Annotated in this window: 58 protein-coding genes, 1 pseudogene and 1 CRISPR repeat array; of the genes and pseudogenes, 20 read left to right on the forward strand and 39 right to left on the reverse strand. The window is 25.4% G+C overall.

Features of this window, described 5'->3' with window-relative positions; genetic code table 11:
• Positions 1-2,036: 2,036 nt before the first annotated feature.
• The 4 genes from DR020_RS11610 to DR020_RS11625 form a co-directional block, all read right to left on the reverse strand.
• Complete coding sequence (locus DR020_RS11610) at positions 2,037-2,468, reverse strand: HNH endonuclease signature motif containing protein (protein ID WP_235865702.1); 432 nt, start codon at positions 2,466-2,468, stop codon at positions 2,037-2,039.
• A 171-nt stretch (positions 2,469-2,639) separates the two neighbouring features.
• Positions 2,640-3,063: a CRISPR direct-repeat array (repeat unit 30 nt; unit sequence ATTTAAATACAACTATTGTTATTCTTAAAC).
• A 360-nt stretch (positions 3,064-3,423) separates the two neighbouring features.
• Positions 3,424-4,737, reverse strand: coding sequence for an RNA-guided endonuclease TnpB family protein (locus DR020_RS11615; protein WP_112366039.1), 1,314 nt, complete (start codon positions 4,735-4,737; stop codon positions 3,424-3,426).
• 279 nt (positions 4,738-5,016) lie between these two features.
• The gene (locus DR020_RS11620) at positions 5,017-5,565 is read right to left on the reverse strand and encodes a site-specific integrase (protein WP_112366040.1); all 549 of its coding nucleotides are present in this window, start codon (positions 5,563-5,565) and stop codon (positions 5,017-5,019) included.
• 236 nt (positions 5,566-5,801) lie between these two features.
• Positions 5,802-5,993 carry a hypothetical protein gene (locus DR020_RS11625; RefSeq protein ID WP_112366041.1) on the reverse strand — a complete coding sequence of 64 codons (192 nt, stop codon included), beginning with the start codon at positions 5,991-5,993 and terminating at the stop codon, positions 5,802-5,804.
• Positions 5,994-6,681: 688 nt separating this feature from the next.
• Between DR020_RS11625 and DR020_RS11630 the strand changes: the two genes are divergently transcribed.
• The 5 genes from DR020_RS11630 (at position 6,682) to DR020_RS11645 (ending at position 10,164) form a co-directional block, all read left to right on the forward strand.
• Positions 6,682-7,773 carry a hypothetical protein gene (locus DR020_RS11630; protein ID WP_112366042.1) on the forward strand — a complete coding sequence of 364 codons (1,092 nt, stop codon included), beginning with the start codon at positions 6,682-6,684 and terminating at the stop codon, positions 7,771-7,773.
• A 13-nt stretch (positions 7,774-7,786) separates the two neighbouring features.
• Positions 7,787-7,954: a hypothetical protein gene (locus DR020_RS12305; protein WP_160110479.1), complete on the forward strand. Its 168-nt coding sequence runs from the start codon at positions 7,787-7,789 to the stop codon at positions 7,952-7,954.
• Positions 7,955-7,998: 44 nt separating this feature from the next.
• Positions 7,999-8,850, forward strand: a complete 852-nt coding sequence (locus DR020_RS11635; RefSeq protein WP_112366043.1) for an Rpn family recombination-promoting nuclease/putative transposase — start codon at positions 7,999-8,001, stop codon at positions 8,848-8,850.
• 231 nt (positions 8,851-9,081) lie between these two features.
• On the forward strand, positions 9,082-9,405 hold the full coding sequence (locus tag DR020_RS11640; RefSeq protein WP_112366044.1) for a recombinase family protein: 324 nt from the start codon (positions 9,082-9,084) through the stop codon (positions 9,403-9,405).
• A 54-nt stretch (positions 9,406-9,459) separates the two neighbouring features.
• Positions 9,460-10,164, forward strand: a complete 705-nt coding sequence (locus DR020_RS11645) for an IS6 family transposase (protein ID WP_112366045.1) — start codon at positions 9,460-9,462, stop codon at positions 10,162-10,164.
• Positions 10,165-10,316: 152 nt separating this feature from the next.
• On the opposite strand, the gene DR020_RS11650 is transcribed toward DR020_RS11645, so the two are convergent.
• From DR020_RS11650 to araA, 6 genes are all read right to left on the reverse strand, one after another.
• The gene (locus DR020_RS11650) at positions 10,317-11,258 is read right to left on the reverse strand and encodes a transketolase family protein (RefSeq protein WP_112366046.1); all 942 of its coding nucleotides are present in this window, start codon (positions 11,256-11,258) and stop codon (positions 10,317-10,319) included.
• Complete coding sequence (locus DR020_RS11655; protein WP_112366047.1) at positions 11,246-12,082, reverse strand: transketolase; 837 nt, start codon at positions 12,080-12,082, stop codon at positions 11,246-11,248. The genes DR020_RS11650 and DR020_RS11655 overlap by 13 nt, the downstream gene beginning before the upstream one ends.
• Before the next feature lie 78 nt (positions 12,083-12,160).
• Complete coding sequence (gene fsa / locus DR020_RS11660; RefSeq protein ID WP_112366048.1) at positions 12,161-12,814, reverse strand: fructose-6-phosphate aldolase; 654 nt, start codon at positions 12,812-12,814, stop codon at positions 12,161-12,163.
• A 103-nt stretch (positions 12,815-12,917) separates the two neighbouring features.
• A complete protein-coding gene (locus tag DR020_RS11665) occupies positions 12,918-13,619 on the reverse strand; it encodes an L-ribulose-5-phosphate 4-epimerase (RefSeq protein WP_112366049.1) in 702 nt (233 codons plus the stop codon).
• 18 nt (positions 13,620-13,637) lie between these two features.
• Positions 13,638-15,311: a ribulokinase gene (gene araB / locus DR020_RS11670; RefSeq protein ID WP_112366050.1), complete on the reverse strand. Its 1,674-nt coding sequence runs from the start codon at positions 15,309-15,311 to the stop codon at positions 13,638-13,640.
• 21 nt (positions 15,312-15,332) lie between these two features.
• Positions 15,333-16,826, reverse strand: coding sequence for an L-arabinose isomerase (gene araA / locus DR020_RS11675; RefSeq protein ID WP_235865703.1), 1,494 nt, complete (start codon positions 16,824-16,826; stop codon positions 15,333-15,335).
• A gap of 352 nt (positions 16,827-17,178) precedes the next feature.
• Between araA and DR020_RS11680 the strand changes: the two genes are divergently transcribed.
• The gene (locus DR020_RS11680) at positions 17,179-18,558 is read left to right on the forward strand and encodes a sugar porter family MFS transporter (RefSeq protein ID WP_235865704.1); all 1,380 of its coding nucleotides are present in this window, start codon (positions 17,179-17,181) and stop codon (positions 18,556-18,558) included.
• Between the two features lie 152 nt (positions 18,559-18,710).
• Here the strand turns inward: DR020_RS11680 and DR020_RS11685 are convergent, their stop codons facing one another.
• From DR020_RS11685 to DR020_RS11715, 7 genes are all read right to left on the reverse strand, one after another.
• Positions 18,711-19,766 carry an AraC family transcriptional regulator gene (locus DR020_RS11685; protein ID WP_112366051.1) on the reverse strand — a complete coding sequence of 352 codons (1,056 nt, stop codon included), beginning with the start codon at positions 19,764-19,766 and terminating at the stop codon, positions 18,711-18,713.
• Between the two features lie 45 nt (positions 19,767-19,811).
• Positions 19,812-20,015, reverse strand: coding sequence for an SHOCT domain-containing protein (locus DR020_RS11690; protein ID WP_112366052.1), 204 nt, complete (start codon positions 20,013-20,015; stop codon positions 19,812-19,814).
• 42 nt (positions 20,016-20,057) lie between these two features.
• Positions 20,058-20,762: an IS6 family transposase gene (locus DR020_RS11695; RefSeq protein ID WP_112366045.1), complete on the reverse strand. Its 705-nt coding sequence runs from the start codon at positions 20,760-20,762 to the stop codon at positions 20,058-20,060.
• A 54-nt stretch (positions 20,763-20,816) separates the two neighbouring features.
• Complete coding sequence (locus tag DR020_RS11700) at positions 20,817-21,140, reverse strand: recombinase family protein (RefSeq protein ID WP_112366044.1); 324 nt, start codon at positions 21,138-21,140, stop codon at positions 20,817-20,819.
• 258 nt (positions 21,141-21,398) lie between these two features.
• On the reverse strand, positions 21,399-21,830 hold the full coding sequence (locus DR020_RS11705; protein WP_112366053.1) for a hypothetical protein: 432 nt from the start codon (positions 21,828-21,830) through the stop codon (positions 21,399-21,401).
• Positions 21,831-21,983: 153 nt separating this feature from the next.
• Positions 21,984-22,376: a hypothetical protein gene (locus DR020_RS11710; RefSeq protein ID WP_112366054.1), complete on the reverse strand. Its 393-nt coding sequence runs from the start codon at positions 22,374-22,376 to the stop codon at positions 21,984-21,986.
• A 24-nt stretch (positions 22,377-22,400) separates the two neighbouring features.
• Positions 22,401-23,243, reverse strand: a complete 843-nt coding sequence (locus tag DR020_RS11715; protein ID WP_112366055.1) for a hypothetical protein — start codon at positions 23,241-23,243, stop codon at positions 22,401-22,403.
• A 774-nt stretch (positions 23,244-24,017) separates the two neighbouring features.
• On the opposite strand from DR020_RS11715, the gene DR020_RS11720 reads away from it, so the two are divergent.
• Positions 24,018-25,043, forward strand: coding sequence for a hypothetical protein (locus tag DR020_RS11720; RefSeq protein WP_112366056.1), 1,026 nt, complete (start codon positions 24,018-24,020; stop codon positions 25,041-25,043).
• 228 nt (positions 25,044-25,271) lie between these two features.
• Entirely contained in the window at positions 25,272-26,426 is a 1,155-nt protein-coding gene (locus tag DR020_RS11725; protein ID WP_112366057.1) for a Fic family protein, read from the forward strand.
• A gap of 464 nt (positions 26,427-26,890) precedes the next feature.
• On the opposite strand, the gene DR020_RS11730 is transcribed toward DR020_RS11725, so the two are convergent.
• Together DR020_RS11730 and DR020_RS11735 are read right to left on the reverse strand one after the other, a co-directional pair.
• Positions 26,891-27,151 (reverse strand): DUF2442 domain-containing protein, encoded by a 261-nt coding sequence (locus DR020_RS11730; protein ID WP_112366058.1) that lies wholly within the window; start codon positions 27,149-27,151, stop codon positions 26,891-26,893.
• 2 nt (positions 27,152-27,153) lie between these two features.
• Positions 27,154-27,402: a DUF4160 domain-containing protein gene (locus DR020_RS11735; RefSeq protein ID WP_055260241.1), complete on the reverse strand. Its 249-nt coding sequence runs from the start codon at positions 27,400-27,402 to the stop codon at positions 27,154-27,156.
• A 148-nt stretch (positions 27,403-27,550) separates the two neighbouring features.
• Here DR020_RS11735 and DR020_RS11740 point away from each other — a divergent pair, with 148 nt between their 5' ends.
• From DR020_RS11740 to DR020_RS11755, 3 genes are all read left to right on the forward strand, one after another.
• Positions 27,551-27,862: an HNH endonuclease gene (locus DR020_RS11740; protein ID WP_112366059.1), complete on the forward strand. Its 312-nt coding sequence runs from the start codon at positions 27,551-27,553 to the stop codon at positions 27,860-27,862.
• A gap of 222 nt (positions 27,863-28,084) precedes the next feature.
• Entirely contained in the window at positions 28,085-28,264 is a 180-nt protein-coding gene (locus DR020_RS12745; protein ID WP_408069140.1) for a tyrosine-type recombinase/integrase, read from the forward strand.
• 286 nt (positions 28,265-28,550) lie between these two features.
• Complete coding sequence (locus tag DR020_RS11755; RefSeq protein ID WP_112366062.1) at positions 28,551-28,862, forward strand: hypothetical protein; 312 nt, start codon at positions 28,551-28,553, stop codon at positions 28,860-28,862.
• A gap of 2,502 nt (positions 28,863-31,364) precedes the next feature.
• Here the strand turns inward: DR020_RS11755 and DR020_RS11760 are convergent.
• The 4 genes from DR020_RS11760 to DR020_RS12655 form a co-directional block, all read right to left on the reverse strand.
• A complete protein-coding gene (locus tag DR020_RS11760; protein ID WP_112366063.1) occupies positions 31,365-31,775 on the reverse strand; it encodes an HNH endonuclease signature motif containing protein in 411 nt (136 codons plus the stop codon).
• Between the two features lie 143 nt (positions 31,776-31,918).
• Positions 31,919-32,467: a site-specific integrase gene (locus DR020_RS11765; RefSeq protein ID WP_112366064.1), complete on the reverse strand. Its 549-nt coding sequence runs from the start codon at positions 32,465-32,467 to the stop codon at positions 31,919-31,921.
• Between the two features lie 226 nt (positions 32,468-32,693).
• The gene (locus DR020_RS11770; RefSeq protein WP_055260285.1) at positions 32,694-32,885 is read right to left on the reverse strand and encodes a hypothetical protein; all 192 of its coding nucleotides are present in this window, start codon (positions 32,883-32,885) and stop codon (positions 32,694-32,696) included.
• 189 nt (positions 32,886-33,074) lie between these two features.
• Positions 33,075-33,197 carry a hypothetical protein gene (locus DR020_RS12655; protein WP_265327749.1) on the reverse strand — a complete coding sequence of 41 codons (123 nt, stop codon included), beginning with the start codon at positions 33,195-33,197 and terminating at the stop codon, positions 33,075-33,077.
• Between the two features lie 378 nt (positions 33,198-33,575).
• Between DR020_RS12655 and DR020_RS11775 the strand changes: the two genes are divergently transcribed.
• Positions 33,576-34,586 carry a hypothetical protein gene (locus DR020_RS11775; RefSeq protein WP_112366065.1) on the forward strand — a complete coding sequence of 337 codons (1,011 nt, stop codon included), beginning with the start codon at positions 33,576-33,578 and terminating at the stop codon, positions 34,584-34,586.
• A gap of 129 nt (positions 34,587-34,715) precedes the next feature.
• Here the strand turns inward: DR020_RS11775 and DR020_RS11780 are convergent, their stop codons facing one another.
• On the reverse strand, positions 34,716-36,020 hold the full coding sequence (locus DR020_RS11780) for a glycosyltransferase family 39 protein (RefSeq protein ID WP_160110480.1): 1,305 nt from the start codon (positions 36,018-36,020) through the stop codon (positions 34,716-34,718).
• A gap of 236 nt (positions 36,021-36,256) precedes the next feature.
• On the reverse strand, positions 36,257-36,409 hold the full coding sequence (locus tag DR020_RS12310; protein ID WP_160110481.1) for a hypothetical protein: 153 nt from the start codon (positions 36,407-36,409) through the stop codon (positions 36,257-36,259).
• 537 nt (positions 36,410-36,946) lie between these two features.
• On the opposite strand from DR020_RS12310, the gene DR020_RS11785 reads away from it, so the two are divergent.
• Complete coding sequence (locus tag DR020_RS11785) at positions 36,947-38,386, forward strand: SH3 domain-containing protein (RefSeq protein WP_160110482.1); 1,440 nt, start codon at positions 36,947-36,949, stop codon at positions 38,384-38,386.
• A gap of 67 nt (positions 38,387-38,453) precedes the next feature.
• The gene (locus tag DR020_RS11790; RefSeq protein ID WP_112366068.1) at positions 38,454-39,230 is read left to right on the forward strand and encodes a hypothetical protein; all 777 of its coding nucleotides are present in this window, start codon (positions 38,454-38,456) and stop codon (positions 39,228-39,230) included.
• A gap of 603 nt (positions 39,231-39,833) precedes the next feature.
• Here the strand turns inward: DR020_RS11790 and DR020_RS11795 are convergent.
• The 6 genes from DR020_RS11795 to DR020_RS11820 form a co-directional block, all read right to left on the reverse strand.
• Complete coding sequence (locus tag DR020_RS11795; RefSeq protein ID WP_112366069.1) at positions 39,834-40,097, reverse strand: hypothetical protein; 264 nt, start codon at positions 40,095-40,097, stop codon at positions 39,834-39,836.
• Positions 40,098-40,436: 339 nt separating this feature from the next.
• Positions 40,437-40,643: a hypothetical protein gene (locus tag DR020_RS11800; protein ID WP_112366070.1), complete on the reverse strand. Its 207-nt coding sequence runs from the start codon at positions 40,641-40,643 to the stop codon at positions 40,437-40,439.
• 228 nt (positions 40,644-40,871) lie between these two features.
• Positions 40,872-41,060 (reverse strand): hypothetical protein, encoded by a 189-nt coding sequence (locus DR020_RS11805; protein WP_112366071.1) that lies wholly within the window; start codon positions 41,058-41,060, stop codon positions 40,872-40,874.
• A 307-nt stretch (positions 41,061-41,367) separates the two neighbouring features.
• Complete coding sequence (locus DR020_RS11810) at positions 41,368-41,712, reverse strand: aspartyl protease family protein (RefSeq protein WP_265327750.1); 345 nt, start codon at positions 41,710-41,712, stop codon at positions 41,368-41,370.
• 48 nt (positions 41,713-41,760) lie between these two features.
• On the reverse strand, positions 41,761-42,003 hold the full coding sequence (locus tag DR020_RS11815; RefSeq protein ID WP_112366072.1) for a hypothetical protein: 243 nt from the start codon (positions 42,001-42,003) through the stop codon (positions 41,761-41,763).
• A gap of 64 nt (positions 42,004-42,067) precedes the next feature.
• On the reverse strand, positions 42,068-42,391 hold the full coding sequence (locus tag DR020_RS11820; protein ID WP_112366073.1) for a hypothetical protein: 324 nt from the start codon (positions 42,389-42,391) through the stop codon (positions 42,068-42,070).
• 573 nt (positions 42,392-42,964) lie between these two features.
• Between DR020_RS11820 and DR020_RS11825 the strand changes: the two genes are divergently transcribed.
• The 4 genes from DR020_RS11825 (at position 42,965) to DR020_RS11835 (ending at position 44,988) form a co-directional block, all read left to right on the forward strand.
• Positions 42,965-43,225 carry a hypothetical protein gene (locus DR020_RS11825; RefSeq protein ID WP_112366074.1) on the forward strand — a complete coding sequence of 87 codons (261 nt, stop codon included), beginning with the start codon at positions 42,965-42,967 and terminating at the stop codon, positions 43,223-43,225.
• Between the two features lie 56 nt (positions 43,226-43,281).
• Positions 43,282-43,974 carry a hypothetical protein gene (locus DR020_RS11830; RefSeq protein WP_112366075.1) on the forward strand — a complete coding sequence of 231 codons (693 nt, stop codon included), beginning with the start codon at positions 43,282-43,284 and terminating at the stop codon, positions 43,972-43,974.
• 109 nt (positions 43,975-44,083) lie between these two features.
• Complete coding sequence (locus tag DR020_RS12315; protein ID WP_160110483.1) at positions 44,084-44,257, forward strand: hypothetical protein; 174 nt, start codon at positions 44,084-44,086, stop codon at positions 44,255-44,257.
• A 23-nt stretch (positions 44,258-44,280) separates the two neighbouring features.
• Entirely contained in the window at positions 44,281-44,988 is a 708-nt protein-coding gene (locus tag DR020_RS11835; RefSeq protein WP_112366076.1) for a CPBP family intramembrane glutamic endopeptidase, read from the forward strand.
• Between the two features lie 143 nt (positions 44,989-45,131).
• Here DR020_RS11835 and DR020_RS11840 read toward each other — a convergent pair whose 3' ends face one another.
• The 8 genes and pseudogenes from DR020_RS11840 to DR020_RS12550 all read right to left on the reverse strand — a co-directional run bounded on the left by DR020_RS11840 (position 45,132) and on the right by DR020_RS12550 (position 54,611).
• The gene (locus tag DR020_RS11840) at positions 45,132-45,854 is read right to left on the reverse strand and encodes a hypothetical protein (RefSeq protein WP_112366077.1); all 723 of its coding nucleotides are present in this window, start codon (positions 45,852-45,854) and stop codon (positions 45,132-45,134) included.
• Positions 45,855-45,891: 37 nt separating this feature from the next.
• Positions 45,892-46,968 (reverse strand): hypothetical protein, encoded by a 1,077-nt coding sequence (locus tag DR020_RS11845; protein WP_112366078.1) that lies wholly within the window; start codon positions 46,966-46,968, stop codon positions 45,892-45,894.
• A gap of 2,239 nt (positions 46,969-49,207) precedes the next feature.
• Entirely contained in the window at positions 49,208-50,413 is a 1,206-nt protein-coding gene (locus tag DR020_RS11850) for an MFS transporter (protein WP_235865706.1), read from the reverse strand.
• A 316-nt stretch (positions 50,414-50,729) separates the two neighbouring features.
• Positions 50,730-51,200, reverse strand: a pseudogene (locus tag DR020_RS12535) (S16 family serine protease); the annotation flags it as partial.
• Positions 51,191-51,421: a hypothetical protein gene (locus DR020_RS12540; RefSeq protein WP_235865707.1), complete on the reverse strand. Its 231-nt coding sequence runs from the start codon at positions 51,419-51,421 to the stop codon at positions 51,191-51,193. The pseudogene DR020_RS12535 and the gene DR020_RS12540, both read right to left, overlap by 10 nt.
• A 107-nt stretch (positions 51,422-51,528) precedes the next feature.
• Positions 51,529-51,729 carry a hypothetical protein gene (locus DR020_RS12545; protein ID WP_235865708.1) on the reverse strand — a complete coding sequence of 67 codons (201 nt, stop codon included), beginning with the start codon at positions 51,727-51,729 and terminating at the stop codon, positions 51,529-51,531.
• A gap of 283 nt (positions 51,730-52,012) precedes the next feature.
• Positions 52,013-53,395, reverse strand: a complete 1,383-nt coding sequence (locus DR020_RS11865; RefSeq protein WP_207655896.1) for a sugar porter family MFS transporter — start codon at positions 53,393-53,395, stop codon at positions 52,013-52,015.
• A 502-nt stretch (positions 53,396-53,897) separates the two neighbouring features.
• Positions 53,898-54,611 carry a hypothetical protein gene (locus tag DR020_RS12550; protein WP_235865709.1) on the reverse strand — a complete coding sequence of 238 codons (714 nt, stop codon included), beginning with the start codon at positions 54,609-54,611 and terminating at the stop codon, positions 53,898-53,900.
• A 623-nt stretch (positions 54,612-55,234) separates the two neighbouring features.
• Here DR020_RS12550 and DR020_RS11875 point away from each other — a divergent pair.
• A complete protein-coding gene (locus tag DR020_RS11875; protein WP_112366081.1) occupies positions 55,235-56,056 on the forward strand; it encodes a hypothetical protein in 822 nt (273 codons plus the stop codon).
• 646 nt (positions 56,057-56,702) lie between these two features.
• Positions 56,703-57,152: an HIT family protein gene (locus DR020_RS11880; RefSeq protein ID WP_112366082.1), complete on the forward strand. Its 450-nt coding sequence runs from the start codon at positions 56,703-56,705 to the stop codon at positions 57,150-57,152.
• The last annotated feature ends 519 nt before the right edge of the window (positions 57,153-57,671 follow it).

Genomic DNA, 57,671 nt, shown 5'->3' on the forward strand with positions numbered 1-57,671 from the left:
TTACCTTAAAAAATTTAGATGTTGATATTATCTACTTTAGAAAATTAGCTAATAGATGTGAAATATAATAGCAAGATACTATAAATCTGCCATACAGTCGATTTGATATGGATTTAGATACAAAAAATCATAGCAAGATTATAGCAAGATTATCTAGGCTTTTATAAATTATTTTATTACTATCAGCGATAAAAAAGCTTGTAGTAAAAAGAGGATATATATTGTTTTTTTATTATAATAAATATTATGGCTTTTATTTAAATCAAAATTAGAAATTCATTTAATAATTTGACCTTTTTAAATAAATTTTATTTGTATACATCTTTGAAAACCTGTAAACAAGCCATTTAAACTCCCAACTTCGGAAAATCTACGTTTCTGAAGTTATAAGTTCTATGATTAAAAATTGTTCTTGCTTTTATAATACAATATAATATTATATTTAACAGGGAGTGTAACACTGCCCTTAATGGTTTGCTTATAATAGCTTTATTATCGTTATTTTTATTGTGAGTTTGATGATTAGTGCGAATAATCCATCAAGCTCTTTTATTTTGATACCTGTGGAAAAGAAAAAAGATTATTTTTATTTTTCAGTTCTTGAATTGAAAATAATAAATATCATTTATTGTTAATATCTATTTTAAACGATGTATACGCTTCGTAGGAAGGTTTTTAATATATTTATATAGAATATCTATTCTCTCACACAAAAACCTCTTAGAAATGATTTTAAAAGTGTTAGAATTAATTTTATAGTTTTTATTATTTATCTTATATTTAATTTTAATCCATTTAAAAACAGGTGTACTTTTTGTACACCTACACTATTGTTTTCTATTACTAAATCAACGTCAGTTGATACATATATATCTTTAGATATATTATTATTTTTAATATTTCTTTTTTAGATGTATCACTTACAGTATAATTTACAGTATCGCTTTTATATAGATAAACTAAAATTTTTTAAAAACCGAAAATTCTCCATAAATAACTCCAATAATAAGACCTTTTCAAAATCTTTTCTAAAATATTCCTCCTATTTTTTATAAAAGTTTCAGCATGTCATAAATTTAAATAGTATTATAAACATGTATACGCCTTTTTGAGAGGTTTTAAATTCAATTAGATAATTATTCATATTAGAATAAAGTTTAAAACAGATTAAAATTGATTTTAATCTTATTTAAGTTATAAACAAAAAAGATGTAGTTTTTTACTACACCTTATCACTTTGTATACATCAATTTAAATATGTATCACTAAAATTTTAACTATGTATTAATTTATACATTTTCTATAAATATAAACAAAGGTATTATAACAAACATGTATAAAGATTGCAGTATTTTTCAATAAAATTGACGAGAAAAGCAACACTATTATTTGTTTTTATAAATGTTTTTAATAGATTTATGCTAATAAATATCTGCATTTATCAGAATTTAGATATTATTTAATCCTCGTTTTAGCATTTTTTAGGATTTTATGAAAGAAATCTACTGGCGCGACTTTTAATATAAAAGCTTGTTTTTTAACATGTCCCCTCTATGTATATATTCAAAATATATTGATATCAACATTCGCTAATTTTAGCGAGATATCCAAAAAGTATATTAAATAGATAGCTTGTTATAAGCATTTTGTGATTATGGAATATTTTTGAGTTACTCTTAATAGCTGCCATAATTAATTTCACTATAAGTATTACTTTACTAGGTTTTTATTTGTAATTTTAACCAATCATAACTTTATGAAGCCTTTGATATAATCAATGTTTTTGCTTTATCTGTTACTATTTTTACCCCCCTTTCATGAGTTTTGGGAAATTTGCGAAAAGAAACCTACTGGAGCGACTTTTTAAATATTAGCCTAAATTTTTAGACCTACCCCCCTACCTTTTCAAAATCCATGTTTTAAACTATTTTTAACTACACATAACTTTGGCAGCATAATGTGCTATACCCATACAACCAATTAGCCACACAGCAACTCCACTCATTATTAATGGCATATAATCATCTTCTTTCTTTCTATTCTCTATACCTTTTAATCAATACCTTTAATTCATGTTGTATTTCCTCTTTATTACTTAGATATTTTCTGTGAACTTTCTGATGACAACTTTCACATAAAGAAATTAGATTATCTTTATCAAATCTTTTTAACCAATTATCTTTTAATTCTTCTATGTGATGTATTGTACCTGAGTTATTCAATTCATTCTTTTCTAAGCACATAAGACATAAATTATTATCTAAACCTCTTATAATATCTCTTACCCTTAACCATTCCTTAGAACTATAAAACTTTTGTTCCTTAGTATCTTTTCTATCTTTCTTATAAATACTATGTCTAATTCCTATCTTAGCCTTACAGCTATTACAGTATCTTTCTTTAATATCTATAAGATTTCTATTGCATAATTTACAAAACTTTTTCATTTTTCCCCTTGTATTTTCCATAAAAAAGTTTATTATTAAAATAAACAATTTCATTTTTTGCTATAAATTCAAAAAAGCCTGTAATAAACAGGCTCTTTTTTTATACTTCAATCTTTTTATTGTTTTGTTGTTTAGGCTACAAAACACGCATTTACGTAAAAAAATAAAGAGTAACAAAATATTACTCTCTACATTTAAATATAATTATCTTTATTCTTAAACCAGAGCAACCGAGGGGCGTTATAATGGTGTCTCTTAATTTAAATACAACTATTGTTATTCTTAAACGGGCATTTATTTAGGGAATAACCAAATTATCAACGCATTTAAATACAACTATTGTTATTCTTAAACCTTATTTTATAAACTGTATAGCTTTTAGTAAGACAGCATTTAAATACAACTATTGTTATTCTTAAACAATAAATAAAATACTAAGCTTCTAAACTTAGTATATTTAAATACAACTATTGTTATTCTTAAACGTATATGCATTATATCAATAAAATATACGTTTCGTTATTTAAATACAACTATTGTTATTCTTAAACCCTCAGCTTTATATTGAATCATCTCAATAAGCCTTATTTAAATACAACTATTGTTATTCTTAAACCACAGTAAAATAGCCATTTGTATTTAAATAAATTTCTATGAATTCTTTTAAAATAGCCATTTATTAATTAAATTACCAGCTAATTTTACATTTTAAAAAATAGCCTTATTACTATGTTTTCTAAAATTACTTGGTAAATTATTAAATTATTAAATAACAATATTGTATTCTTGTACACGCCCATTAAAATGTTTTGCACAAGGCTTTTACCTATTTAATACAGGAGCGTTTGGTAGAGAGTTACTGCAAGGGACTCCTTATTTATAATAATTTGTTTTAACAGCACTTCTCACCTTTAGGCAGCTAAATCTACCTTTATTATAAATATAATGTAACATTTTTCCATAGGAATTGCAATATTTAATATTGTTTTTTTACTTGTTCTTCTATAATTTTTTCTATATCAGGAATAGCAATATTCTTACTTGCGTTAACATCAGCATTGTCCTTATAATTACATACTGTACAAGAAAAACTTTCTTGAGTCTTTCTATTTTCTTTATCTATATTCCCACATTTACTACATCTTTGAGATGTATATTTAGGATTAATAAAATATACTCTTATTCCATTTTCCTCAGCTTTATACTTAATTTTTTGTTGAAGGTCATAGTAACTCCAATTTTTAAGTAAGCTTTCCTGTTGTTGTTCACTAAATCCACTTAAATCCTCCATTTGAATTAATCCTACTCTATATTTAATAGCTACATCAACAATGTATCTAGAAACCTTATGATTATAAGTATCTCTAAAATTATTATATTTTCTTCCCATGTAATTAGCTTTTTCCATTTTAGTTTTATAGCCATGACCTCTATTATTATCACTTGCCCACTTACTAGCAATAGATAAAGCTTTTCTTCTAGACTCTAATTTTTGTCTATAATGCATAAGTTCTGTTCCATCTATACATGTATCTTTAAAGCTCATTTTTATATATTCATATTTAGAAGCATCATATATACTTAAAGTAGCTACTTTAGATACTCCAAGATCAATTCCCATTACTAAATTCTCATTTGTTTTAATCTCTTCTAGGTTAAAGGAAAAACTAATAGTTGCCATCCACTTTTTCTTTTTTTGATTATAGCTAATTTGCATAGCTCCTTGTTTATAACTTTTATCCAACAACCTTCTAATAATACTTTTTTCACTTGAACCCAATTTAGGAAATAAAAAATTAACTCTTTTAATTCCCAATTCTTTTTGTTTAGGAAGATTAAAAAATCCTATTTCTGCACCTAATCCTTTTGGTGTTTCGATAATGTTATAAGCATTATTATGTATAATTATTGGATTAGTTCTTTTAAAAGTAGTTAGAGATACATTTCCCTTTAAAAGTCCTGCTTTTTTATCATTTTTATATCTATTAACTACAAATTGCCTTGTCTGTGCAACGTTATTTGATAAAGCTCCAGGCATATATTCATTCATTCTATTCTCTATCCATGCCGCAAAACTTTTACCATATAATTTCTTATCATCACTTCTTGGCAAATCAGTTTCTTTAATTATAAAGTTTTGCATATCATTCTCATACATATAGCTTATAGCTCTATTACACGCTAAATAACTATTATATTGCAAATCCCTCAATTCTTTATAAAAGTCTACTTCTTTAAGTATATTGTTACTACTATATTCAATCGCAACTTGTACACATTTTGTTGTCATTCTATACACACTCCATAATAAAAAATAATATTATTATAAAAGTTTCTACAAATTCTAACTATATCCTTTAAAATATTTAAAATATAAATAACTAAATTGAAAATTATAAGACAACCTAATAACATAAATTTTATATTTTTTAATACACATAAAGACATTAAAAAACATAACATAATACTAATTGTGTTACTTTTCTAAAACTCTCACAAACTATAATAATAATGCATGTTAGAAGCTGTTTTAAAATATAAAACTTAACATAGGCTCAATATGTTACTTTTAATAGATTTTAAAACCTTTTATCATATTATTAATATGATTTTGTTCCACTCCAATATATCTTAATGTTATTGCAGGATTTGAATGATTAAATATCTTTTGTAAAGTAACAACATCTTTATATTGTGTATAAAATTGATAACCGAATGTCTTTCTTAAAGTATGAGTTCCTAAGTTATAAAGTCCTAATACTTTTCCAGCCTCGCTAAGAATCTTATATGCTCTAACTCTACTTATTGCATTGTTATATCCTTTTTGAGATTTTATCAGAAATTCATCTTCATGTTTTTCTTCATAATATTTTTTTAATTCTTTCTTTAACATTGGGGTAATAGGAAATATCCTTTGTTTTTTGGTTTTCTTTTCCCTTAGTGAAATGTAATCTTTTCCTTTAACATCTCTAACTCTAAGCCTTAAAATATCACTTATTCTTAATCCACTATTAACTCCAATTAAAAACATAATATAATTTCTTTCACTATAATTTCTTAGGTAATTTGCTAACTCTCTTATCTTGTCTGAATCTCTTATCGGTTCTACATAATTCATAGTCACCACACTCTTTTTTATTTTTTTATAAATAAAAAAGAACCTAGCTTAACTAGATTCTTCGTAATCCACATCATAATCCAAAGGAATTTTATTTTTCTTACATACATATTATCTCACATGTTTTTTCTTATGATCTATCAAAATATTTCAAAAAATTTCACAAAATTTCACTTAAATTAAAAAACTATTTTCCCATCTTGAAATATCATTTATTAATTCTCTTTTTATTTAAATTATTTAATTTCTACATTTAATACTGCTCTTCTTTCTTTTACTAATTGTTCCAATTCTTTTAAATCTTCTTCAGTAGCTTTATTTCTTATAAACCCTCTAGCACTAGAACGATGCTTTAAATAATTAGAATAATCTTTATTCTTTTCTTGCCAGCGTTTATTAATTTTTGTTCTTGTAGTAATTTTTTTCACCTTTTAAAACCTCCTATAAGGATAATAATAACATTATAATTTTTATTGATACAAAAATTACTATTATTAATAATATTATTTTGAAAATTAATTTAAGTGATACAATAACTAATTCTTTCACTGCTTTTAAGTGATTAATATAATATTATATTTAACGGGGAGCTGGAAACTCCCTTTGATGTATTATAGCTTATGATAGTTTAATTACTATAATAATACTAACTATTATCGCTATTCTTATTGTGAATTTAATGATTAGTGCGAATAATTCATCAAACTCTTTTATTATTTTGATTATCTTATTAATCACTTATTTTCACATCCTTATACATCATCGTACTACATGTAGTATATAAAATCAATAAAAAAAAGAACTAAAGATTTAAATTTCTCTAATTCTTTTAGCTAAATTTAATATTTATAGAAATATATAAAAATTAACACGATATTAATTGTTTTCTTTCGCAAAAAATGGTATAATATATTTAGTTTTTACGGAAAATTGAACAGAAAAAAAGAACCCAAACGACCAAATCCAAGTTCTTCTTTTCAACAACAATTTATTAACAAATGACAAAGTCATTAACTTTTATCTATATTATAAAGTTAATAATTAAAAATGTCAAATGTTAATTTACTCCGTATTTAATTTTCTTAACATTTTAATTGACGGATAGGAGTATTAAACATGGAAATATATAAAACAATCTTAAAACAAAATGAATTACAAGTAATAGAAAATATATCTTATAATAAAAAAACACAATCAATATTACAATCTATATATTCTTATATGATTAAACATACAACTCTTAATAATGGATTATTCCCTAAACAATTAACAGCTTTATATAAAATGTATATAAGATACCATAATAAGATATCTTGTATCTATTTTAGAAAATTATTAAAAAAATTAATTGATTATAAATTAGTAATAGTACATAAACATAGAAATATTAATGTTTATTCTGTTAATAGAAATGTAACTTACTATTCTAATAATTTAGATGAAGTATCACAAAAAGTATCATATAAAAAAATCGCTACAAACGTTGATACAGCTAGTGTAGAACATGATTCCTTAAATACCGAAATACTAAATATAAATAATAATACTATTACTATTATAGATAATACAGTTCCTGAAACTGTTGCTGATAATAAAGTTAAAAAATCTTTAGCTTATGAAAAAGCGATAGAAGAAAATAATAAAGATTTAGTTAAACCAAGTGAACTTATTGAAGTTGCTATAAACAAATTAAAAGAACAAGGTAGACATAGTAAAAAAATAATAGCTAGATTAAAAGCTAAATTAGAAAATAGAACTAATGTTGTAAGAAAGAATATGGACAAGTATTTAGATACTGTTGTAGCTGATTGTATAGCTTTCTATGAAGTTGAAAGAAAGAATATGGCTTTACTAATTGCTAAAAGAAGAAATAAGTTTTCTAACTCTTATAATGCTAAAAAGAACACTACTGCTAACTTTACACAAAGAAAATATGATTATGATAAACTAGAAAAACAACTTTTAGGTTGGGATAATTCTGATGATGATTGCGAAATTGGTACTATTGAACCTACTGTTACTCCTGCTATAGCTAACTTTACTCAAAGAGAATATGATTATATTGAATTAGAAAAACAAATATCTCCACTTGCTTATTTAGACAATAATCTTGAAAATGAAGAAAAAATAGAACAAAATGAAATAATAGAGGATATGGATGAAAATTTGAGTGGTATTGATAGATTGAGAAACTTAATAAAAAGATAAAGGGGTTTTCATTATGAATTTACTAGATAAATATATACCAGCAGAATTAGCGAAAAAAACTATAGAGGATATGGAAAGAAGAAAAGAATTAAAGATAAAATCAGAAAAAGAGTATAGTATGTTAATTAGACAAAAAATTAAAAGAAAATTAATTGAAAAAAATAAAAAGTTTTATAAATAATATGATTATAATATATTTAAAGTTATATGAGGAGGGCGATAAATATGGTCAAATTATTAGACCCTAAAATGGATTTTATATTTAAAAATATCTTTGGTTCAGAGAATAATAAAGAAATTTTAATATCTTTTTTAAATGCTACTTTAAAGTCTGAAGATAAGATAAAAAGTGTTTTTATAAAAAATGGAGATATAGAAAAAGAACATTTAACTGATAAATTTTCAAGACTTGATATAAAGGCTATTACAGATAAAAATGAGCATATAAATATAGAAATACAAATGAAAAATGAATATAATATGATACAAAGAACACTTTATTATTGGGCTAAACTTTATGAAGGACAATTAAAAGAAGGAGATAATTACTCTAAATTAAGTAGAACCATATGTATAAACATATTAAATTTTAGTTATTTAAATAATGACAAATTCCACAGCGCTTTTAGACTTAAGGATATTGAAACTAATGACGAACTAACTGATATTCAAGAAATTCATTTTATAGAAGTTCCAAAGCTTAAAGATAATAGTGATGAAAAAGATATGTTAGTTGCTTGGACTGAATTTTTAAAAGACCCTGAAAGTGAAAAAGTTAGAACATTAGAAATGAGTATAGAAGAAATAAGAAAAGCCAGACAAGAGCTTGTGAAAATTAGTAGTGATGATAGACAAAGAGAATTATATAATATGAGAAGAAAAGCTATGCTAGATGAGAGTGACGCTTTATATAATGCAGAACAAAAAGGAAAATTAGTTGGTTTAAAAGAAGGTGAACAAAAAGGAAAAATTGAAATGATAAAGGGCCTTCTTTTAAGTAATGTAGATATAGAAATAATAAAAACTACAAGTGGTCTTACAATAGATGAAATAAATAATATTAAGAAATTATTATAGTTTATTATAATAAATAAAAAGCTAGATAGGGTGTTCATCTACCTAGCTTATTTTTATTATAATTTATTAATATGTTCTAAAACTTTTAATTAATATTTATTAATTGGGGATTTTTTATTCTATCTTTTTTTATTATTTGCAACAGAACCTCATGTTTTTTATTACAGTTTTATTCAAAAAGTATTAAATAAACTATAGTTTAAATGATATTTTAAAGGAGTAAATAGTATTATGGGGAATTATTATAGTTATATGAGAATCTCAACCAAAGAGAGCAATGATAAACAATCATTCAATAGGCAGGAGAAAAGCTTAAAGGTATATGCAAAAGATAATAATATAGAATATTTAATTGATTTTAAAGATGATATTACTGGAAGTACATTTGATAGACCTTCATGGAATAAGTTAGAGAAGATATTACAAAAGGGGGACACGATGGTATTTAAAGAAATATCTAGGTTTACACGTCAAGCTGAAGAAGGATATAAAAAATATATGGAATTAATGGAGAAGGGAATTAACTTAGTATTTTTGGTTCTGTTGCAAAGATAAAAAGATAAAATGTGATATAATAAAAGATAAAAAATAAAGATGGGGTTGAATGAAATGAAAAAGAATATATTTAAATATAAACATTTTAAATCTGAAATAATAATTTTAAGTGTAAGATGGTATTTAAAATATCCTTTAAGTTATAGAAACATAGCAGAAATGCTACTTGAGAGAGGAATAAAAGTTAATCCAAGTACTATAATGAGATGGGTTCATGAATGTAGCCCTATTCTAGAAAAGAAAATAAGAAAATATTTAAGAAAAAGTAATGATTCATGGAGGGTTGATGAAACATATATAAAAGTTAAAGGGAAATGGACATATTTATATAGAGCAGTTGACTCAGATGGTGATACAATAGATTTTTGTTTAAGCAAAACACGTGATATAAAGGGAGCTAATGGCTTTTTTATGAAAGCATTAAAAGCTTCAAATTCAATATATCCAAGAGTAATAACAGTTGATAAAAATCCTGTTTACAAGGCTCTTATTCCAGAATTAAAGAATAAACAAAAATTAAAGTCAAAAGTAATTCTTAGACAAGTTAAATATCTTAATAATATTATTGAACAAGACCATAGGTTTATAAAGAAGAAAGTTAAGTACATGTTAGGTTTTAAATCTTTTAAGACAGCTAAAAAGACTTTAGCTGGTATCGAAGCTATGCATATGATTAAAAAAGGGCAGGTTAAAAATTCTATTAAATCTGTTCTTTTTGAAGTTCAATTTATTAACAATATTCTAAAACCTTTACCTTAATTTAACACAAATATCCATACTAACTCTATCCTTTTTTATTATTTGCAACAGAACCATAAAAATAGATGAAACTTAAAATAATACCCTTACAAACTTGGTGAGGATATTATTTATATTCCTTTGTAAAATCAATATTTATTTAAAAGAAGTAGTTATTTAAATAACTCTTTAACGCTATTATAAATCCCGTGTGAATCTAACCCGTACTTTTTAATAAGTTCTAGGGCAGGACCTGATTCTCCAAAAACATCATTCATACCAATTTTAAGTACTGGCACTGGATATTTTGCACAAAGGGAGTCACAAACTGCACTTCCAAGTCCTCCTATTATAGAATGTTCTTCAACAGTTACAACTCTTTTTGTTTTCTTTGCAGAATTTATAATTATTTTTTCATCTAGAGGCTTTATTGTATGAATATTAATAATTTCTGCATCTATTCCATCCTCTAAAAGAAGCTTTGCAGCATCTAAAGCTTCTGATACACAAAGACCTGTAGCTACTATGGTAACATCTTTGCCCTCTCTTAAAAGTACCCCTTTTCCAAGTTCAAAATTATAATTTTCGGCATCATTTATTATAGGAACAGGAAGCCTTCCAAATCTTAAATACACAGGGCCATCATGGTCTATAGCAGCTTTTACAGCAAACCTTGCTTCTACATCATCACAAGGATTAATAACTACCATGCCAGGTATTGTTCTCATTAGGGCAATATCTTCATTACACTGATGAGTTGCTCCATCTTCCCCAACTGATATTCCAGCATGAGTTGCTCCAATTTTAACATTTAAATGAGGATATCCTATAGAATTTCTTACTTGTTCAAAGGCACGTCCTGCTACAAATATAGCAAAAGAACTTACAAAAGGAATTTTACCTGTTGTTGCAAGACCTGCTGCAATTCCTACCATATTGCATTCTGCAATACCACAATCTATATGTCTATCTGGAAACTCATTTTTAAAAATTTTAGTTTTTGTAGCTTCTGCAAGGTCTGCATCTAAAACTAAAAGATTTTCATATTCCTTTCCAAACTCTGCTAGTGCTTTTCCATAGCTTTCTCTAGTTGCTACCTTTTTTAATTCTGACATAATTTTTCACCTTCTTTCTCTAATTCATACATTGCAATACTATACTGCTCCTTATTAGGTGCTGTTCCATGCCATGAAGCCTTATTTTCCATAAAAGATATTCCTTTTCCCTTTATGGATTTTGCAATTATAGCCGTTGGTTTGTTTTTAACTTCCCTTGCTTCTTTAAAAGCTCTTTCTATATCATTAAAATCATGGGCATTAATATTAATTACATGGAAATTAAAAGCTTTAAACTTTTCATCTATTGGGTAAGGGGAACAAACATCTTCTATTTTCCCATCAATTTGTAGTCCATTATTATCAACAATAACTACTAAGTTATCTAATTTTCTATCCCCTGCGAACATACATGCTTCCCATACTTGTCCCTCTTGAATCTCTCCATCGCCTAAAAGCGTATAAGTTCTATAATTTTCTCCACTTAGCTTTGCAGATAAAGCAATACCAACTGCTGATGAGATTCCTTGTCCTAAAGAACCACTAGACATATCAACTCCAGGAATATGTTTTCTATCTGGATGTCCTTGAAGATAAGAACCTAAGTGTCTTAATGTTTTTAAATCTTCTTTAGGGAAAAATCCTCTTTCGGCTAATGTTGCATAATAAGCTGGTGCAACATGCCCTTTTGATAGAACAAAACGATCCCTATCTTCTTTTTGAGGATTTTTAGGATCTATATTCATCTCTTTAAAAAACAAATAAGTAAATATATCGGCTGAAGAAAGTGATCCACCTGGGTGCCCTGATTTTGCATTATATACTCCTATAATAATTCCTTTTCTAATTTCATTTGCTATTTTTTTCAGCTCTAAAACATTCATAAATTTACAACCTTTCTTTTAAATATAAAAAGTTTTTCCTATTTTAAAAATTTAAGAGGAGAAATCTCTCCTTAAATTTTACTCTCCAAATACAGCTTTATAATCTGCTTTAAATTTCTCTATCCCTTGGTCTGTTAAAGGATGTTTTACCATTTGCTCAATTACATTATAAGGAACTGTTGCAATATCAGCACCAGCTAATGCACACTCTGTTACATGAATTGGATTTCTAACACTTGCTGCAATTATTTCTGTATCTAAACCATATATACTAAATATCTCTGCTATTGTTCTTACAAGCTCTATACCATTTTGTGAAATATCATCTAAACGTCCTAAAAATGGTGAAACATAGGTTGCTCCAGCCCTTGCCGCTAGTAGAGCTTGGTTTGGTGAAAATACTAATGTTACGTTTGTTTTTATTCCTTCCTTTGAAAGAATTTTTACAGCCTTTAATCCTTCTTCTGTCATTGGGATTTTAACAACCATATTCTCATGAATGTATGCAATTTCCCTTCCTTCTCTAATCATATCGCAAGCTAAAGTAGTTGTAGCTTTTACCTCTCCACTTATTGGACCATCAACTATTTTAGTTATCTCTGTTATAACTTCTTTAAAATCTCTTCCTTCTTTTGCTATAAGAGATGGATTTGTTGTTACCCCACAAATTACTCCCATTTCATTTGCCTTTTTTATATCTTCTACCTTAGCTGTATCTATAAAGAATTTCATAAAATGACTCCTCCTAATACTAAATTATTTATATTAATTGACCTTTAATTTTCTTTTAAATTAATACTACTTATTATATTTATAAAATCATAATTTAAATAGTCTACTTAATAGATTTTTGTCCATAATAAGCATTTGGACCATGTTTTCTTAAAAAGTGTTTATCTTGCATAGATTTAGGTGCTTCTTTAGCTTCACCCTTTGATAAACTTTCAGTACGGCTTGCCATTTTTGCAATTTCCTCTAATACTACAGAATTATAAACTGCATTATCTGCATCTTTTCCCCAAGTAAATGGCCCATGATAAGAACATAAAATACCTGGTGTATGCATAGGATTTTTATCTCTTAAAGTTTCTATAATAACAAGGCCTGTATTTTTTTCATAATCTTCATCTATTTCTTCCTTAGATAATGGCCTTGCACAAGGAATAGAACCATAAAAATAATCTGCATGGGTTGTACCATAACATGGAATCTCCCTCGCAGCCTGTGCCCAAGCTGTAGCCCAAGGAGAGTGAGTATGAACTATTCCACCTATATCCTTATACTTTTTATAAAGTTCAATGTGAGTTTTTGTATCTGATGAAGGGTTATATTTTCCTTCTATTTTGTTACCATCTAAGTCCATAACAACCATATCTGAAGGAGATAGTAAGTCATAACTAACTCCACTTGGCTTAATTACAAAATAACCAGACTCTCTATCAATTCCACTTACATTTCCCCAAGTATAAGTTACAAGACCTCTTTTAGGAAGCTCCATATTAGCTTCATATACTTGTTTTTTTAATTCTTCTAACATACTACCTACCCTTTTCTTTTATTTACTTTCTTTAACTTCTTTTTTTATAATCTTTAGCATTTTCATAACATCATTTTCGCCTTTACCAAAATAATCATGAAGTCTCTCAAATTCTCGATATAATATTTTATATACTTGTACATTTTCCTTTATAGGTTTATATGTGTGTTCTTCTACTTTTCCCATAACTTTTGCTGCGTCAAATATAGAATCATAACCACCTTTTTCTTTTCCTGCAGCTACTGCCCCAAACATAGCAGCCCCAAGGGCTGGTGTTTGATTTGAAGCACCTATAAATATTTCTTTATTTGTAACATCAGCATATATTTGCATCATTAAAGGATTTTTCTTTGATATACCTCCACAAGCATATAATTCATCTACTGGTACTCCAGATTCTTCAAATGTTTTTATTATTTTGTTTTTACCATATGCTGTAGCTTCAATTAAAGCCCTATAGATTTCCTCAGGCTTTGTTAAAAGTGTCATTCCAAGCATCATTCCTGTTAAATCTACGTCTACTAAGCAAGAACGATTACCATTCCACCAATCAAGAGCAAGAAGTCCACTCTCCCCTACCTTTAGTTTAGAAGCTTTAAATGTTAAATATTCATGGATATTCATATCATTTTTCTTAGCTTCAATAAAGTATGATTCAGGTACACAATTTTTTACAAACCATTCAAAATGATCACCAACACATGATTGTCCAGCTTCATACCCAAAGAATCCTGGAAGTACACCATCTTCAACAACTCCACACATACCCGGAACTATTTTTTCTTCTGTTCCCAATAAAATATCACAAGTTGATGTCCCCATAATCATAAGCATTTTTCCAGGTTCTGTAACTCCAACTGCTGGAAGTGACACATGAGCATCTACATTTCCAACAGCTACTGCTGTTCCAGGAAGTAATCCAGTTTTTTTAGCCATTTCTTCTGTTAATTCCCCTGCTTTTTCACCTATTGACCTAATATCTAAGCTTAGTTTTTCAGAAACTACATTTTCAAGTTTAGGGTCTAATGCTTTAAAGAATTCCTTTGACGGATATCCTTCTTCTTTATTCCAAATAGCCTTATATCCTGCTGTACAACTATTACGAGCTTCAACCCCTGTCATTTGCATAGTTACCCAGTCAGTAGCTTCAATAAATTTATCTGCCATTTCATAAATTTCTGGTGCTTCATCTAAAACTTGCATTATCTTTGGGAATAACCATTCAGAAGAAATTTTTCCACCATATCTAGCTAAGAATTTTTCACCACGTTCTTTAGCAATAGTATTTAATTTATTTGCTTCGTATTGTGCAGCATGATGCTTCCAAAGCTTAGGCCATGCATGAGGATTAGATTTTAAATCTTCATGAAAACAAAGAGGTACACCTTCCTTATCAATTGAAAGAACAGTACATGCTGTAAAATCTATAGCTAGTCCTATTACATCCTTAGGATCAATGTTTGATTTCTTTAAAACTTCTGGGATTGTTAATTCTAAAACTTCTATATAATCTTTTGGATGTTGTAAAGCCCAATCTGGTTTTAATTTTGTTCCATCTGGAAGAAATTCATCTATAACTCCATGAGAGTATTCTTTAACTGCTTGTGCAACTACTTCGCCATTTGAAACATCAACTAAAACAGCCCTTCCAGACTGAGTCCCATAGTCTACGCCAATTGAATATTTCTTCATAATATCACTTCCCTCTTAAATTTAACGAAATGCTAAAGCGTTCCATCTAAGTTCATTTTTTAAATCTTTAATTGTTGTATTTTTATCTATATAAACGGCCTCAATTCCCATAGCCTCTGCCCAGTCTCCCATTTGTTCTGCTGTTAAGTCATAAGAAAAAGATGTGTGATGTGCACCTCCTGCTAATATCCAAGCTTCAGCTCCTGTTAAAAGACTTGGCTCTGGTTTCCAGAATGCACTAGCAACAGGTAAATTAGGCATTTTTATATCTTGTTCCATACATTCAACCTCGTTTATTATAAGACGGAAACGGTTACCTAAATCTACTAATGATGTTGCAACTCCTTTTCCAGGTTTTGAAGTAAAAACTAGACGAGCAGGGTCTTCTCTATTTCCCATTGACAACGGACAAACTCTTATGGATGGTTTAACATTGCTTATACTAGGGCAAACTTCTAACATATGTGATTGAAGAATTCCTTCTTTTCCTTTTGTAAGATTATATGTATAATCTTCCATAAATGAAGTTCCCTTTGCATTTTCAGTCCCATTTGCCATAATCTTCATAAGTCTAACCATACCTGCTGTTTTCCAATCTCCTTCAGCACCAAAGCCATAACCTTTTTCCATTAATCTTTGAATTGCAAGACCTGGAAGTTGTTTAAGACATGATAAAGTTTCAAAGTTAGTTACTATAGCATGATAATTTTTCTCTTTCATGAATTTTTCAAAGCCTATTTCTATTCCTGCTTGTACAGCAACATGACGTCTAAATTCATCTTCATCTCTTCCATCTAAAATAATATTATATTTTTCATAATATTCTTCTACTAATTTATCTATCTCTTCTTGAGGAACACTATTTACATACTCTGCAATATCAGTAATATTATATGAATCTATTTCCCAACCGAATTTAATTTGAGCCTCAACCTTATCTCCCTCAGTAACAGCAACATTTCTCATGTTATCTCCTACTCTAAGTATTCTTATATGACTACTTTCCATAACACCTATAGCAGTTCTCATCCACCTTGCTATTCTTTCTTGAACTTCTTTATTGTTCCAATATCCTACAATTACTTTTCTTTCAATACCCATACGACTTACAATATGACCAAACTCTCTATCACCGTGAGCTGATTGATTAGTATTCATAAAATCCATATCAATTGTGTCATATGGTATCTCTTCATTAAATTGTGTATGAAGATGAAGTAATGATTTTCTATACTCTTGAAGACCAAGTATCCATGATTTAGCTGGTGAAAATGTATGCATCCATGTAATAACCCCTGCACAATTTTCATCTGCATTTGCATCATTAAATAATTTTCTTATAGAAACATTATCTATTAAAGTAGGTTTCCAAAGAACCTCAAAGGGTAAAATACCTGATTTATTTAATCCATCTATTATTAACTTTGAATGTTTTTCAACTTCTTTTAAACATTCTTCTCCATAAAGACTTTGTGAACCTGTAGCAAACCAAAATTTATAATTTTTCATTTCCATTTTAAAATCCACTCCTTTTATTTCCTTATTGTAATCTTTTCTTAATTATATAAGACAATGTCTTTGTAAACAATTTCTTAATCCTACAATAAAATGGTATAGTTACCTAATCCGACATTAAAAAGAGTAAATTAAATGGTATAAATACGGTTTAATTTGCAACCTCATATTATTGTAGAAAATTAATTTTACTACCTCTAGCTTTTTCATATTTACAACAGAATCATTAATTATTTATCCTTGACAATATGTTTATAGAAATATTATACTTTAATCAATGAAAAAGTTTACATAGATTCACATTTTAGTGTATAGATGTATTGTAAAGTAAAAAAAAGAAAGGAGAATTTTAATGATGAAATCTGACAAAAAAATTTCCCCATCATTTATTTATTTTTTTGGTGCCTTTGGAGGTATTCTATTTGGCTATGATATAGGGGTAATGACAGGTGCCCTACCTTTTTTAGAAATAGATTGGCATTTGTCTAGTGCTGCATTTACTATTGGATGGATTACTTCTTCAGTTATGTTTGGTGCTATTTTTGGTGGTGCATTAGCTGGATTACTTTCAGATAGAATTGGTCGTAGAAAAGTTATTCTAATTGCTGCAATCATTTTCATGATTGGTTCAATATTATCTGCCTTTGCTCCTGATGGAGGACAATATTACTTAATAATCGTTCGTATAGGACTTGGACTTGCTGTTGGTGCAGCCTCTGCATTAGTTCCTTCTTATATGTCAGAAATGGCGCCGGCACATATGCGTGGGCGTCTTTCAGGAGTTAATCAGCTTATGATTTGTTGTGGAATGCTTATTTCTTATATTATGGACTATGTATTAAAAGGATTAAGCCCAGATTTAGCATGGAGAGCAATGCTTGGATGCGCTGCTATACCAGCACTTATTCTTTTCATTGGAGTCTTAGCACTTCCTGAATCTCCACGTTTCTTGATTAAAACTGGTCAAATTGAAAAAGCTAAACAAGTTCTTAGCTTCATCAGAAAACCTAATGAAATTGATGGTGAATTAAACCGAATCAATCAAACTGCTAAACAAGAAGCTTCTGCAATATGTAATACTTCTTGGGGCACTTTATTTACTGGTAAATACCGTTATTTAGTAATTGCAGGACTTGGAGTAGCTGCATTTCAACAATTCCAAGGTGCAAATGCAATTTTCTACTACATACCTTTAATAGTTCAAAAAGTAACTGGACATGCAGCAACTAATGCTTTAATGTGGCCAATTATTCAAGGTATAATCCTTGTATCCGGTGCAATATTCTTTATGATAATTGCTGATAAGTTTAATCGTCGTACTTTAATACGCTTTGGTGGAATAGTTATGGCATTATCATTTATATTACCATCTGTAATTAATGTATTAATTCCTAATGCAAACCCTATGATGATAGTTGTGTTCTTATGTATCTATGTAGCATTCTACTCATTTACTTGGGCACCATTAACTTGGGTACTTGTTGGAGAAATATTTCCATTAATTATTCGTGGAAGAGCTGCAGGATTAGCATCTTCATTTAACTGGATTGGTTCTTTCTTAGTTGGATTACTTTTCCCAGTTATGACTACATCTATGAGTGATTCAGCTGTATTTGCTATATTCGGTGTTATTTGTATACTAGGAGTAATTTTTGTTACCTTCTTTGTTCCAGAAACAAAAGGACGTAGCCTTGAAGAAATTGAAGAAAAATCTTTAAAAAAAGCAAGTTAGATATAGGTTATGATTGAAAAAGGACAGATTAAAATTTATTCTGTCCTTTTTGTAGTTTAATTTATTACTAATTTCTAAAGGTTACTTCTTAATCTAAAATTAATACCTATAGTAACTGACTTATTTTCTGTTATTTTCAACAAAATCATTTTTCAATTCTTAATTATTTTTTTATACATTGCTGGGGTTACCCCATATTTTAGTGAAAACAGCTTATAAAAATATCCCTTATTATTGTATCCTACCATATGAGATATTTCTTGAATAGATATATCTGTATTTGCAAGAAGTTTAACAGCTTCCGTTAATCTTACATTTTGAACATATTCAGAATATGTAACACCTTCCCTTTCTTTTAAAATTCTATTAAAATAATCCTCATTAAAATGAAATTTATCTACTAAATCTCTTATTTTAATTTGTGCGTAATTGCAATTTATATATTCTTTTATTTCATCGACTATAAAAGAGTTCATTGTTTTTTTCTGCTCTAACGATAAAGAAAACGTATACTCAGAGCTTAATAGATGTAAGATTCTCATTACTAACCCCTTACTAATATATCTAGAACTTTCATCATTACATTCAAGTTCATAAATTAATGATATTAAACTTTCTTCTATCTTTTTATTATTTATATCTTTAGGCTTAAAATGTAAATACTGTTTCGTATTTTTTTGTTTTAATAAAGATTTTTTCAAAAAATTAATAACCTTTTCTTCTTCTAGCTTTTCAACTATGGTTTCATCAAACATGGTATTTGACATACCTATAAATATTATACTAGCATCTTGAGAAAGCAAATAATCCTGATGTATGCAATTCTTATCTAAAAGAACTAATTCACCTTGCTGAAATTTTATATTTTTTCCAAGTATTCTTTGCTTTAAACTTCCTTTAATAACATAACCAAGTTCAATATAATCGTGAGTGTGAAGCTGTGTTACATCTCCATTATTAAATGTTATACTTTGTTTTTCTTTAGATATTTTAGGTGTAATAGCACCTGACAAGGTGCTATTTTTACTTAAAGTCCAACAGATTGCAAAGATATCTCCCTTAACTTCTTTAGGAAACTTTTTTCGTTCGACAAAATTAGCAGAGTACTCTTTACAAACTATTCTTAAATCTTTATTTTCTTTTTTTATATAATATATTAAATTCTCATTATCTTTAGTTATTTTAGAGCATAAATCCTGTAAATTCATTTATTTCTCTCCCCCATAACTATATCTATTTTATAAATTTTAATACTAAAGGTTAGCTAAAAGCTCTTTTCTTTGTTTTTCAAATTCCTCTTCACTTAAAACCTTCATATCAAAAAGTTCTTGTAATCCCTTTAATTTTACAGATACTATCTTTTCCTTTTCTGTAAGCTCATAATTAGAATCACTTTGCTTATTTTTTGCATTTAGTACAATTTCATTAATTTTATTAAAAATATGATTCTGTTGCAAATAATAAAAAAGGATAGAGTTAGTATGGATATTTGTGTTAAATTAAGGTAAAGGTTTTAGAATATTGTTAATAAATTGAACTTCAAAAAGAACAGATTTAATAGAATTTTTAACCTGCCCTTTTTTAATCATATGCATAGCTTCGATACCAGCTAAAGTCTTTTTAGCTGTCTTAAAAGATTTAAAACCTAACATGTACTTAACTTTCTTCTTTATAAACCTATGGTCTTGTTCAATAATATTATTAAGATATTTAACTTGTCTAAGAATTACTTTTGACTTTAATTTTTGTTTATTCTTTAATTCTGGAATAAGAGCCTTGTAAACAGGATTTTTATCAACTGTTATTACTCTTGGATATATTGAATTTGAAGCTTTTAATGCTTTCATAAAAAAGCCATTAGCTCCCTTTATATCACGTGTTTTGCTTAAACAAAAATCTATTGTATCACCATCTGAGTCAACTGCTCTATATAAATATGTCCATTTCCCTTTAACTTTTATATATGTTTCATCAACCCTCCATGAATCATTACTTTTTCTTAAATATTTTCTTATTTTCTTTTCTAGAATAGGGCTACATTCATGAACCCATCTCATTATAGTACTTGGATTAACTTTTATTCCTCTCTCAAGTAGCATTTCTGCTATGTTTCTATAACTTAAAGGATATTTTAAATACCATCTTACACTTAAAATTATTATTTCAGATTTAAAATGTTTATATTTAAATATATTCTTTTTCATTTCATTCAACCCCATCTTTATTTTTTATCTTTTATTATATCACATTTTATCTTTTTATCTTTGCAACAGAACCAAAAATACTAAGTTAATTCCCTTCTCCATTAATTCCATATATTTTTTATATCCTTCTTCAGCTTGACGTGTAAACCTAGATATTTCTTTAAATACCATCGTGTCCCCCTTTTGTAATATCTTCTCTAACTTATTCCATGAAGGTCTATCAAATGTACTTCCAGTAATATCATCTTTAAAATCAATTAAATATTCTATATTATTATCTTTTGCATATACCTTTAAGCTTTTCTCCTGCCTATTGAATGATTGTTTATCATTGCTCTCTTTGGTTGAGATTCTCATATAACTATAATAATTCCCCATAATACTATTTACTCCTTTAAAATATCATTTAAACTATAGTTTATTTAACACTTTTAATTAATAGTCATTTAAACTATATATCATTTTATTTTGATTATTTTTATATTAAACATTTAATAATATAGTTTAAATAACACTCTTGTAAAATAAGTTATTAAAATTTAAAGTAATACAAAAGAGATAATAGATTAATTAAAATCTATTATCTCTTATTTTTCTCAAAAACTCTTAGATAATTAAATAATAATAGAAGTAAACTTATATGTAAATAAGTCTGTTATTATGAATTTCTATTATAGTAATATCATCTGCTGGTACACATTTATTAGGTAGAAGAGAACCTAATTCTTCATTTACATCTAATAAATACACATTAATAAACCATTTTACTAATATTAAATTATTAATCACATTTTGAGGTATTTCCTTATTAATATAATCATCATAGCTATATCCATTAACATAAAAAGCATTCTCATAATTATAATATGCTTTTACATAATCTATAGGCTCATATGTCTCTATATTAGAAAGGGTAGATGAAAATTCTATAATGTAACATTTTTTTTGTTTTTCCCAATCACATCCTAATCTTAATTTAGATATTTTATTATTAGGAATATGAGAAGAAATACCTTCGATTGTATCTAAAATTTCAGGATATCTATTTATAGTAGAATATCCTTCCATATTACTTAATTCAGAATATATAAAAAATTCTATAGTAGCTCCATATTTGTATAATTTTAAAGATAATATTTCTAATTTTCTTCTTAGTTTACATTTATTATAACCAGTACATATATTAGTATTTTTATTATTAAGACAATAAGGACAGGAATCTTAATTGGATAATATTAGATATTTATTATCACAAATTAATATTAATTTGTTATCAATATCAACTGATATCTTATATTTATTCAGAAACTCTGAAAGAGTAGTATCTAACTGCAACATTTTTTTTAAGTCTAACAAACCATATTTTTTAATATTCTCTAAACCTTTTTCTGATAAAGTAGTCATATGCCTACACCTAATTTTAATATTTGAACTACATGATTTAATTAGATCAATCCCTAAATCTTTAACTACTTTATCAGTATCAATAGACGCTACATCGACACTATTAAAATAATTTTCAGTGTCTTTAAAATCTAAATTAAAATATTCACAGAAATTAGCCAACCATGTTGTACGTTTATCATTATAAAAATCAATAAGCATATTTTTCATTATGTCTCCTTTTCACCTTTATTTTTAATGAGAGAATGAGTTAACCATTTGTATAAATGAATGAATATTACTACCCAGTAGAGTTGACGCTATTAACGCTGAATTAGCAAATCCAAATAAATTTTTTATCGCTTTTCTTATTTTGATTGCATTACATTGATTAGAAGATAGTTGTTCTACTACTTCATTTATATCGTCTGAAAAATCTTCTTGCTCTTCATTGCTAATATTATATTTATCTAATTTTATTTGCTTTAATATTTCCTCAGCTAGCTTGTTTAATTGCTCCAATTCACTATTTGAATCACTATTTATAATATCTCTACCAGCTATTTGTTGAGTTCCGTTAAATTCTCTTATATTAATATTGTTAACCTGTCCCATTCTCAACTCCTCCTCTAATGGTATCATTCTTAATTTTAATTCATCTTTTAAATAATTATAGGCTGGTTCGAAAACTTCGTCTACAATTTTTTTAGGTGCTTTGTATGTACCATAATCACTATATACATTTAAATAGATATTGCGAATAGGTATATTACTTGAAATTAATTTACTTATAAAATAATAAGTCTCCTTGAGATGTGTAGGTTCATCTTCGGGTATATTAAATTTATATCTTTTACTATCTTTATTATATTCAAGGAATTCAGGCATGTCCCTTGCATCCTTTGTAATATCATAAAATATATTTTTTAATATTATATCCTCGTCTATCAATTTTTTAAATTTAATTATATTTAAATTACTATTACTATTTTCTATTCTTGTAATATTTGAATATGCTCTATCTAATTTAAATAAGCTTTGCTTATAATCTGAATATGTGAATCTTATATAATTAGTTTTTTCAATATTTTGTGTCATTAAAACCTCCAAATACTATATATAGTGAAAATTATTATACGCTATTATTATTTATAACGCTAATCTTAAATTTTTCTTTAACTTTAATTTCCATTATATAAGTCCTTTTTTCTTTAATTTTTAACTTTTTCTACAAATTTTCATATGTTGACATTAAATATTTATGTATTAGGTTTCCAGACATTAATATTATCTAAATAAAAAAAAATTTTACCTTTTTTAACTAATTGTTAAATTTTAACTATATAGCAATAAAGCCATTTGTAAGGATCTTTAGAAAAGTTGAGGTAATATAATAAATATTATATTACCTCAATTCGGCATGATATCTATATTTCAGAGAAATTTTATATTGCATATCTTGTTAAAAGATGTTATTATATAAACAAGAAGTTTAAACATTTAATTAGAATTTAATTCTATTTTTTACAATATAAATTAAGAATTTTAATTTAAAAAAATTTTATATAAATAAAAAAAGAAAAAAGTTTTCTTGCTTAATAATTGGTTCCCCAACCTTTTATTAAGTAGCTACTAAGATACCATATCTATCTAAGTAACATTTTTACAATGAAGACTTTTTTCTCTATCTAATAAGTCTATTGACTTTAAAGAACTTATTTGTTCATACATATTATAACACAAATAAGTAATTTAATTCAATATCTTTTTTATAGAGAAATTAAGTTTTTATAGGCATTTGTTACCGAGATCGTTGTTAACATGGTAGCAGATGCTTTTTTCTTTACCAAAATGAAAGGTGGAGAAATAATAATGGAAAATAGAAAATTAAAAAGAGTAGTAATAAAAGAGGAATTAGTAGACTTAACAGGAGATTTTAAAAGTGCAATAGTTTTAAATCAATTAATATATTGGAGTGAAAGAACTAAAGATACAGATAAATTTTTAAATGAGGAAAGAGAAAGGATTGAAAAATACGGTAACTATGAATTTGATAGTGAAAAAGCAGAAATTATAAAAGATGCTTTAACTCATGGTTGGATATATAAAAAAGCAAGTGAACTAGCTGAAGACTGTATGATAGGATTATCTAATGCAACAATGGGTAGAATACTAAAAAACTTAATAGCTAATGGTTGGATAGATGAAAGAAGTAATCCTATTTATAAATGGGATAGAACAAAGCAGTATAGAGTTAATATTGCTAAAATTCAATTTGATTTAAATAAAATAGGTTATGCTTTAGAGGGATATAGTCTAAGAACGGCATGCAACAACAGTTTTCAAAATAAAAATTCGTCTTTTAATCATGAAAAAAGCAATTTTCAAAATGAAAAATTACAATTTCAAAATGAAAAATCAGAGTTGCAAAATGAAAAATCACAATTTCAAAATGAAAAAGCAATACCAAAGATTACTACAGAGATTAAAAATATAGAGACTATATACAAAGATAGTACTACGCAATTTTTAGCGTGTAGTGACATTAAGAAAAATACTAAAACTTTTAATCAAGTTGAAATAGTAGAAAATAATACACATTTAATATTATCCAAAAACCAAAGAAGTAAAGTTTTATTATGGGATGTAATTAGACTTAAAAAATCTATAGAAATATTTAAAGAGCAACAAGGTCAATATTTTGCTTTACTAGAAAAAATATATTTAGATAATAAAAATTTTGTACCTAAAAGCAATAAATTAGCTACTACTAACAGCAATAATAAACCTTCTACATTTGCTAATTTTACACAAAGAGAATATGATTATGATAAACTAGAGAAACAGCTTTTAGGTTGGAATACTTCTGATGATTGGGAAAATGAAGATGTAGAATAAAATGAAATAATAGATAGATTGATAAACTTAATAGAAGATTTGAAAAGAAATAAAGTTAAAAACTATTAAAGAGTTTATAAAAAATGATTATTGCATAATTCATACAATCTACTTATAATTTTAGCAAATATTTTATTTCAAAAAATGTATCATTTTTGTTTTAAAATGATATAATATAAAGAGTTAAGATATAAAAAGTATATTTTTAGTTATAAATGAGGTGATTGTATGAGAGCATATGAACCATTTGAATTACCTTTAGATTTAAGATTGATTGATAAGGAAGCATTATTTGATTGTACAATAAGTGCTAATGAAAAATTAGCCTCATATTCAGAAAAAATTAATCATTCTAAAGTGAATTCAGATTTATTGGTAAGTCTATTTTCAACTAAAGAGGCGTTAGAATCTTCTAGAATAGAAGGAACTCAAGCAACCATGGATGATATGTTTGAAAGTAAATTGGATGAAAATAAAGGTAATAATGATACTAAAGAAGTATTAAATTATTTAAATGCTTTATTAAGCGGAGCAGATAAACTTAGTAGATTACCAATAAGCACTAGGTTAATTAAAGAATTGCATGAAGTATTGATGAGTAATGGTGTAAGAGGAGCATCAAAATCTCCTGGGGAATTTAGAAGTATTCAAAATTTTGTAGGTAAGCCTGGATGTACTATAGAAAGTGCAAGTTATGTCCCTCCCGAACCTCAATTAGTTGAAAAGTATTTATCTAATTTAGAGAAATATATAAATTATGATGATGGGCTAAATGAACTAATAAAAATAGCTATTATTCATGCTCAGTTTGAAACAATACATCCATTTTTAGATGGCAATGGAAGGATAGGAAGAATATTAATACCATTATATTTATATAGTGTTGGGAAGATAAATAGACCAATGCTTTTTGTAAGTGAAAGCTTAGAAAAAGATAAATTTAAATATTATAAATTATTGAATAATACTAGAGTTATCGTAGAAGGATTAAATAGATTCGATTATGATACAAAAGAGATTGATTCAAAAAAGCTTCAAGTAGCTAAAAAAAATTATACTGAATGGATAAAGTTCTTTTTAAGTGCTTGTGAGGAAGAATGTAACAAAGCTATAGAGAAAATAAATAATATAGATGAATTATATGATAAAACAATAGAACAAAGTAAAGCATTAGTAAAAAACAATAAAATCATAGATATAATAGATTGTATATTTGAAATGCCTATATTCACAACTAAACATCTTATAGGTAGAGTCGATATAGCACAAACTACATTAAGAAATTATTTAAACAAATTAGTTGATGCTGATATTATATATGCTGATGATACTATGAGAAACAAGAAATATTATTTTTATGATTTGATTAGAATTTTAAGATAGTGGCTATGAAATAAACTAATATAAAATTTTTATATACTACTTTTTGCATACTATAAATTATATATTTTTTAGGTTGTAAACAAGTAATATTGCTATGTGTATATTTTAGGTGATATAATGGGGTTAAGTAATAAAAGTTTATTTTGCTACAGGAAATAATTAACATATAATAGGATATAATTATTATAAAATATGTGTTAATAGGAGGATATATGGCAAAAGAACAGAAAAGATTTAATGTTACATTTAGGGATAATAAAAAAGAGCTTGAATTATATAATTGGGTTAAGAAAAAAGGGTAAGTTGGGAGTATATCCAGCTATATAAAAACAATTTTATAAGCCACAGGAATTTTTTTACTATAAACAAGTATAACTACAGGATAGGGAATTACTACTGGAATACAACGAGGAAGTATGTAGAGAAGATCTTCTTAAAGGTAAAAGAAAATCTTCTTTTTTTTATTAGTTTTTTAAAGTTCCTATATTCCAAAGTTCATATTCACTTATATCAATATCGTCGTTCCAACTAACCCCATACCCTCCTGCATCTACTTTAGCTTGTGCAAATAATACTTTGTTTTTTAAATCTGAATACATGTCATCTTTAAGCTTTTCTTTAAAATCAACAATTTTAGTTATTCCATTAGCAAAAAGTACAATAAGTAAATAGTCATCACTATCAATTTTTATTTCTTTTATTTTATTACTAATGAAGTTGCTCATAACTATTCTAATCCCTCCAATTTTATAAATTCTTTGGTATTCCACATATTCATTAAACTTTGCTGATGCTTACTAGCCCATTCCTTAACTAATTTTAATGCTCTATTAGATAAATCACCTTCAATCATGTCCAAAGTATTAATGTCTATAACACCAACATATTCACCATATATCGCATGAAAATGAGGTGGCAAATGGTCATTAGGGTACATTTTTATTACTATTCCAAAGAATCTACTTATAACTGGCATAAAATTCACCTCGTTTATTATTAAATTTGATACTTTATTATAACCTTTTTTAGTAGTGTAAGTGAATATTGATATTTTGTATATGTTTGTATAAAAATATTAGAAGAGCATAAACTAACGAAAAAACATAGAAAAATGAGGATAAAAAATGATTAATGATTGGGTAGTAGCTATAGCTTTTCTAATGGTAATATTGGTATTAGTAATTATAGGACTTAAAGCACCTCCATATCAACCGACAAAATGTGAAAAGTATGAAAACTATATACATAGTTCAAAATGGCGTAGAAGACGTGCTAGGGCGCTTATGTTAGGCAATTATAAGTGTGCTAAATGTGGAGCTAGGAACAAACTTCAGGTTCACCATCTTAGTTATCAGCATTTAGGTGATGAGTTGGATTATGAATTAATGGTTTTATGTCATAGTTGCCATCAAAAAGTACATGGTAGGAAATTTTAAGATTAAATAATATTATTAAAGATGGGGATGGATACAGGCTCGATATTACAGAGCAAAAAACGGGTAAAAAGAGAGCCTTTACTGTATCAATAGAAATTTATAATTATATTCGACTATACTGTTATGAAAATAACATAAAAGAAACAGTTAAGATATTTCCTATAAGTGATAGAGCTATTCAAAAGCAGTTAAAGATAGTGGCTGATTATTTAACTTGATAGAATAAGCACACATAGCTTTAGGAAGTATTTTGCCACGCAAATGTACGTTAATAATAACTATGACATAGTTTTAGTTAAGGAGCTACTACAACATGGTAGCGTTAAAACTACCCAAGATTATATCTCGTTAAATAGGGAAACAGTAGAGAAGGCTCTAAGGGAACATATTCATATCATTTGATCACAAAAAGGGGATAAAAATAAATAATAATAGTTTGTTTTATAATTTCCTTACTATTATTAATATATTTTTTTATTATAATATTAAATGGTGAGTAGCAAAACATTTTATTTTTTTTAATAATATTGAATATATTACTAATACAATCTAATATAAGAATAAAAAGTAAAAAAATGTTTAAAAAGCTCAAAAAAACATACCTCCATTATAGTGAATTATAGTATAATATTGTTATAAAAACATATTTCTAGAATATTATATCATAAAATTATAATTGGGGATTATTATGAAAAAAATTTGTATAGCATTAGCTTTATCAATTTCTACCATAGTGCTAGTATTTAATACAACCAATGTATATGCCGCAAATAATACAGGAGGAAATAATATTGAAACAGTAGTTGAAAATGAGTTAGATATAGAAGATTTTAACTATATACAAAATAAGTATCTGTGTCAAGCAATAGACGGAACATTAACTTTTATACGAATGTTACTTGCTTCAATACCAGGAAATCCATACTTGCATATAATAGAAAAATTATTTTTCAAAAATAATTTATATCGTTCAGAATTTTTTTTACTTATATGTGAATAATATTTAGATGCACAAGCATCTACGGAAATGCAAGCAAGACAAAGAGCTTCATAATACTTTTTCTTATCATATAAAATAATTGCTGAATCTAAAAAAGACTCAATATCCATATTATTTATCCTAGAACAAAAATTTCAATCCTATTTATAGTATATAATGTTAATAAATTATATTTTATCACAAACATTAAAAGAATCAAGTTTACTTTTTTGTATACAGTACTTGCTTCCTTAAAAAGTCCATTGAACCCTATTAATTGTTTACCTTTTAATGCTTTATAAAGATTAATTTAAAAGATTATTTATTTAAAATATTAAAATAACTATTGAATGTTTAACATATAAAAATATACTCATTCTATTTCTACTAATGAATACTTTATCTGTTTTGGATTATTAAACTTACTATCATAAATAATATTACCTCTCTTAACTCTCATAATTTTGTATTAAATTCTGTAGCTCGCGTAGTAAAGACTACCTTTTTAATTTTTCTGCACTTTTTAACTATCTTCTCATTTAATTTAGGCAAAATTTTTTCTGTATCTCTCTTAAATCGTAAAGATATTCGTAAAAATCTATTATTTTAACTTCTGTGCCACTTTTTGAATTAATAGTGCCAGGAATCCTTAAAATCCTAGTGCAAACTAAAGCTTTTTTATTTACTCTAAACTCTTTTTAAGGTTTTATATAAATATTCTTCAACTGCTTTCTAAAGAGGCAAAACCATATTAGGTACTTTTTTACAAGCCATGTTAAATATAAACCCCTTTCACTATCAATAATAAAATTGGGAAAATTTATATTTCTAAAATTATAAGTTCTATGATTAAAAAATGATAATATTGACTATTATCGCTATTTTTATTGTGAGTTTAATGATTGATGCGAATAATTCATCAAACTCTTTTATTTTAATACCTGTGAAAAAGAAAAAGTATTATTATTTTCAGTTCTTGAATTGAAAATAATAAATATCTTTATTATTAATATTTATTTTAAACGATGTATACGCTTCATAGGAAGGTTTTTAATATACTTATGAAATTTAATTCTCTTCACACAAAAACCACTTAGAAATGATTTTAAAAGTATTAGGATTAATTTTATAGTTTTTATTATTTTATCTTATGTTTAATTTTAATCTATTTAAAAACAGGTGTACTTTTTGTACATGTATACTATTGTTTTCTATTACTAAATCAACGTCAGTTGATATATATATTTAGATATATTATTATTTTTAATATTTCTTTTTTAGATGCATCACTTACAGTATCGCTTTTAATAGATAAACTCAAAATTATCCATAAATAACTCCAATAATAAGATTTTTTTAAAATCTTTTCTAAAATATTTCCCCTATTTTTTATAAAAGTTTCAGCATATCATAAATTTAAATAGTATTATAAACGTGTATACACCTTTTTGAGAGGTTTTAAATTCAATTAAATAATTATTTATATTAGAATAAAGTTTAAAACAGATTAAAATTGATTTTTAATTTATTTAAGTTATAAACAAAAAAGATGTAGTTTTTTTACTATACATTATCACTTTGTATACATCAATTTAAATATGTATCACTAAAATTTTAACTATGTATTAATTTATACATTTTCTATAAATATAAACAAATGTATTATAATAAATATGTATAAAGATTGCAGTATTTTTTAATAAAATTGATGAGAAAAGCAACACTATTAATTGTTTTTATAAATGTTTTTAATAGATTTATGCTAATAAATATCGGTATTTATTAGAATTTAGATATTATTTAATCCTCGTTTCAGTATTTTTTAAGATTTTACGAAAGAAATTTACTAGCGCTACTTTTAATATAAAAACTTGTTTTTTAACATATCCCCCTATGTATATATTCAAAATATATTGATATCAACATTAGCTAATTTTAGCGAGATATCCAAAAGTATATTAAATAGATAGCTTGTTATAAGCATTTTGTGATAATAGAATATTTTGAGGTTACTCTTAATAGCTGCCATAATTAATTTTACTATAAGTATTACTTTACTAGGTTTTTATTTGTAATTTTAACCAATCATAACTTTATGAAGCCTTTGATATAATCAATATTTTGCTTTATCTGTTACTATTTTTCCCCCCGTTTCATGAGTTTTGGGAAATTTGCGAAAAGAAACCTACTGGCGCGACTTTTCAAATATTAGCCTAAATTTTTAGACCTACCCCCTACATTATTTTTTATAACAATTCCAAAATAAAAAAATAAAGAACTAAATATCTAGTTCTTTATTTATATTTTAGTGAAAAAATTTAATTGTTATATAAGGAAAATTTAAAAATATTGAATACAAATTTAATATAACATAATTGGTCATACCAATCAAGTAAATATATAAATATTCTTAACAAAAATACATAACCATTTTTGCTCCATAATGTGCTATTCCCATACAGCCAACTAACCACACAGCAACTCCACCCATTATCAATGGCATTTTAATCATCTTCTTTCTCTCTATTCTCTATACTTCTTAATCAATACCTTTAATTCATGTTGTATTTCCTCTTTATTACTTATATATTTTCTATGAACTTTTTGATGACAACTTTCACATAGAGAAATCAGATTATCTTTATCAAATCTTTTTGACCAATTTTCTTTTAATTCTTCTATGTGATGTATTGTACCTGAGTTATTTAATTCATTCTTATCTAAGCACATAAGACATAAATTATTATCTAAACCTCTTATAATATCTCTTACCCTTAACCATTCCTTAGAACTATAAAACTTTTGTTCCTTAGTATCTTTTCTATCTTTCTTATAAATACTATGCCTAATTCCTATCTTAGCCTTACAGCTATTACAGTATCTTTCTTTAATATCTATAAGATTTCTATTACATAATTTACAAAACTTTTTCATTTTTCCACCTGATTTTTAACTCAAAAAAACATAACATAATACTAATTGTGTTACTTTTCTAAAACTCTCACAAACTATAATAATAATGCATGCTAGAAGCAGTTTTAAAATATAAAACTTAACATAGGCTCAATATGTTACTTTTAATAGATTTTAAAACCTTTTATCATATTATTAATATGATTTTGTTCCACTCCAATATATCTTAATGTTATTGCAGGACTTGAATGATTAAATATCTTTTGTAAAGTAACAACATCTTTATATTGTGTATAAAATTGATAACCGAATATCTTTCTTAAAGTATGAGTTCCTAAGTTATAAAGTCCTAATACTTTTCCAGCCTCGCTAAGAATCTTATATGCTCTAACTCTACTTATTGCATTGTTATATCCTTTTTGAGATTTTATCAGAAATTCATCTTCATGTTTTTCTTCATAATATTTTTTTAATTCTTTCTTTAACATTGGGGTAATAGGAAATATCCTTTGTTTTTTGGTTTTCTTTTCCCTTAGTGAAATGTAATCTTTTCCTTTAACATCTCTAACTCTAAGCCTTAAAATATCACTTATTCTTAATCCACTATTAACTCCAATTAAAAACATAATATAATTTCTTTCACTATAATTTCTTAGGTAATTTGCTAACTCTCTTATCTTATCTGAATCCCTTATTGGTTCTACATAATTCATAGTTACCACACTCTTTTTTATTTTTTTATAAATAAAAAAGAACCTAGTTTAACTAGATTCTTCGTAATCCACATCATAATCCAAAGGAATTTTATTTTTCTTACATACATATTATCTCATATGTTTTTTCTTATGATCTATCAAAATATTTCAAAAAATTTCACTTAAATTAAAAAACTATTTTCCCATCTTGAAATATCATTTATTAATTCTCTTTTTATTTAAATTATTTAATTTCTACATTTAATACCGCTCTTCTTTCTTTTATTAATTGTTCCAATTCTTTTAGATCTTCTTCAGTAGCTTTATTTCTTATAAACCCTCTAGCACTAGAACGATGCTTTAAATAATTAGAATAATCTTTATTCTTTTCTTGCCAGCGTTTATTAATTTTTGTTCTTGTAGTAATTTTTTTCATCTTTTAAAACCTCCTATAAGGATAATAATAACATTATAATTTTTATTGATACAAAAATTACTATTATTAATAATATTATTTTGAAAATTAATTTAAGTGATACAATAACTAATTCTTTCATTGCCTTTTTTAAGTGATTAATATAATATTATATTTAACAGGGAGTGTAACACTCCCTTAATGGTTTGCTTATAATAGTTTTATTATCGCAATGATAATACTGACTATTATCGCTATTTTTATTACGAGCTTGATGATTAGTGCCAATAATTCATCAAGTTCTTTTATTATTTTGATTATCTTATCAATCACTTATTTCCACCTCCTTATGTATTATTGTACTACATGTAGTACAATGAAACCAATAAAAAAAGAACTAAAGATTTAAATTTCTCTAGTTCTTTTAGCTAAATTTAATATTTATAGAAATATATAAAAATTAATACGATATTAATTGTTTTCTTTCGCAAAAAATGGTATAATATATTTAGTTTTTACGGAAAATTGAACAGAAAAAAAGAACCCGGACTACCAATCTTAAGTTCTTCTTTTCAACAACAATTTATTAACAAATGACAAAGTCATTAACTTTTATCTATATTATAAAGTTAATAATTAAAAATGTCAAATGTTAATTTACTCCGTATTTAATTTTCTTAACATTTTAATTGACGGATAGGAGTATTAAACATGGCAATATATAAAACAATCTTAAAACAAAATGAATTACAAGTAATAGAAAATATATCTTATAATAAAAAAACACAATCAATATTACAATCTATATATTCTTATATGATTAAACATACAACTCTTAATAATGGATTATTCCCTAAACAATTAACAGCTTTATATAAAATGTATATAAGATACCATAATAAGATATCTTGTATCTATTTTAGAAAATTATTAAAAAAATTAATTGATTATAAGTTAGTAATAGTACATAAACATAGAAATATTAATGTTTATTCTGTTGATAGAAATGTAACTTATTATTCTAATAATTTAGATGAAGTATCACAAAAAGTATCACAAAAAGTATCATATAAAAAAATCGCTACAAACATTGATACAGCTAGTGTAGAACATGATTCTTTAAATACCGAAATACTAAATATAAATAATAATACTATTACTATTATAGATAATACAGTTTCTGAAACTGTTGCTGATAATAAAGTTAAAAAATCTTTAGCTTATGAAAAAGCGATAAAAGAAAATAATAAAGATTTAGTTGAACCAGCTGAATTAATTGAACTTGCTATTTCTAAATTAAAAGAACAAGGTAGACGTAGTAAAAAGATAATTGCAAGATTAAAAACTAAACTAGAAAATAGAACTAATGTTGTAAGAAAGAATGTAGATAAGTATTTAAATGCTGTTATTGCTGACGCTATTGCTTTCTATGAAACTGGTAGAGAGAAAATGGCTCTGCTTATTGCGACTAAAAAAGCTAAATATAATAGTGCTTACAATCTTAAAAAGAATAAGTCTATGGTTGCTACTGCTAACTTTACTCAAAGAAAATATGACTATGATAAACTTGAAGCACAACTTTTAGGCTGGGACGATTCTGATGATGATAATTATGAAATTGGTATTATTGAACCTACTGCTTCTACTACTACTGTCAACTTTACACAAAGAAAGTATGATTATGATAAATTAGAAGCTCAACTTTTAGGCTGGGATAGTTAAATAATAGAGGAAATGGGCAATGTATTTTAATAATTAGGTTTGCCCAAATATTGTCCTTTATAGAATGTCAGTAACAGCTTTCGATACTGTTAATTATAATGTTGATATTCTATAAATATATTACTTAATTCACATATTTTGTGGTGAAATTAATGTTTTCTTAGATATCTTTTTGTTAGATTTATAAAAAGCGTTGCTAGCTGTTAACACAAATATCCATGAGCAAACAAAGGCGTATCTAGGTTGCCTTTCTGTTAGCAAATAAAATCCTATAAATCCTAATAATATTAAATAATAAAATAATACCTTATCATTTATTTTATTATTAGATATATTCTTTAATCCTATTACTGACAATGATATAAGATATAGATAGTATATGCTACTAATAGTGTATGCTATGGGAGTAAGAAATAAAGTTATTTTAGGAGTTAAATATATTCCTTTGGCAACTGTCCAATCATATGCTCCAAAGTCTCCTATACCCCATTGTAGAACTATTTTTTTTAAGTAAAATAGAATAATTTGTATAAAATTACTATTAGTAAATCTACTCTTAATTCTTTCGATAGCCTTTTCTTTCATTAATTCATTGTTATGATTAGATTCTTCGGGTATTAAAGAGTCTTCTTCTGACCAAGCATCAATACTATCTAAATTAGTACCTTTTAATATATTCATGATAACAGGTTCTCCACCATTCCACAGTTGTTTTTCTAATATATTATTAGTAACCAATAAATTACTTATAATAATTTTAGGCATTAAGAATCCTATGATTATTATAAATATATATAAATATTTCAATATATTTTTTGACTTATAATATATAATTTTTTTTGTAATGTAATATAATATAAAGGCTATAAGGAATATTATTCCAACAGGTCTAAAAAAATTACCTATCCCTAAAAATACTGTACTAAAAATAAGTGTGAGTATATTATCATTATCTATATATTTTATAAATAAATACACACCAACCAAAAATAAAGGTATAGCCATATTTTCAGCCATGGTTTCACTACAATACATAATAAAAGGTGAAAATATTGTTATAAGTATAGCACTTATATTTGCAATTTTTTTATTGTATGTTATTTTAGAAATATTATAGATCATATACACAGTGAATGTTTGGTATATAATATTCATAAACTTTATTAGAAATAATGGATTTTTTACTATTCTAAAAAATAAAGAATAATATAGAACAGTTATTGTGTCATGTGGAAATCGGGAGAAATAATTATTACCATAAAAACAACTATAGTTTCCATTAGCGACATTTTTACCTGCTTCATACATTAGCTGAAAGTCTGATATTGGTGCAGTTCTAACAATTAATATCCAAGCTAGTCTTATAATGAATGCAATTAGTAGAATATAAAATATGCTTTTTTCCCTACTAATATATTTTTTTATTTTATCCATATCTATTTTTATCCTTTTATACATTAAACATCTTATTTTTATAAAAATTAGCATTAATAAAATAATTGTTAATGCTAATTTGTGTACTAATTAAACTTAACTTTATCCTTTATTATTTATTTTACAATATAATTATACAATAAATTTAAAAAATATAAAATATGTAAATATTTATTATAAAAATATTTACATATTTTGATATTTTTAAAATAGATATATAGACCAATATTTATATACTATTTGAATAGAATATACTGAGATGATACGAATCCACCGTGCTCTCTATAATATATATTCCATAAAGTCCCTATTTTAACAACTAATTTTACTTTATTATTTTTCTTTAAATTACCTATAATGCTTTCATCTAATGAAGCCTTATCTCTCATATTTAAAACACTTGCTGTAACTATGCCATAGCTATCTACATTTTCAATATCAGCTGGTTTAGTAAATTTATTTACAAATTATTAATATAAAGTTTATTTTTCTTTATAACACTAATAAATACTTTATTTTTATAAAAAGTATTAATTTGTTATAAATGAATCATATATACTCTTATAAAGGTAAATACTATAATTAACAGCTTTGAGCACTAGTATTGCTATCAATAATATCACCTTATTTAAAATCTTATTTTTAACCCCTGCAATCAATTAATATTATATTAGAAGGTCATTAAATATCTTTATGGCCAAATTGTTTATAATTCAAATAATTAAATGGTTATTTTGTAAAATATATCTTGATTATGGCTAATTTTAGGAATATAATTCATAACAGATATTAGAAATAATATAAATAAATTTATGGATGGGCATTATTTTTCTAAGTTTTTAGATATTATAATTATAAATTTATCAGTTTTATATATTTTTTATTATAGAAAAACAATGTTCACTAACTAAATGGGGGTTAACAAAATGAAAAGAAATAAAATCGTGTCAATCTTGGAGTATTCAGCAAGAAACAAAATGTTAGTTGGAATTTTAGTAGTTTCCTTAATAGGAGCTGGAGGGGTGTTCTTATCAAGTAATGCTAGCATTTCAAATAACACTATCGGAATTAATAAAACGGTGTTAGCGGGAACAATAAATAATAGTGGTAATAAAGCTTGTGTTATAAATGGAAATGATAGTTTAGTTCTTTATACATCAGCAAGTAATTCAAATATACAATCATATATATCTGTTGGAGAAATGTTAACAATAAATAGTTACAGTAATGGCTATTATAATGTTACAGTTCAAGAAACTGGAGCAACAGGATACATTTCATCATCAGACATGCAAAAAATAGTAAGTGGGGTTGAGGATAATTTAACTTCATTAAGCGGAACAGCCTATACAACAAATGTTTCAACTATGGTTAATTTAAGGGAAGAAGCAACAATGAACTCAACAACTCTTGCGAAATTAAAAAACAATACATCAATAATTTTGCTTGGAAAACAAGGTGATTGGTATAAAGTTAGTTATAATGGAACAACAGGATATATTTATGGAGAGTACATAGCAATAGCAAACTCAAATACAAATTCTAACGCAATAAATAATACTTCATCATCTTCTAATAATAAGTCAAAAATAATAGGAACAGCAAGTTCTAATTCTAAAAATAGTTCAATTAAAGTTACTTCATCTCATAGTAAAGCAAATAAAAATAAGGAAACAGTTAAAAACACACAATCAAATTCAACAGCAGGATATGTATACGAACCTATAGGAGATGGACTTGTAGGAGTATATCAAGGTGCAAGTGATCAAACAGCTCTTGAAACAACTTTAAAATCAGGTGCTAAAGTAACTGTTTTAGGAGAAACTAATAATTGTTATAAAATAGAATATGGTAATAATGAAATTGGTTATATAGGAAAACAATTTATAAGTTTTAATAAACCAGCAGTTAAGAATACACAATCAACTTCAACACCTAATAGTAAAACAAGTAATATAACAAAAACAATAGATAATCCATCAACTAAAACGACATCTACAAGTAGTAATTCACAAAGTATAAATCAATTAAAGCAGATGTATTTATCTAAGTTAGGTGAAGTACAACAAGAAATTAATGGATTACCAAAGCCAGAAACTGATGCGCAATTACTTTCTACAGCAAATCTAGAAATTAAATGTTGGGATACAATGTTAGGTAATATTTTAAATTCACTAGAGGGAGTTTTAACACAAAATCAAATATTACAATTAAGATCAAATGAATATAAATGGTTAGATAATATGGAGTCAACAGTGAACCAAATTAAAAATGCAGGAGGTAGTAGTTCAGCTGCACTTGCTGCAAGTAAAGAAGCAATTTTAACTAAAGCTAGATGTTATTATTTGGTTAATACTTATATGTAAAATAATTAAATATATATTTAAAAATATAAAAATTAAAGTATACATATCCTAGAAAGGATTTAAAGAAATGAGTAAAAATAAACTTATAGTACTAATAGTTGTAGCTGTTATAGTTGTGTGTGGAGTAGGTTATTACGGTTATACAACAGTAAAAGCAAATACAGTGTCAGAGAATACAGGTAATAGTTTAAAAGAAAATAAACCTTTGTTTTCAACAGCAGAATCAAATCTTTATTATAAATTAGAACAAGCTGTTGGAGATGAAGGTATGCCAAGTAACTCTATAACAGTAAACCTAAATAATACAGTAACTATAAATGGAGAAGCATATTATAAAGTTTATAACTATGCTACAAGGTCAGCCTATACAACACCAAAAATATATGAAGGAGAAAATAATAATTTTTCACAATTAATGTCTGAGCCTATTTATGTTTCAGAAAGTGGAGGTGTTATTAAAGACGCTTCAAGTTCAACAAGTACAGAATTTAATAATAATTTAGAAAATTTAAGCCAAAATGAACAGTATAATTCTCTTTATCAAATAGTAGCAGAATATGTTGAAGGTTATACTGCAAATAATCCCAATTATAAATTATCTAAAAATGATAATTATGAGGGAAATTTAAATAATGTACCAACTATAAAAATAAATTTAAATACTTATAAAACAATAAATAATATAAAATGTTATGAAGCAACAGTAAGCTTAAACTCAAAAGAAATAACAATCTATGCTGCCTTGGATGGATATATATATGTTCCATCTAAAACAAACTATGAAGAGCTATTCTTCCCAACATACTTGAATCAAAGTATAACTGTGGAAGATAGCAATGTTTAAATAAAAATGTAACTATACAATAATATTAAGTCATGAAAAAGTACAAGTATTTATTACTTGTGCTTTTTTTAATCTTCAAAACTTAACATATTTGATACTTATAAAAAATAACACATAAATATTATAATAGAATCTTATATATAAATAATAAATTCCTAAAATTTACAAAAAAATATTTATTTTATGTAATATATAAAATTATAAAAGAGGGGTGAAAATTTAAGTGGAAAAAGAATACAAGAAAGTTTTAGTAATCAGTTTATCAGCGTTAATAGTAAGTATAATAACATTAATAATTAATGTATTAACATTTTAAAGTTTTAATACTATATATTTATTTAATTTAAGAAAAAAATAAGCAGTAATAGAAATTAATCTACTGCTGTTTTTACTAAGTTTAGTACTATTACAAAAGATTTTAGCTAAACTATAATAACATAAATCCTGTTAAAATGTAAGTTTTATTATCTATCTATATTTATTAAAAATCCTTTTATTATGGCATATAAACTCTAGTATGAAAATTTTCCACAAAATTACCTCCTAATAGTAATTATTCTTATATCACAAAATACTGCATATTTTCATTATCTCCAAGGCATTTTATACTAAGTTTATAAGCTTGTACTGTAATCTTGCCAAAGCTTGAGTATTAATACTATAAATTTCTAGTTCTAAATCTATATCTTCTATTTTATCATTAGCCACAATTTTTCTTGTTACAGTATTTATGTATTCTGTTTTTTTATTTGTACTTGATATAGCTGTTTTAGCTATGTCAAAAATGTAATTTTCTCCGTAGTTAGAACCTTTTTTAAAGGCTATTAAAACATCTTCTAAGCCTGTTATTATCTTTATACCGCTCATATAATTTATTCCTTTCTGTATTTGTATTATACAAGTACTTAAATTCATCGAACTATATACCTAAATTATTAATGTATGTACATATTATGTTTTTATTATAATTTTCACACTAAATATTAATATATTTTAATATTATTTATAAAAGTAATAGCTATCTATGTTTTAATCCAATCATTTCTGTCTATTTTAGGACGTATCAGCGAACGATTAGGACAATTATATATATTTCAAGTTTTCTATAACTGTGATATTGTTGTCTATAAATTCTCTTATTTTCCGGCTTGTATACTTCTAAATTAGCTTCATCATATTCTGGTGTTTCGTCAAACCATTCCTGTTTTACTTTTTTGCACATTCAGAACATAGTTGTATTTCCATTTCATCACCAGCAAAGATAGAACTATAACCTCTATTGTTTATTTTAAAAATTTGTATATCTTCTTTGTGATCTTGTAACGTATTGCAACAAAAGCATAACATTTCCTTATTATATTTGAATATTTGAGAATTATTCAACACTATATTCTTTATACTCCCATTTCTCATTTTCTCGTCCCCAAATTATATGAATATTTGTTTGTTTTTGTAATTTGTTTTATATGTATATAATTAGTTAAAGATATTAAAAAAAGGAGAATATAATAAAAATATAAGTAGACAGGTTAAATTAGAGACAATAAAAACACTTTGTAATTATTTAAAGATTAGTTTGGTGGAACTTATGGATTTTGAGTAAAATATGAATACATTAAAGTATATGCTAAAAGTCTATGTTTAAATGCATATTTTTTTAATATGCCTATTTTTTTGTTCTTCTTGTAATATTGATAATGTTAATCTTCCTTTTAATATATCTTTGATTATTGAACCAGGTTTATCAAATTCTTTTAATTTTAAATATAGCTGTATATCCTCCTCTTTTATTCGAGAAAATTTCACAGTTATTATTGATCTTTTTACCATACTTTTTACTCCTTTTCTAATATTATTTGAAAAAAATCACTTTATTTAACGATTATAATGTAGATAGTAAAATATATAAAATTTACAATGAGGAATTTTATGAAAAAAAGAATAATAGTTATTATTTTCTCATATTTACCATAGTAGGAACTGTATTTGGATTTGCATTAAAAATATCCCAATAGGCTTATGTTTAGGTGTTGTTATTGGTATTGCATTAGATTACCAAAAAAAGATGCTGGCTAATACTCCAGCATCTACATTTATTATACATTTTAAATTTATATTTCTTAGGTATTTTACCGTATTATCTATTTTCATTTCTAGGATGCATTTTAAGTTTATCTAAATCAATAATAATACCTGCTTCAATCAATAAATCTAAACCTACTAACCCATTAATTCCCTCATAATCTATATTAGAAAAGTCTATATCTTTATTTTTAAATTCTATATTTTCTAGCTTTATAAGATCAATATGCTTAACAAATGATACCTCTGTTCCTCCAATTCCTTGACATACAATTAATTCATCGTCTGGTTCTACTCTTATATTTATTTCCTCAACAACTTCACTAACTATAAGAGTCCTTGCACAACCTGTATCTATCACCATATTATCTATTACCTTACTTACACCATTGTATGTTATTTATATCGAAGTAAATAATAAACCGTCTCTAAATTCAATATTCATATTTTAAAGTACTCTCCTAAGCTCTATTCTTCTTCTAACTGTAAGTTCTATACTATCATTTTTAGTATGATATATTATTGTATTATCTTTGCAATTCACTAATTCTCTTGTAGCATTATCATCATTGACTGATTCTATAATAGCCATATCGTCAACAATTTTTTTATCTCCTTGCATATGACTTTTTAAAATTTCTAATTTAACAAATTGATTAGGAAATAATTTTCTTACCTCATTCCATGTCATAATAATTCCCTCCTATATTTATATACTATAATTATATTACTATTAGAAAACCTACTCAATCTATTTAAAACTTCCTACCATGAATTTCTTGGTGGCATTTTCTACATAGCACTTGCAATTCTGAATCTAATTCTTTTGTAAAATGATCATATGAAAGATGATGAACATGTAAATTTCTTTTAGCTCCACATTTAGCACATTGATAATTTCCAAGCATAAGCGCTCTAGCACGCCTTCTACGCCATTTTGAACTATGTATATAGTTTTCATACCTTTCACGTCTTGTAGGCTGATATGGAGGTGTTTTAAATCCTATAATTATAGCTATAATTACTAATACCAATATTAGTATTAGAAAAGCTATAGCTACTACCCAATCATTAATCATTTTTTATCCTCATTAGATGGAATATATATTATGGTGAACATGGTGGATTTATATTAGCTAAGTATGTTAATAAATTTAAACAATAAACAAAAAATTAAATCTTTAACAAAATATACTTTATATATGTATATTTTGTTATTTATATACTTTTTTTAAATTTTATGTTATAATTAGTTTAAATTTGATATTATTGTAATATTTAATTTAAGAAAAGAATGTATTATGGAACAATTATATTATTCCTTAAAAGAAATGTTCTATGAAAAAAATTTGATTTATTCATTTTCGAGTAATGAAAGATTAAACATATTAAGTAAACATTGAATTAATATTGTAAATGAATCTACTAACATAGATAGATGGCTTAATATTAAAGCCTTGTAAACAAAGATATTTTAACTGAAAAATTAAATATAGAGGGTTTATCTATAGAAAAATTTAACTTTTCAATGAAGTTGATGATATGATGAAATTTTTCTTAAATGAAAAATAGAAACATTATTAAATTTATAATTCCTTTAATAATAGATAAAAAGAGATTTAAATATACTATCCAAATAACAGGAGAATTATATGAATAGTAGAATAAAATACATCTTAAATATACTATTACCTACACTATTTATATGGATTCTTGGGTATTGTATTTCAAAACAATATAATACCCCAATAACCCAAATAATACTTTTACCTATTTTCACTGTAATACTATACTATATTTTTATATTCTTTCATGAATTTATGCATTTTATTACAGCAAGAATATTAAATATAGAAGTTAAAGGTTTTTGCTGTAAACAAATTAATATATATATAATAATAGATATAGCATAACCTTAAAAAAAACATCTTCAACCTCATATGATGGGTGCACTTATATTAAATGCGATATGATAAAAAATGAAAATGATCTTATAAATTTTAGGAATAAAATTTTACTTGTATCACTTTCAGCTCCAATAACTAATTATCTAGTTACATTAATATTATTATATTTAAATTATTCTAATAATTATCAAAATATCTTGGTATATATATCAATAATTATTTCCATTATCTTAACTGTAAGTGCAACAATTGGAGATATATATACCACTTATCAATATATGACAAATCGTGATTTCTTGATTAATATGCTATTAGATACTGATATTATATCAAATTCTTATAATCATTCTGATGCAAAAGAATATTTACAAAAAGAGCTAATTAAATCTATTAACATATTAAAGAATAAAAAAATAAATACAAATGATAGATATAAGCTTATTGGTTATAAAAAATTACTATACTTATGTATTATAGGTGAAATTAAGGAACTAGATTTAGAATTATTCATTAACATGAAAAATAAAATTTTATCATTTGGTGAAAACAGTAAACTAAGCAATTTAGATGAAGTTTTAAAATCCAATATATTAGTTTACTCAGTATTATTTTATAAATTTATTTTAGAACAACCATTAGAAGGTGAAAAATTAAAAGAATTTTGCTTTAAAAATAAGCTAATAAAAAAAAGTGATATTAAAGTCTTAAATAATATTAAAACTTTAAATGATATTGATATGGAGGAAAAGATTTGAAAAATAACTGTTAATGAAGATAATTTAAAATATATAAAGGAACATAAACTAAAAAGTAGATAAATTTTTTAAAGAGCAGTATATTCAATTTATTAACAAAATTCTTAATATGTATAATCTTAATACTCCTTTTGTTTTTTTTGATATAGAAGCTAATTATAAAAAAGATATAATTCCTAATAATATAAAAACAAAAGATGGAACTATAGGAATTGTACTAATATTACTAGCTTTAAAATATAGAAATAAAACTCTTTGTGATTATGCATTTATGCTTAACTAAAAATAAATTTAAAGGAGTTGCAAATGATTCTAAAAAAAATAAAAGAATATAAATTTACATGTTCTCTACTTATTTTTATATCATGGTGGATTATAATGTATAGTATAGGAAGCATATGGAGCTGTATATCCAGTGACTATTCTAGTTATATGATGGGATATTATATATCAGCAATAATAGTAACTTATATAATATATGTTATATTTATTCCAATTACATTTAATATTAATGTAAAATTATATTTCAATAAAGTAGGGCTTAAACTTAATAATGAAGTGTTAATATTATCAATATTTCTAGTATTATCAATGATAATTGGCTTTTCATTAAGGTCCCCAATTGCTTTAAGTAAAGACCATAAAGCATGGTTATATTTATTACAACCTCCTATGGTAGAAGAACTATTATTTAGAGGAATAATTCCTTATTTATTATATTCCAAGTATAAAAATAAAATATTTGCATTTATAATTTCTTCAATATTATTTTCAGGAATTCATATTTTATTAGGTATAAATGCAATTATATATGCTTTATTACTAGGTTCTATACTCTTAATGATAAGAATTCAATGTACAAGTATCATTCCACCTATGATAATTCATTATATTATTAATTCTCATGGAACTTATGCTTGGGTTTTATGCTCTGGAGTTTTAATAATTTATGAAATTTATTATATAAAAAATAAGTGTAAAACAGCTAAACTACTAGATTCTTTTATATCTTAAATAATAAAATTTAAAGAATTTTGTAAAAGCAATAAAAATTATACCCAAAAAGATCTTGTAAGCATAGCAATGTTGGAGTATATGCAAAAATATAAGTAAATAAGTAAACTAGAGAACTTTTATGTTCTCTTTTTTTAATTTATTTATAGATTCTCTTTTGTTTTATTATCTAACAATAACTTTAACTCTTTAAAGCTATTAACAAACTGTTTTTTAGAAAAAGATATATTTTTTAAGATTGCCCTACCCTTAAATATACTTTTATCCTTGAAAATTACCCCTTCAGTACCCTTTTTCCAGTTTATTACTTTCAAACTTTTATTTACTTCTTTTTCATCTTTTAAAAGTACATGAGGAATATAAAGTATTATACTTATGTCCCCAACTTTAATAGTTAAATAATATAAACAATAAAAATTCCTAATTAAATCATATTCACACTTATCACAGTGGTAAATTTCTCTAAAATTATTTTCATGATATAAAAAAGAAATTAATTCTTTAGCATTGCTCATTTCAAATTCGTTCTGATGGATTTCACACATTTTTAAATTATTAAGTTTATGCCTAATCTTAGGTCTAAAAAATTCAATTGTTACTTTATCAGTTTTTAATAAAAGTTTGGCTATTTTTAGTTTTAAATCATAAAAAGTTCTTACTAAAACTAAATATTCATTTTTCTTCTCCAAATCTTTTGTTATTGCTATTTTGTTTTTATAATATTCAGCACATTTAGTCAGCCAAATAGCTGTTTTTGCTAATTCTAAAATTAAACTATCCTCTGTATTTCCATTTTCTCTTAAATTATTAATTTCTTTATCAAGTTCTCTTATAACTTCATCTTTCATTTTATCTGTCTTAGACATAGTTTTTCCTCCTTTTTAGTTTATTTCCTAATCATTATTAACTCCAGCCTAAAAGTTGCTCTTCAAGCTTATCACAATCATATTGTTTTTGAGTAAAGTTAGCAGTAGTACAAGCAACAGCAGGTTCAATAGTACCAATTTCATAATCATCATCAGAAGTATCCCAACCTAAAAGCTGTGCTTCTAACTTATCATAGTCATATTGTCTTTGAGTAAAGTTAGCAAAAGTAGATTGTTTAGTATTGCTGTTTTTAGACATAACTGTATTATTGTTTAATATAGACGTTTGTTTTGTTACCCAATTATTTTTTAAAGCAGATATTAAAGCACCAACAAAGTTTCTACAAGACATATTTTTAACTATATTAAGTTTTTCTAATAAGTATTCAAAAGATATTTTACGCATTTTTATCAAATCTAAAATTCTGTTATAAGCATTAAGATCATCATTAAAATTTTCTTTTAATAACTCTAAAGTATTATTATCAACAACAAACTCATCTGCTATATTTCCAGGAGTCTCTTTTATAACAGTTTTCTTTATTTTATCTAGTATGCTATTTGTAGTTGTTGTATTTGTATCTTTTTTAGTTATAGTTTTATTTATTTGTTTGTTGTTCTTTTGTTTGCCCATTTGAGAGCATAGCCCCCTTTCCTTTTTGGTAGCAACCCCTATGCTTTCATTTTGGCAAAGGTCATTAGAAGAATTAGATTGTTGTTTTAAAGATTCAAAATGATTCTTTACATAATTAACAAATTCAAAATATTTTTCACCTAAAGCAATACAACTATAAGTACCAGCACTACCATTTTCTTTTAAATCGGTTTTCTTTATTCTGATAAGTTTCTTTATAACTAATCCAACCTTCTCCATCTTTTTAAATCTAGCACCTATAGTTTTTGTACCTATTCCAAAAAATGATAATTCTTTTTCAAAAGCTGAGTAATTAGCCCAATAGTATTTTATGTCACCTTCTAAATGGTAAGTCATTTTACCTGATTTTCTAATATTCTCAAACATTCTTAAAATAGCTAAATCTTTTATATCTAATCCTAACTCTATTGCCTTATCTACGCTAAATCCCTTTTCTATTCTTAAAAATTCTTTATTCATTTACTTATCCACCTTTCTCTTTTTGGATAAATAAAAAAGTTCTAATCCCTATAAAATAACTATAAAGATTAGAACTTAGAAACCTTTTTACAAATTATACTTTATAAATATTTAATAGACTTTAAAAAAGTAGAATAAATCTATTGAAATAAGAGTATAATTAATGTATAATTAAGCTATATTAAAACTAAGGATTAGTTTTATTTAATAGCGTTAATTAAAAGTTTCGTTAATCCAAACTTTATAGATATCCGTTTCATATCTATAACTTAATTTATAAAATGTTTCCTACGCATTTTATAAACGGGTTAATGGAACTTTTTTATTTATATAAAATTTTCTTAAATTAAAATTCTTAATTAATTTATATTGTAAAAACTAGAATTTAATTCTAACTAATGTTTAAATTTCTTGCTTATATATTATCATTTTTTTTCAAGATATGCAACATAAAATTTCTTTGGAATATAGATATCATGCCGAATTGAGGTAATATAATTATTATTATATTACCTCAACTTTTCTAAAAATGCTTACAAATGGCTTTATTGCTATATAGTTAAAATTTAACAACTGGTTAAAAAAAGCAAAAAAAAATTTTATAATTTTTTATATTATAAATATAAATATTAAATTAGAACAAAAATTAAGATACAAAAAAAATAAACTAACTAGCTACTCTAGAGCTAGTCTTCTATTTTATAAAAGTATCATTTAAACTATTTTTAAAAATATTTAATATAAAAATATCAAAATAAAATGATATATAGTTTAAATGACTATTAATTAAAAGTGTTAAATAAACTACTGTTATTTTGACATATTATCATTCTAAAGTAAATATATCTAAGTTCTAAATTTATTACTTGCCTATTAACTTTATTTTTATAACACCTGTGGAAAACAAAAAGATTTTATTTATTATTATTCTTACGCTCCTCAAAATTAGTGAGCGTGTTTTATATAAAGCTGTTGTCCAAAAATGACCGATAGCTATTAATCAAAAAGAATAGCAGATAATAAAAACACTCGCTTAAATTAGCGAGCCTTATCACTCATATTGTCTTTAACCAATAAATTATAAAAACATATACCAAAGTGTCACAAAATCGTGAGGATATATTTAGAATCATGCAGAATTATAAAAAACATATAGGGGGGTATAACTCTAGGAAAAAGAATTCTTTTTAAAAGTCGCTCCAGTAGGTTTCTTTTCACAAAATTCTAAAAAATAATAAAGAGGGGATAATAATATTTAATTTCTGATAAACATTGATATCTATTAGCACAAATCTATTAAAAACATTTATAAAAAGCAAATAATAGTGTTGATTTTCTCGTCAATTTTGTTGAAAAATACTGCAATCTTTATGCATATTTGTTATAATACCTTTGTTTATATTTGTAGAAAAGGTTTAAACTAATACATAATTTACATAATTAAAATTTTAGTGATATATAATAATTTAATATAACAATAAAACCTGTGAAAGATAGCTAAAGCTATTTTCTTTTCCACAGGTAAAAAAACTTATATTATTTTATTATAATAAAAACATATATTTTATAAATATATATTTATTTATATATATATATAAGGAAAAATGACACAACACGAACATTAATCTATCCCAGTCATATCAATGCTTTGAGTGAGTTTTTCTATGCATAAGAAATACACTCAATTCTTATGCACTTTTTTGCATAAAAAAATAGCCTATGTACGGGTAATACATAAGCTATAAATTTTATATTAAATTTCTAATTTAATTGATGAGATTATGTTCTGTTTTCTATTATTGCGACTAATAGAATAAATCATTTTTAGGTGCTTATCTAAGCTAGTTGGTGTTAGTTTAGATAAGTTTTTTTCTTTTTGTAAATACTTTAATAACTCTAATTTAAATTTATTTGTTAAGTAGACTAATATTTCTTTACCTTTAGTTTTATTGATGTAATTTCTTATCTCATAAACTATTAACATATCTTTATTTATTGCTTTTAATTTTCTATCTTTGTTATAGAGTGAGTTATAATTAATATAATTTATTTATATCACATTTATTATCTGTATTTAAAACTATATTTTCTTTAATTGTACAATCAAACATAAATATTTCCGATGGAATTAAAATGATTTTTTTTCTAATTTCTCTATCATTAAAGCATGTTTAATTGCTGTTCCTCCAACATCTAGTACTAAATATTTCATAATATACAACTCCCCCTCTGTTAGATATTAGTTATTTTTTTTGTCTGGCTTAGATTCAATTACACTACTATCATCATTGAGTTTCATTTTACCTATAACACAAATTAACATTGCTATAATTATGAATACAATACAGCAAGGAAATATTAAAAATGCGTTATTGCTTATCAATTCACCAGCTACAAGATTTCCTATAATTTGTGGTATGCACAAAAATACATTATTTATCCCCATATATTCACCTAATCTCTCTTTAGGAGCAACAGCTGGAATCAATGCAAAAAACACTACACTAAACATAGCGGAAGCTAATCCATAAATTAATGTAAATGCCCATAACATACTTATGTTCATAACAAACGCCCCTACAATAAATCCTATAAGCCAAACTGTACAAGATAAAAACAAAATTAATTGTTTATTATATCTATCACATAATTTTCCTATAAATATTGAAAAAATAAGACTCATTAATGTCATACCAATCAATGCAGTACTAATTTCATTACTTGTAAATCCATTCATTTTTTCATAATATCTTATCCAATATGGCATTATAAATCCACAAGATAAGTATAAAAAGAATGCTGTCATAAATACTTTCATTGCAGACTTATTCTTTATAAAATCAAAACTCAATTTTGATGTGGATTTTACTAAACGGCTACTATCTTCTTTTACATTAACGACTGTTATTATATTAGTTACTATTACTACAACAGCTGACACAATAAGAGGCAACGCCGGATTCATATTAAATAAAATAACGCCAATTCCAAATACTATAATTCCACCAATACCACTAAAAGCATTTCTAAATCCTGTTGCAAGTCCAATTTCATTTTTTTCAACAGCTTCTGGCACCCATGCATAATAAGCTCCTTGATAAAAATTCATTGATAAATAAAATAAAAATGCAAAAATAAACATTTCAAAATAAAAAGAAGAAAAACCCAATAAAAACAAGAAAATAGCTCCTGCTAAAGACCCTATCAAAACAAATGGTTTTCTCTTACCTACTCTATCACTTAAAATTCCAGATACGTATGGTGCAAAAATCCCTGTAACCGATGCCATAGCAACCAAAATTCCTAATAAAAAAGATGATTTAGTTACAAGTGCTACCAACAAAGGCACTACTGTGCTATTCATATTCCAAGCAAGTCCTAAACCAATAGCAGGTAATGAAATTAATATAGGTGCTAATTTACTATTGCTTTTTTTTATTTCCATAAAAATTACACTTCCCTAAATATATTTAATAATAATCATTATTTAAACGTTTAAATTAAATTATAAATTAATTATATACCTTTCCTGTTTCTAATAAAAATACTATATGTCTTATTTACTATCTTTCAATAGAAACAAATTCTTCTATCTTAAATTTCCTAACTTTTTTTTCTTATTATACTATAAAAGCCTTTTTAAAAACGTTTGTTGTAAAGAGTATAATAAAATTTATATGTATATTTTCACTATTTCAATACCTAATAATACTTAATTTAAAAAAGACTATCTAAAATATTTTTTTTAGATAGTCTTAAATTTATTGTTCTAAAGCTATTTGTATTAATTCTTCAATATTGCTTATAGCTTTAACTTCTATATCCTTAAGTCCTGTAGGTATTTGTTTCTCATTATCTTTTGGAACAGTTACAAGTTTTATTCCTTTTCTTCTTGCTCCATAAATTTTTTCAAATATTCCACTAACAGGTTTTATATGACCTCTTAATGATATTTCACCAGTTACAGCTAAATCTTTCTTACCTCCTTGATATATTGGATCATGAACTGAACCTAAAAGAGGATTAGTTATTTCTCTTGGGTCCCATCTTAGAGGTGTTCCATTAACCTCTATAAATTTAGAATCTGCATCAAAAGGTGTTGCTTTAAACTCTTTAGCCATTTCTAATGCAATTCTTGCTGCAGTTGTTTTTCCAACCCCTGGAGGTCCATAAAGTATAATATGTTGAGGATATGGTGATACAAACTTTGATAATAAAGATTTTATTCTCTTATATTTTCTCTTCTCTTATACTCTTCTTTAGAAATTATGGTTTTCATCTCTTTTTGTTCTTCTTCTGTTACTTCTAAAAGATTTATTAAAGTTTCGTTCTTGTATTTATAATTTTTATTTTGGTCTTTATATACTGTTTCTGCTGACCTAGTAGCCCTTATAACTTCTTTTTCACCTAATGTCTGTCTAAATATACTATTTACTTCTAAAGTATCATGCAATGCCTTTTCTATGTCTTCAGTAAAATAACATGAATAATATCTATATAGAAATAATATAAGTTCCCTATGACCTTTTAAATCATACTCTCTTAACTCACATAGCTTTATTATGTCCTGTAGCCTTGCATAATAAAGACTTCTTTCTCTGCAGACAAATACACCTTTTTAGGTCTTCCTCTCTTTTTAAGTGCCTTCTCGCTTAATTCTGACATATATTTGTTTTGTATTTCTCTCAAATCATATAAATAATTATATTCATCTATTATTTTTACTTCAGTATTCGTTTTAGAATTAATACTTCCTGGCACTCTTAATATTCTTGTTGCATCTAGTGCTTGTCTATCTGCTCCAAATTATTTCAACGTTTTATAAAAATAATAAAATTACGAAATGTTTCAACTCGATATACGCCATTTTAAGAGATCTTAATTCTATATGATATTAATATTAATAGGTATAATCTATTTTATATAGTACATTCAATAAGTTAAGCTCTTTTTACAAATACATAATTTATATAAAATTTAAGTGTTATAATTCCTAAGCCTTATCTTTGGGGAAATCAGTTAATTTAATATTAATATATTTTTATTACATATTATTTTTTTTCAATAATTCATCTTCAATTTGTTCAAGTGATTTACCACGAGTTTCTGGAACAAATTTCATTACGAACGGAATAGCTAGGAAAGAAAATACAGTAAAGATTGCAAATGGTCCACCTATGTTATCATGAAAGAAAACAAGAATTGATAAGAAAAATTGTGTTACTAAGAAATTTCCTATCCAGTTTGCTGCAGATCCAAAAGAAGATCCTACTCCACGAATGTTTAATGGGAACATTTCTGCAATAAGTATCCAACATATTGGCCCCCATGAAACAGCAAATCCAAAAATATAGATTGCAATAAGTATAATTGTGAATATAGCGGCTGTTTCAATATTTACTGTATAGTTAATAATAGTTATTATCCCAAGTGAGAATCCCATTACTAATGCTCCCCATATTAAAAGCTTTTTACGTGGGAACTTGTCCATAATTTTAGTAGCTAAAATTGTTGATAAGAAATTCACTGTACCTATGCCTACAGAAATCCAAATAGATATACTATCTGAAAGATGAAAACCTTTAATGAAGACTTGTGGTAGATAATATATAACAGAATTAATTCCTACTAATTGTTGAAAAAACATAAGGCCAATAGCAGCTATAAGAGGTGCTTTACCTATAGTAAATAACTCTTTAATTCCACCTTTATGTGCTTTTGCATCAGCATTTTCTATATCTTGAAGTTCACTATTTATTTGTTCAGAAGTGTATTCCGGTCTTAATCTAATTAGTACTTTATGTGATAGTTCTTTTTTTCCTGCACGAACAAGATAACGAGGTGATTCAGGAAGAATTAAGCTACCCATAAACAATGCTAAAGCAGGTATTACAGCTGTTCCAAGCATCCATCTCCAGTCTGACCACCCCAAAATATTATGACCAAGGAAAGCTATATTAATGAAATATGCAACCAAAATTCCCAAAGTAATCATAAGTTGAAAAAGTGTTTGTAATGATCCACGTCTTTCTGTAGGTGCAAGTTCTGCTAAATAAGCTGGAGTTAATGCAGATGCAGAACCAACAGCTAAACCTAAAATAATTCTAGCTAATATCATAATTCCAAAGTCAGGTGCAAAAGCTGACATTAATGCTCCAATAATAAAAAATATTGATGCCATAAATAAAAGAGGTTTACGACCAAATCTATCGGCTAATCCACCAACTCCTAAAGCTCCTATACAAGAACCAATAAGAACCGCAGAAGTTACAAAACTAGTTTCAGTAATTGTTAATCGTAATGATGATTCAATAAGTGATGATGCACCAGAAATAACACCGGTATCAAAACCAAATAATAGCCCACCAAGTGCTCCAATGATAAATATAATATTGCTGTTTAATGAACGAGTGTGTTGAGTCATCATAATTAAATTTCTCCTTTCATGTTTCATTAATATTTTTTTATTTTTAATAAAATTTAATTAGAAAACGTTTTCTGATAACGCTTTCAATATATATTATACTTATATTAATTAGTAAATCAAATGAAAAAATTACCAATGCGACTTTTAAAAAATTTTTTATACATTTTACTCTTACTTCACAAATAAAAATATCTCCACATTTTACTAATAACATCTAAATATTAATAAAATATAAAATTTTAAGTATAATTCTAATTTAATATTACATAATAACAAAGCCTTTACTACTTCCTCCTCCACCTAGAAAAAGATACAAAATACCCTATAATACAAGGGCTGAAAAAAATGAGGGTAGATTTTTTCTTATATATATTTTATACTTAAACAAAAAGAATGAACTTATAAAAGTCCATTCTTTTTCATGTAAGTTATATGTCTCTCAAGTGTTTTTTGTACAATATTTAATTTTTGAGAGATTTCTTTATTTTTAAAGCCTTCTTCTCTAAGACTTTTTATATTTCTCTTTAGCTTCTTTACTATTATATGCTTTATTGTTTCTTTCTCTTTTCCTACGCCTATATTCATCTTTAGAAATTATAGTTAACATTTCTTTTTGTTCTATATCTGATATTTCTAAAAGATTTATTAAAGTTTCATTTTTATATTTATAGTCTTTATTCTCTTTTTTAAATACTGTTTCTGCTGACTTAGTAGCTCTCGTAACCTCTTTTTCAGCTAATGGTTGCTTAAACATACTATTTAATTCCAAAGTATCATACAATGCCTTTTCTATATCTTCAGTAAAATAACATGAATAATATCTATACAAGAACAATATTAATTCCCTATGACCTTTTAAATCATATTCTCTTAATTCACATAGCTTTATTATGTCCATAATCCTTGCATAATAAAGACCTCTTTCTCTAAAGATGTATTTTACCTTTTTAGGTCTACCTCGTCTTACAAGTGCCTTCTCGCTTAATTCAGGCATATATTCGCTTTGAATCTCTCTTAGCTCATAAAAATAATCATAATTATCGATTATTTTTACCTCTGTATGTGTCTTTGAATTAAAACTTCCTGGCACTCTTAATATTCTTGTTGCGTCTAATGCTTGTCTATTTGCTCCAAACTCTTTTAATGTTTTATAAAAATATTCTTCAACTGCTTTCCAAAGAGGTAAAGCCATACTAGGTACTTTTTTATAAGCCATATTAAATATAAACCCCTTCCACTATCAATAATAAAATTAGGAATTGGTATAGATTGTTTAAAATGATTTTCATTTAGATTTATTAAAATTTGTTCTTTTGTAAAATCTGTTTTATACGTATCTAAATCTATAAATAATGCATTAAGTTCTTTAATACATTCTATCCTTCTATAAGTCTTATAAAACGATTTAGAGTGATATATATTATCCTCATCAAACTTTAATTCAATTAAGTCTTTATACTTATAATGCCATTGCTTAATATCCTTAATCAGATATTTTAGCTTTAGTTACCCACACATCGCTATTTTCATGAATTATATTTATATATTTAATACTTGGAGATAGACTTCCTTTATTTTCTTGGTTTAAAGCTAATGTCAATTTTCTCTCTCACATCCTTTTATTAGTCAAATTACAGCATAATTTTCTTTTTAGAGTTTTATTATTTGCATATAATTTAAGCTAGTACATAGATTAACATTACATTCATTAATATTAGATTATTAAATAATTGTAAATTATGTCACCAAAGTTATATAAAAACTCTCTATCCCTTTATACTTTATTTATATAAAGATAAATTATATTATTTTTAAATATAGAAAATAAGTGAGATTTAAATGGATAACACTATTGTTAATCAAGGATTTTATAAATTAAACAACAAAATATTGAAATTCAATATTTCTAAAAACAAAGAAGAAATATTATTTAATCATTACATAATGCAAAAAGAGAATATTCAAAGAATTAAAAATGAATTACCTAAAGGACAATTTTATCTGACTATTAGAACCGTCTGTAATGATTTAGAAGTAACTTATGGCAAGGCTAGGCATTTAATAAACACCTTTGAAAAGCTTGATATTATCACACTTGTTAAAGCTGGGGGAAAGAACAGAACACCATCAATATATCTATATAATTCTTTCATAAATAACGACACTGTAAACAACACTGTTAATAGCACTGCTGACAACAATGTAAAACTTAGTGATATTAATACTTTAGAGAATATAAATAATACTGTTTATAACACTGTTAACGACACTGCTTACAACACATCTAAAAAAGAAATACTAAAAAGAAATATTAAAAATAATAATATATCTAAAGATATATATGTATCAAATAACATTGATACTATTAAAGAAAGATGGAACTCTTTAAATATTTCAAATATAGTTAACATAAAAGGAAAGAGATTAAAACTATTAAATGCAAGAATAAAAGAATATGGTTTAGGCTCTGTTTTTGCAGCAATAGAAAATATTAAGAAATCAGATTTTTTAAAAGGCCAAAACAATAAAAACTGGATTATTAATTTTGATTGGTTTATACGCCCTAATAACTTCATAAAAGTTTTGGAGGGTAATTATACTAATAGAATAGCAAAAGGACAACAGAAGGTGTTACAACCTTTAGAAAGAATATATGAATGATAAAAATATATATTTATATATATGTTCTATTAAAATAACTTAAAATATTTATTATATTTTTTCTTTTATCTAAAATAATTTTTGTAGTGATATTATATTTATCACTACATATTTTTATTATTTAATTTTACTAAACTAGTTTATTTTCAATAACTTTTTCTATTAATTTTAGAATATATCAAGCTTATAGCTACTTTATATAATCCCCCCTTTAGTATTTTTTAGAATTTTGTAAAAGTAAATCTATTGGCGCGACTTTCAAGAGAAAGGCTAAATCCTAAAACGTAGCCCCCTATATTCAGTTAAATCTTTTTCTTCACAAGTAATGAATCATGGTAAAATATATATAGTTTTGATTAAGTTTTATACACGTATTCACAATGATTTTAAATTGCATTTGATGAACCTTCTTAATTTTGAAAAAGTTTAAATCTATTCAGGTATTAATGATTACTTGGTTAAAAAAGTTTTTATATATAATAACATCATTAATGGAATTAACTAATAATAGTTAAATACTATATAATATAGAGTTTTGCATAAATTTTGGTGCAAAATTTTATTTATTACTTAAGTTAAATGTTTGAATTTATAGTAGATAAGGGCGATAATGATTGTATAAATATAGAGAAAGAAGGTATATTTTATGAGATGTTTAATTTGTGAAAGAATTAATATGATTAAACAAGGAAATAATCCTTATTTTGTTAAAGAACTAGAAACAGGTTATGTGGTGATTGGGGATTATCAACATTTTTATGGGTATACGTTGTTTTTATGTAAACAACATGTTACAGAACTACATAATTTATCATATGAGTTCAAAATTAAGTATCTTGAGGAAATGAGTCTTGTAGCAGAAGCTGTTTATACTGCATTTAAGCCTGAAAAAATGAACTATGAATTATTAGGAAATGGAGATACTCATGTACATTGGCATTTATTTCCTAGAGTCACAGGAGATACACCAATAAAAGGACCTGTATGGTGGTTGCCAAAGGAAGAGATGTGGGATGATTCTAAAAGACCAAATAATGAAGAACTTAGTTTTATGATAAATAGATTAAAAATGGAAATAGATAATTTAATGAAATAAACTTAATTAAGAAGAGAATGTGATAAGGCTACTAGTGGACATATATTTGTTACATTAGGAAAATTATTTGTTAAAGTAAGAAAAAGGAATGTATTAAAAAAATGACAATAGTATTTTATTTTGTGAAATTAAATGATTATCAGATAAGTGTATACTTTGATAAAAAATCTAAAAGTCGTGGGCAAATCCATACAAATGTACAATAAAGTGAATAATAAAGCCATTTTTCAAATTAGAAAACAGATTTTTTATAGAATGAAAGAATATGGTTTTATTGAGAAAAATAGATTATAAAAAATAGTTAGTGAAGTACATGTTTTTTAGGAAATTTTTCTTTTTATAGTTGTATACATGTTTAAATAAGTTATATAGAGATTTTTCTCTTCACAGGTTTATACAATGGTTAAGTTATAACTTTAGATGTTCATCTCATGAACTTTTGAAAATAAAGAGGTAGAAGTATTTGAATTTGAAGGAAAGATATTATTTAATCCAAGACATATTGGAGAATGCTTAGGA

Source organism: Sarcina ventriculi (assembly GCF_900456775.1).
GTDB lineage: Bacteria > Bacillota > Clostridia > Clostridiales > Clostridiaceae > Sarcina > Sarcina ventriculi.

Bases quoted from the DNA above. Each gene is read 5' to 3' on its own strand.
- DR020_RS11610 (WP_235865702.1), bottom strand. From the start codon at position 2,468: ATGGAAAATACAAGGGGAAAAATGAAAAAGTTTTGTAAATTATGCAAT.
- DR020_RS11615 (WP_112366039.1), bottom strand. From the start codon at position 4,737: ATGACAACAAAATGTGTACAAGTTGCGATTGAATATAGTAGTAACAAT.
- DR020_RS11620 (WP_112366040.1), bottom strand. From the start codon at position 5,565: ATGAATTATGTAGAACCGATAAGAGATTCAGACAAGATAAGAGAGTTA.
- DR020_RS11630 (WP_112366042.1), top strand. From the start codon at position 6,682: ATGGAAATATATAAAACAATCTTAAAACAAAATGAATTACAAGTAATA.
- DR020_RS12305 (WP_160110479.1), top strand. From the start codon at position 7,787: ATGAATTTACTAGATAAATATATACCAGCAGAATTAGCGAAAAAAACT.
- DR020_RS11635 (WP_112366043.1), top strand. From the start codon at position 7,999: ATGGTCAAATTATTAGACCCTAAAATGGATTTTATATTTAAAAATATC.
- DR020_RS11640 (WP_112366044.1), top strand. From the start codon at position 9,082: ATGGGGAATTATTATAGTTATATGAGAATCTCAACCAAAGAGAGCAAT.
- DR020_RS11645 (WP_112366045.1), top strand. From the start codon at position 9,460: ATGAAAAAGAATATATTTAAATATAAACATTTTAAATCTGAAATAATA.
- DR020_RS11650 (WP_112366046.1), bottom strand. From the start codon at position 11,258: ATGTCAGAATTAAAAAAGGTAGCAACTAGAGAAAGCTATGGAAAAGCA.
- DR020_RS11655 (WP_112366047.1), bottom strand. From the start codon at position 12,082: ATGAATGTTTTAGAGCTGAAAAAAATAGCAAATGAAATTAGAAAAGGA.
- fsa (WP_112366048.1), bottom strand. From the start codon at position 12,814: ATGAAATTCTTTATAGATACAGCTAAGGTAGAAGATATAAAAAAGGCA.
- DR020_RS11665 (WP_112366049.1), bottom strand. From the start codon at position 13,619: ATGTTAGAAGAATTAAAAAAACAAGTATATGAAGCTAATATGGAGCTT.
- araB (WP_112366050.1), bottom strand. From the start codon at position 15,311: ATGAAGAAATATTCAATTGGCGTAGACTATGGGACTCAGTCTGGAAGG.
- araA (WP_235865703.1), bottom strand. From the start codon at position 16,826: ATGGAAATGAAAAATTATAAATTTTGGTTTGCTACAGGTTCACAAAGT.
- DR020_RS11680 (WP_235865704.1), top strand. From the start codon at position 17,179: ATGATGAAATCTGACAAAAAAATTTCCCCATCATTTATTTATTTTTTT.
- DR020_RS11685 (WP_112366051.1), bottom strand. From the start codon at position 19,766: ATGAATTTACAGGATTTATGCTCTAAAATAACTAAAGATAATGAGAAT.
- DR020_RS11695 (WP_112366045.1), bottom strand. From the start codon at position 20,762: ATGAAAAAGAATATATTTAAATATAAACATTTTAAATCTGAAATAATA.
- DR020_RS11700 (WP_112366044.1), bottom strand. From the start codon at position 21,140: ATGGGGAATTATTATAGTTATATGAGAATCTCAACCAAAGAGAGCAAT.
- DR020_RS11705 (WP_112366053.1), bottom strand. From the start codon at position 21,830: ATGGAAGGATATTCTACTATAAATAGATATCCTGAAATTTTAGATACA.
- DR020_RS11710 (WP_112366054.1), bottom strand. From the start codon at position 22,376: ATGAAAAATATGCTTATTGATTTTTATAATGATAAACGTACAACATGG.
- DR020_RS11715 (WP_112366055.1), bottom strand. From the start codon at position 23,243: ATGACACAAAATATTGAAAAAACTAATTATATAAGATTCACATATTCA.
- DR020_RS11720 (WP_112366056.1), top strand. From the start codon at position 24,018: ATGGAAAATAGAAAATTAAAAAGAGTAGTAATAAAAGAGGAATTAGTA.
- DR020_RS11725 (WP_112366057.1), top strand. From the start codon at position 25,272: ATGAGAGCATATGAACCATTTGAATTACCTTTAGATTTAAGATTGATT.
- DR020_RS11730 (WP_112366058.1), bottom strand. From the start codon at position 27,151: ATGAGCAACTTCATTAGTAATAAAATAAAAGAAATAAAAATTGATAGT.
- DR020_RS11735 (WP_055260241.1), bottom strand. From the start codon at position 27,402: ATGCCAGTTATAAGTAGATTCTTTGGAATAGTAATAAAAATGTACCCT.
- DR020_RS11740 (WP_112366059.1), top strand. From the start codon at position 27,551: ATGATTAATGATTGGGTAGTAGCTATAGCTTTTCTAATGGTAATATTG.
- DR020_RS11755 (WP_112366062.1), top strand. From the start codon at position 28,551: ATGAAAAAAATTTGTATAGCATTAGCTTTATCAATTTCTACCATAGTG.
- DR020_RS11760 (WP_112366063.1), bottom strand. From the start codon at position 31,775: ATGAAAAAGTTTTGTAAATTATGTAATAGAAATCTTATAGATATTAAA.
- DR020_RS11765 (WP_112366064.1), bottom strand. From the start codon at position 32,467: ATGAATTATGTAGAACCAATAAGGGATTCAGATAAGATAAGAGAGTTA.
- DR020_RS11770 (WP_055260285.1), bottom strand. From the start codon at position 32,885: ATGAAAAAAATTACTACAAGAACAAAAATTAATAAACGCTGGCAAGAA.
- DR020_RS11775 (WP_112366065.1), top strand. From the start codon at position 33,576: ATGGCAATATATAAAACAATCTTAAAACAAAATGAATTACAAGTAATA.
- DR020_RS11780 (WP_160110480.1), bottom strand. From the start codon at position 36,020: ATGGATAAAATAAAAAAATATATTAGTAGGGAAAAAAGCATATTTTAT.
- DR020_RS12310 (WP_160110481.1), bottom strand. From the start codon at position 36,409: ATGAGAGATAAGGCTTCATTAGATGAAAGCATTATAGGTAATTTAAAG.
- DR020_RS11785 (WP_160110482.1), top strand. From the start codon at position 36,947: ATGAAAAGAAATAAAATCGTGTCAATCTTGGAGTATTCAGCAAGAAAC.
- DR020_RS11790 (WP_112366068.1), top strand. From the start codon at position 38,454: ATGAGTAAAAATAAACTTATAGTACTAATAGTTGTAGCTGTTATAGTT.
- DR020_RS11795 (WP_112366069.1), bottom strand. From the start codon at position 40,097: ATGAGCGGTATAAAGATAATAACAGGCTTAGAAGATGTTTTAATAGCC.
- DR020_RS11800 (WP_112366070.1), bottom strand. From the start codon at position 40,643: ATGAGAAATGGGAGTATAAAGAATATAGTGTTGAATAATTCTCAAATA.
- DR020_RS11805 (WP_112366071.1), bottom strand. From the start codon at position 41,060: ATGGTAAAAAGATCAATAATAACTGTGAAATTTTCTCGAATAAAAGAG.
- DR020_RS11815 (WP_112366072.1), bottom strand. From the start codon at position 42,003: ATGACATGGAATGAGGTAAGAAAATTATTTCCTAATCAATTTGTTAAA.
- DR020_RS11820 (WP_112366073.1), bottom strand. From the start codon at position 42,391: ATGATTAATGATTGGGTAGTAGCTATAGCTTTTCTAATACTAATATTG.
- DR020_RS11825 (WP_112366074.1), top strand. From the start codon at position 42,965: ATGAATAGTAGAATAAAATACATCTTAAATATACTATTACCTACACTA.
- DR020_RS11830 (WP_112366075.1), top strand. From the start codon at position 43,282: ATGATAAAAAATGAAAATGATCTTATAAATTTTAGGAATAAAATTTTA.
- DR020_RS12315 (WP_160110483.1), top strand. From the start codon at position 44,084: ATGTATAATCTTAATACTCCTTTTGTTTTTTTTGATATAGAAGCTAAT.
- DR020_RS11835 (WP_112366076.1), top strand. From the start codon at position 44,281: ATGATTCTAAAAAAAATAAAAGAATATAAATTTACATGTTCTCTACTT.
- DR020_RS11840 (WP_112366077.1), bottom strand. From the start codon at position 45,854: ATGTCTAAGACAGATAAAATGAAAGATGAAGTTATAAGAGAACTTGAT.
- DR020_RS11845 (WP_112366078.1), bottom strand. From the start codon at position 46,968: ATGAATAAAGAATTTTTAAGAATAGAAAAGGGATTTAGCGTAGATAAG.
- DR020_RS11850 (WP_235865706.1), bottom strand. From the start codon at position 50,413: ATGGAAATAAAAAAAAGCAATAGTAAATTAGCACCTATATTAATTTCA.
- DR020_RS11865 (WP_207655896.1), bottom strand. From the start codon at position 53,395: ATGATGACTCAACACACTCGTTCATTAAACAGCAATATTATATTTATC.
- DR020_RS12550 (WP_235865709.1), bottom strand. From the start codon at position 54,611: ATGGCTTATAAAAAAGTACCTAGTATGGCTTTACCTCTTTGGAAAGCA.
- DR020_RS11875 (WP_112366081.1), top strand. From the start codon at position 55,235: ATGGATAACACTATTGTTAATCAAGGATTTTATAAATTAAACAACAAA.
- DR020_RS11880 (WP_112366082.1), top strand. From the start codon at position 56,703: ATGAGATGTTTAATTTGTGAAAGAATTAATATGATTAAACAAGGAAAT.